Source organism: Sphaerothrix gracilis Ecp01, assembly GCF_030405905.1.
Taxonomy (GTDB): Bacteria; Cyanobacteriota; Cyanobacteriia; order Phormidesmidales; family Phormidesmidaceae; genus Sphaerothrix; species Sphaerothrix gracilis.
On sequence record NZ_JASATW010000006.1, the window covers coordinates 196717 to 253358 of the forward strand.

The following is a 56642-nucleotide window of genomic DNA, read 5'->3' on the forward strand; positions in this document are numbered from 1 at the left end:
TACGGTAGCACCAAAAACCTCCCCAAAAAATAAATCCAGAAATTACAGTGGCGCTGCCCCATTCGCCCCAGTGAGTTATCTCCCCTATCAAAACGATGTCTCGATACATTTCGCCAATTGCTGCCAAAGGATTTAACCAGAAAACCCAAGTTTGAAACGGCTGAGGAATCATGTCTGCTGGATAGATCAGCGGAGTTGCATAAAACCAGATGTTGAGAAGTACCCCTAACGTCTGTGGAATATCTCGGATGAACACCGTAATGCCTGCTGTCAAAAAGCCTAGTCCTGCCGTTAGCAACAGCTGTGGCAACCAGACTAGGGGTAATAGTAGTAAAGTCGGATGCACAGAATGATCTACAAAGGCTACGAAAGCGATTAGTACCATCAGGCCAAAAGTACTTTCTAAAAAACTTGCGCAGATAGGAACAAGAGGCAGCAGCGATAGAGGAAAGACTACTTTTTTAACTAAATTTGACTGAGCAATTACCGAGCCTGAGGCCTGAACTAGGCCACTACTGAATGCAATCCACGGTAGTAATCCCGCAAACAGCCACAGGCCAAAAATGAAAGAATTATCCTCAGGCATTCCTCTGAGACTCAGCTTTACCCGCAGCACGATGGCAAATACGTAAGTATAAATTAATAGCTGAGATAATTGATTAAGCAGCGGCCATAAGTTGCCCAAGATGGAACCTTTGTAGCGAGCTTCCATATCTCGCTGCACCAAGGTTCTAAGTAAGTTCAGCTTTGCCCACTGGGGTTCACTCAGTGGAATTAAAGGTTTAAGGCGGAGGATTGGTCGCTTGATAGCTCTGATGCAGAACTTGAGGGATGCCTTTAAGGGCCGCAATACCGCTGTCACGTGCTTTATCCTCACTCAGGTCAACAGTAGCTAGAATTCTGTTAACTTCTTATTGGCAGACATAATATCGTAGTGTTGCTTTTTGTGAGATTTAGCCCCTCCACGGGACTTTTACTGCAAAACTAGCTGAGCAGTATCTAAGCATTTAGGATCTTGTCAGGTCAAGATCAGAGATGCAATAGATCAACATCCCCATTCATTGAATTAGCCATTTTACGAGTATAGACAAGCTGCTCTAAAGCGATCGCACCCCTGATTCCTTTAGTGCCTGGTATGTAGACTCCATTTTAGGATCTGGGGGGACAAAAATGACAAGTCCGTCTCGACCGCGGGTGAGCAAGACACGGTAGCTGTTGCGGCGCAGGCGCAGCGGGTCTTTGACGTTGCGCTGGCGGGTGCGGGTAATCCAGGCTTGGCCGTTCCAGAGCAAGTCATCGCCCCAACCGATGATGGGAAAGTCTAGCTCCAAGCCTTGGCAGCTAAACTCGGTGACAACGCGCTCTAAGGCGCAGCAGGAAAGGGGCGAGTCGGGTGGGTCGATGTACCAAGGGCCGACCTTGAGCCGCTGGGTCGCAAGATAATCGTTGCGGATGCCGTAGTCAGGTAGGTTGCGGGCACGGGAGGAGGCCATCAGGCCGTAGCGCTTCTGGGGCTGATCCTGATAGCGATCGCGGCAGTATTGTTTAGCCACTTCTAAGTCGCGGGTGAGGTAGGCGTCAAACCCTGCAGCCGCGATCGCGGGCATCAGGGCCGCCGCCGCTGTAAGATTGCCGCTGAGAAGATGGGCAGCCCAAGTTTGGACGTCCTTGGCTAGGTGCGATCGCAGCGAAGTTGATAAGTTGAATAGATCATCGGTGTAGAGCTGGTTAGATGACAGCGCCTCAAAGTATTCAGCCTGCTGCGAGGAACAGTGTACCTGCCAGGGCTGCTGAGCCTGCTCTAAAGCTACATTCCACTGTTCAGTGCCTTCTTCCTCGCCCACGTGAATTTCTTGACCTTCCCCAATCAGCCCCAGGACGACACACCAGTCCGGGATGCGCTCAGCAATAGTCAGAACTGCGCCCGCCGCCGCTGCTTCAATGCCATATTTCTCGCTCATACGCTCGGCATCCCAGGCTCGCTGAGCTTCATCAAACACAATGATGTGCTCTGGCGGCGCGGTTTGGCGGCGGACCTGATGCTGGAGATAAAAATTGCGAATGCCCTGGACAAAGACACGGCTCTTGAGAGCATACTGCAGCACCTGAATTAGCGGCGCATTGCCGGAGAGCAGCACCGCCGTCTTATCCTGCTCGGACTGGAGCGGATTTTGATAGACAAACTGCAGACCCACCAGGGTTTTTCCAGCGCCGGGCACCCCCGTAATCAGCACTAGATGTCGTTCCTGTTGGGCCTGAGCCTGTTGGACTAACTGATTGAGATAATCCAGCAGTTCGGGAATGCGGGCGCTGCGAGCACGGCGAATATTAGGCAAGGGCTCGTGCTGAAAAATCTGCTGGGCGGCCTGCACGACGCTAGGCAAGGGCTGGTACTCAGCAGTAAGCCAGGCTTGGGGATCAACGGCGGGCGATCGCGTCTCTAAACCTACTAAATACTCAGCGATCGCGCTGGGAGAGAGTACCTGAACACTTTCTACCTGCTGACTAAGAGTCTCCGTTCGACGAGTCGGGACTAGGATTGGCGTTAGCGGATGCTGGCGAGAGCCACTGTGATATTCAGCTAGATCCCGAACGTAGGCAGCTACCTGGTCTAGATCGGCAGCGATCGCCGCCGTTTTTTGCTTAAATTCAACCACCAAAATCTGACCCGCCGCCAAAATCACTAAATCAGGGCGGCGACCGCCCTCGCGGGGCAGTTCGTACTCAAATACCAGCGTCCACCCGGCAGCGGCAGGACGCTGAGCCACAACCTGGCTGAGCTGGGCCTGCATAATTTCGCCGCTGTCGGCCCAAGCCTGCTGCTGAGTCTGAGTGGCCTGCTGCTGATAAAGAGTCTGATAGCTGCGCCCCAAAGCCTGGAGCCAAGCGGTAATTTCCAGTTGCAAAAAGTCTGAGACCGTTCCTGACCAGCCCCAGGCCGGAACCGTTTCTGGACTAAATAGGCCGAGCTGCTCCGTCAACGTGTCCTGTGGCACCGCTTAAAATCCCTAATTTCTCTGGGCATGATAAAACGCGGCGACGGGTCTTGCCCTGTCTCTAAAAGCAGACTTTTCCCAGGTTGCGCTCAGTTACCGCCAGAGGCATCTCGCTGCCGCAGCCTGTAAAGGGACTCATTGAGCTGCGATCGCGCTTCTGGATAGTCAGCATCGAGCTGGAGCACCCGGTTGAAGGCTGTCACCGCGTCATTGAAGTTGCGCTGGCGCTTGTAGGCTAGCCCTAGCTGAAAAAAGGCATCCACGTTGTCTGGCTCTAGGCGAACGACTTGGCGAAAGGTATCGGCGGCTTTGGCCGGCTGCTGTGATTTGGCATAAGCCTGGCCCAGCTGCCAGTAAGCCTCAGCATTATCGGGATTGGCTTCAATCTGGGTCTGATAGGCCGCGATCGCCGTTTGCGTATTGTCAAAGTCTGCTAGCGGCTGCACTTCAGAGCTGGCAGTTAGCTCATCCGAGCTGTCTAGGGTGACGTTCTGGCAGCCTGCTGCTGGCAAAACCACAACCAGCAGGCTGAGCCAGAAGGACACCGGACTAATTTGGATCGAAAAAAACATGAAAAAATTGGGCCTAGGAGCTTTGGCGGTCTGACTGCTGCTGGGAAAGTCGTAGCTGGTGATTGTGGCTGTCAAACATGAGGCAGAGACCGAAGTTAAACACCCCTAGGCTAGCGGTGCCCAACCAGAACCAGCCGCCGCCAGCAATTTTCTGGGCCAGGGCTTCGCCAAACAGACTAAGGCCAAAACCCACACAGAGCAGACCGCCAATGCCTTTAATCAGCCAGAGTTTTTTCTCTTTTGACATGGAATTTTCTGGATTTCTAAAATTTCCTTTGAAAGCTTTCTAAGATACCGCCCGGATTTGCGGCAGCTTCAGCTCGCACCCTGCGATCGCCGTCATTGCTGCCTGGTCGTTCTGATTCACGGCTGTCGCTAAACTGTCAACCCCTCCAATTCCAACTTTTTGCAAAGTAGATAGCCAGCTTTGGCTCTGGTCGATTAGATTTTCCACATCAACGCCGCCATGGCTGGGTTCAAACGGGTACAGGCGGTTAGTCCCTTCTCCCAGCAAAATAGCGGCCCCTTGCCAGTTGCTATTGCCCAAATGATAGAAGGCAACGGCTATCTGCAAAATCCCTTGATAAAAGGGTTTGACGTAGGTATCTGCTTCCATCCACAGGGCTTCTAGGGTGTCATGGCAGGCATAAAACTGACCGCTATTAAACTGCTCCACCCCCTGTTGAAAAGCAGGCGGTAGGGCCTCAAACGGGGTGCGATCGGAAAAATGAGTCATTAGACACTAGACTTAACTGGCACAAGATTGTAAACAAATTGTAAAAAGGAGATGCTATTCTCCACTGTGAGTGAGTGTGGTGTAGGAGTGAAAAAGTTTTATGGTAACTTCCCCTCTGCGGGCAGCAGTTCCTGTGTTGGGACGAGACAGTGCTGCCCCTAGGTCGCCTCAGGGACTGGGCTGGCCGCTATTAGAGCTACCCCAAGCCTCTCTTTTTGGGACTGACGGTATTCGAGGACGCGCTGGCGATTTGCTGACGGCTCCGCTGGCACTGCAGATCGGCTTCTGGGCCGGACAGGTGCTGCAGGGGCAGACCCTGCTGTCTGGTCCGATCATTGTGGGCCAGGATTCGCGCAATTCCAGCGATATGCTAGCAATGGCGCTGTCTGCGGGCCTGACTGCAGCCGGACTGGAGGTTTGGAATTTAGGGCTCTGCCCGACGGCAGCGGTGGCCTACTTGACCTGCACCTGTCAGGCCGTTGGCGGCATTATGATTTCAGCCAGCCATAACCCCCCTGCTGACAATGGTATCAAGTTCTTTGCCCCCGATGGTACTAAGCTCTCAGGGATGATTCAGGCTCAAATTGAGCAGGCACTGCGCCAGGGACAGTGCAGCCCCTTCGCTGAGGTGCAGAATAACCAGTGGGGCCAGCATCACTTCCGCCCAGAACTCGTGGAGCAGTACGCGGCCTTTTTACAGTCACCCCTACCAGCAGCCCTCAATCTCAGCGGCATGCGGATTGTTTTAGATATGGCCTGGGGGGCAGCAACCCGCGTAGCTGAGCCGGTTTTTTGTCGCACGGGGGCTGAGATTATTAGCTTACACGGGACGCCCGACGGCGATCGCATCAATGTCGGCTGCGGCTCCACCCATCTAGATCCGCTCAAGGCGGCAGTGCAAAACCATCAGGCCGATCTGGGCTTTGCCTTTGACGGGGATGCCGACCGGGTGATTGCCGTGGATGCCCAGGGCCGGGTCGTCGATGGTGACTACATTCTCTACTTTTGGGGCCAAACCCTGCATCAAACCGAGCAGCTGCCAGAAAATACGATTGTCTCCACCGTGATGGCGAATTTGGGGTTTGAGCGGGCCTGGCAGCAGCTTGGCGGTCAGCTCATTCGCACCAAAGTAGGCGATCAGCACGTCCACGCCGAAATGCTGCAGCGGGGCGCGAAGCTGGGCGGCGAACAGTCGGGCCATATTCTCTGCCATCACTACAGCATGACCGGAGACGGCATCCTGACGGCGCTGCACCTGGCAAATTTGGTCAACCGCTCTGGCGGCACCCTGTCTGAGCTGGTGGATCAGAGCTTCCAGCCCTATCCACAACTGCTCAAGAATGTGCGGGTAGAAGACCGCGATCGCCGGTTGAACTGGCACACCCATGAGCGTCTGCAACAGGCGATCGCTCAGGCAGAAGCCGCAATGGGCGACCAAGGGCGGGTCTTAGTCCGCGCTTCGGGCACAGAACCCGTAATTCGAGTCATGGTAGAAGCGGCTGATGCTGCGATGGCTCAGAGCTGGACAGATCGCTTGGTTACTGCTGTCCAAACCCACTTGGCGGCTTAGGCAACGAGACAAAGGTAGCTAATAATTTGCAGGCACCTTTATGCTTGTCCATAGGGCCTGCTAGTCGGCTAAAGCTGTCTAGCAAGTCTGGGACACAGTTCTGAAACCAAATGAAGCTGAGCTATCGTTGGCGTCGTCGCCTAGTTCGTCTGCGGCGGCAGTTGTGGGGTTTAACTGAGAGCAATCAGGGCGACTGGGTCTGGCTGAAAACGAAGCCGCTGCCCGTAGTGACTCTCAACCGGGAGCTATGGCGCTGGGCCGAGCCTTCAGTCAACTATTACATGCTGATGTTCCTGTCGGGGGTGATTGCCACCCTCGGCCTGCTCGCCAACAGCAGCGCCACGATTATTGGCGCCATGATCGTGGCACCGCTGATGGGGCCGATCATTGGCATGGCCTTTGCCGTGGCGATGGGCAACCGCCGTCTGCTGAAGCGGGCCAGCTTTTCGATGGTGACGGGGGTGTTGCTGAACGTGCTAACGGCCATGCTGATCACCTACCTAGTGGGCCTAGACACGCTCACCACCGAGGTGCAGGTGCGAATGCAGCCCACCCTAATTGACTTGGGGGTAGCTCTAGCGGCTGGCGCTGCTGGCGCCTATGCCAAGGCCCGCAAGCATATTTCAGATGCTTTGCCGGGAGTGGCGATCGCCGTGGCCCTAGTGCCTCCCCTCAGCGTCATTGGCATCGGCATTGCCTCCTGGTCTAGAACCGTCGCCGTTGGCTCAACTCTGCTATTTCTCACCAACCTAGCCAGCGTCATTTTCTGCGGTGCCCTGGTCTTTTTGGCCCAAAACTACGGCTCGCTCAATCGAGCCCAGCGGGGACTCACGGTTTCAGTGTTGGTCTTAGCGCTGCTGGGCTTGCCCCTGGGATTTTCCTTTCGCGATTTAGTGATTAAAGAGCGGACGCGGGCCAGGCTTAACCAACTCGTGCGGCAGCGCACCTCCACGCTCAACAATGTCGATATTGAAAATTTGACGGTGCAGCGGCAGCCCGGTCGCGGACTGGCCGTTGAGCTAGAAATCTCCGCCCCTTCCAACAGCATTTCAGGTCAGGATATCGATGTTTTACACAGCTTTTTAGAAGAAGAACTGAATACCTCGGTTGATCTGGATGTCTCCGTAATCCCGATCGATCGCTTTCGCTCATCGACCCATCAGAGGCAGTAGATTACGAGCAAAAAGCCAAACAGACTTTGCCAAAGCGACGCCTTGTCTGCCCCATCTTCCTTACCTGCCTCATCCCTGCCCCACTCCCCCCTCACCCGTGTCAAGATAGGCTAAGAAGCTCTAGCATTTTGAGAAAGTTTTGCAAATTACGTTTTTAGGGACCAGTTCGGGCGTGCCGACGCGATCGCGCAACGTCTCTAGCATTGCCCTGCGCCTGCCCCAGCGGGCAGAGGTGTGGCTGTTTGACTGCGGCGAGGGTACGCAGCATCAGTTTTTGCGCAGCGAGTTCAAGGCCAGCCAGATTCGCCGCATCTTTGTCACCCACATGCATGGCGATCATATTTTTGGGCTGATGGGGCTGCTAGCCACCTGCGGCCTTGCCGGAAACGCTCAGCAGCAGCGGGTCGATATCTACGGTCCGCCCAAGCTGAACGAGTATTTGCAAGCCTGTCGCCGCTACTCCCAGACTCACTTTTCCTATCCGGTGCGAGTGCATACGGTGGAGCCGGGGAAAGTGTTTGAAGATGAGGAATTTACGGTTCACTGCGATCGCTTAGAGCACCGAGTTCCCGCCTTTGGCTATCGGATTGTAGAAAAAGATCGTCCCGGTCGGTTTGATGTCAAAAGAGCGGCAGCTTTAGGAATTCCACCGGGGCCAATCTACGGTCGGCTAAAGCGGGGCGAACTGGTAGAGCTGCCCAATGGTCGCCGGATTCACGGCTCTGAGCTGTGTGGCCCACCGCTGCCGGGGCGCAAGCTGGCCTACTGCACAGACACCATCTTTTGCGAGCAGGCCGTAGAGCTGGCCGAGCAGGCTGACGTGCTAATTCATGAAGCCACTTTTTCCCACCAGGATGCTGAACTGGCCTACCAGCGGCTCCACTCCACCTCCACAATGGCGGCGCAGGTAGCTTTAGCGGCACAGGCTCAGCGGCTGATCATGACCCACTTTAGCCCCCGCTACGCTCCCGGCAACGCCATTCAGCTAGAGGACTTACTGAGCGAAGCGCGGGCAATTTTTCCCAACACCGTCATGGCTCATGACTTCTTCACGTTTGACGTGCCGCGATTAGAAGAAAGAGCGTCAAGCCCCCAGCCTTCCGTCGTCTCTTCTTGAGCTTGTCGAACCTTGGGGTAGTCAGGGCTGTTAGCGTAGTCAGCTTCTAGATGGGACTGAGCCAGCCGATGGCGAATATTTTTCAGATGAGAAGGGGTATCGACTGCCGAACGCGGCGCTGGAATGTCGCTGTTGGGCCAGGTCGAGAGATCGTTGCAGGGGCAGGGATGATCAGAAATTCCAACAGCTCGCATAGGAATGGGCATACTACAGCGAGCACAGGACGATAGCTCCCAGGCATCGCTGAGCAGTTCGGCAATACTCTGATCGGTGCCCTGAATATAGGCATCCTTGCCATCGCCAGCTAGAATCTGCTGCCAGCAGGACTCAAATGCCTCACTGTAGCGATCGCCATTGTAGATAGGCTGCGGCAGGCAGGCATTGGCACTGGGGCCGACAATGACAGGCTTGCCTAGCTGAAACCAGTAAGCCAGATATTCCCGTACTTCTTGCTGTGAAGCCATAAGCTTAAAATTCCTGTTGCCGTCAATGGCGAAAGAAAATTGACATTAACACCTAGCTCCATCCTAACGCTACTCCTTCGAGCCAACGGGTTGAAAACATCGTCCTTAGCTGTTTCAAGTATCTGCCGCCGCAAACTTAAGATTCGCTATAGAATTTGCCTTCTCTAAGGCTCAATTTTGAGGCCAATTGTCTGTAGCTCCACGGCATAGCCCGCTACCGCTAGATAGGAAGCCGAAGCGATCGCGGCCACCGCGCGGGTAAGATCCCCCAAGCGATCGCGGAAGCTGCGCCCCACCGCATGAGCCGGAATCACGCCCCAGCCGGTTTCTTCCGCCACTAAAATCACCTCTGCTAGCGTACTCTGTAGGCTTTGGATAAACGCCTGCTGCACAATGCTCCATTCTCCGTCCGGCAGTTCGAGGCAGTTGGTGATCCAGGTGCCGAGAGAGTCAATCAGCAGGCACTCATTGGCCTTAGCCTCCTCCAAAACATCCAAAAGGGCGATCGGTACTTCCCGCAGTTCCCAGTCCAGCGGACGCCGCTGACGATGCTGTTCCAGCCGGGTCTGCCAGTCAGCATCATCTGGATAGTTTTGGGCCGTGGCGACATAGATTACCTGCTTTTCCGATCGCTGGGCTAAAGTTTCGGCCCATTCGCTTTTGCCGGAACGGGTTGGCCCGGTGACTAAAATAATCTGGCTCATGCTTGAATTACTGCGCTTACTCTACTGAGACACCATAAAGGGAAATCTTAAGACTTTTCTAAAATCCCATTTGTTGAGAAAGTGAGGTGTGGACTGTTGATTAAAAAGAAATGACCAAGACCGCGTGGGTGTTTCCAGGACAAGGTTCCCAAAAAGTGGGGATGGGGGCTGACCTGGGCGATCGCCCAGAAGCCAAAGCCAAACTCGACCAGGCCCAGGAAATTCTAGGCTGGTCAGTGCTGGCAGTTTGCCAGGACGAGAACGACAAAGTCTCCAATACGCTCTACACCCAGCCCTGTCTCTACGTAATCGAGAGCCTGCTGACAGATTTTCTCAAGGCTCAGGGGCAGCAGCCGGACTGGGTCGCCGGTCATAGCCTAGGCGAGTACGCGGCCCTCTATGCCGCTGGCGTGTTTGATTTTGCGGCAGGGCTACGCTTAGTGAAGCGGCGGAGCGATCTCATGTCTCAGGCGTCAGAGGGGACGATGGCGGCCCTGATAGGCTTCGATCGCGCTGAGCTAGAGGCAAAGGTCGCCGCTACGGAGGGGGTTGTCTTAGCCAATGACAACAATCCCAGTCAGGTAGTGATTTCAGGAACGCCTGCGGCGGTAGAGGCAGTGATGCAGGGAATCAAAACCAAGCGGGCAGTTAAGCTCAACGTTAGCGGCGCTTTTCACTCGCCGCTGATGGCACCTGCTGCCAGGGAGTTTCAAGAGGTGCTAGACGCGATTGAGTTTAGGCAGGCCCAGGTGCCCGTATTGTCAAATGTTGATCCAACACCGAGTATCGAGGCCGCTACGCTGAAGCAGCGCCTTTCCCAGCAGATAACGGGTCCGGTACGCTGGCGCGAAATTTCCTTGGCCATGTCAGAAGGGGGCATTGAGCGCGTGGTGGAGGTGGGTCCCGGCAATGTCTTGACCGGACTGATTAAGCGCACCTGTAAGGGGCTGCAGCTCGAAAATATCAGCAGCGTTGCCCAAATTGGCTGATATGGGCAGATCGCGCGAACCCGTTGCTAGCCTCCTGCTCTACTACCTGTTTAAATGGCTGGTAGTCAGCCCGGTGCTGCACGCTTATTTTCGCGGACGGATCTACGGAGCAGAACAGGTCCCTCGCCAAGGGCCACTGATTGTGGTGGCTAACCACGCCAGCGACTTTGACCCCCCCATTTTGTCGAACTGTGTGCGACGGCCCGTGTCTTACATGGCCAAAGAGGAGCTGTTTAAGGTGCCGGTTTTAAGTCAGGCAATTCAGCTCTATGGGGCCTACCCGGTGAAGCGCGGCTCTGCCGATCGCAGTGCCATTCGCGCCGCCCTAAAACAGCTTGAACAGGGCTGGGCCGTGGGCGTTTTCTTGCAGGGTACCCGCACGGTCGATGGCCGGATTGACTCACCGAAGCTAGGCGCGGCCCTAATTGCCGCCAAGGCACAGGCGCCAATTTTGCCCGTCAGTCTCTGGGGAACCCACCGCATCCTCAAAGGTAGTTCCTGGCCCCGCCCGGTACCGCTGACGATTCGCATCGGCTCAGTCATTGCGCCGCCCACCTCCACCGATCGCCAGCAGCTCCAAAGCGTCACCCAGCAGTGCACCGAAGCCATTCATCAGCTCCACGACTTGGGCCGCTAGCCGCTTTTGCTCACGAACTTAAACCCATGACTCAGGACTTAAAACTAGAACTGGCCGAAATGGTAGAGCCTGCTATTTGGAGCGACTTGATTCCCCATGCTAAGCGGGACGCGGTGATTGTGGTGACGCCGCAGATGGATATGGTGGAAGTTGGGGTCGCGATCGCCACAGATAATGTCGCCGCCGTGCAGCGCTGGATTGGCGAACAGGTAATTGCCAAACCGACACCAGAGCAGCTTACCGAGTGGAACGGCAATGCCAGCAAGCGCTTGAAGGCTTTGATTATTCAGCCCTATGTGCTGGTGCAAGACAGCCTTGCTATTGAGGGGGAAAGCCCCAGATAATTAGGGGCATGGAACAGAATGACTCCTCCCCTAGTTGGTGGCAGCGCTTCGACAATCTGGCGCTGTTTCGTTTTTTGTTGCTGTTTGCCTGTGGCTGGGCGCTCATTGAATTACTCAATTATTTCGAAATCGTGGTGGTGATTTTTGCCTCATCCACGATTTTGGCCTTTTTGCTCAATCACCCCGTACAGTGGCTCAAGCGATTTCTGCCTCATGGCCTCGCCGTGACGGTTGTTTTCCTGATTGCGCTGATTGTCATTCTCGGCATTGTCAGCACGATGGGGCTGGCGGTACTGTCCCAGGGGCAAAAACTGCTGGAAACGACGGCGGATTTTCTCAACTCCCTGACCCCGGCAATGCAGCAGTTAGAAGCGATGCTGCAGGCGCGAAATCTCAGCGTCGATCTGGCCACGTTAGGAGAGCAGTTTAGGGAGCAGGCGATCGCCCTATTTGGCACCGGACTCGCTCTCCTGCAAGGGGCTTTAGCCAATTTTATCAACGCTATTTTGATTGCCGTCGTAACGCTGTTTATGATGCTGGACGGGGCGCGGATTTGGCACTGGGCCTTGAAAATGTTGCCAATGCATCGACGGCAAGAATTTACTCAGGTGGTGCGTCAAAGTCTGCTGGGCTTTTTTTGGGGACGGTTGTTGCTGTCCATTTTCTTTGGCATTTCCACGCTGATTGTCTTTCTGCTGATGGGGGTACCGTTTGCGCTGGTGCTGGCGGTAATTGCCGGACTGTTTGATCTGATTCCCGGTATTGGGGCGACGCTGGGGATTGGCCTGGTAGCACTGCTGATGCTGTCTCAGAGCGTGTGGCTGGCGCTCAAGATAGTTGTGGTGTGCGTGCTGCTACAGCAGGTGGAAGAGAATATTCTGCTGCCCCACGTGATGAGTGATTCCCTGAATATCAACCCGGTAGTGATGTTTTTTGCCCTGATTGTGGGGGCACGGGTAGCGGGATTGCTGGGAGTTTTCTTGTCAATTCCAATCGCAGCAGTTGTGATTAGCCTGCTAGAAATTGATGAAATGAAAAGCCGCTCGCAGTTTGAGGCCGCTAGCGAGGCAGCATCGGAGTCCTGAACACGGTAATCTGAGGGCGTACGTTTTGTCTCTCTAGCTTCTATGCGATCGCAGTCTGATTCTTTACCGCCGGGGACGCAGCTACACTTCTTCAAGTCCCCTAGGGCTTGGCTCTATGCCCTATGGAAATTTTCCCGCCCCCATACCATTATTGGCACCAGCCTCAGCGTTTGGGGCCTGTTTGCGATCGCCTGGGCCACTGCGCCCACGCTGAATTTGGCGACGCTGCTCCCCGTTCCCCTATGGGCCTGGGTGGCCTGTCTGCTCGGCAATGTCTATATTGTGGGGCTGAACCAAATCGAGGATGTGGCCATCGATCGCATCAATAAGCCGCACCTGCCCCTGGCTTCTGGCGAATTTTCCCGGCGGCAGGCGGTGGGGATCGTAGCGTTTTGCGGCGCGCTGGCGATCGCGATCGCCCTGAGTCAGGGGTCATTTCTGCTAGCTACGGTGGGGATCAGCCTGCTGATTGGCACTGCCTATTCGCTACCGCCAATTCGGCTGAAACGCTTTCCCTTTTGGGCCTCGTTTTGTATTCTCTCGGTGCGGGGAGCGGTGGTCAATTTGGGGCTGTATCTGCATTACAGCGATCGCCTGAGCTTGTCTCTGGGCGTCCCGGCGCGGGTGTGGGCGCTGACGCTGTTTATTTTGGTGTTTAGCTTTGCCATTGCCATTTTTAAGGATATTCCCGATATTGAGGGCGATCGCCGCTACAACATCACCACGTTCACGGTGCAGCTTGGGCAAAAGGCGGTGTTTAATCTGGCTCGTTGGGTGCTAACCCTGTGCTACGGCGGGCTGATTGTGGCGGGGCCGTTTCTGGCGGAGGTGAACGGCTGGTTTATCAGCGTCACCCATCTGGCGGCGATCGCCCTGTTTTGGTTATTAAGCTTGCGAGTGGCGTGGCAGGGACGCACTGCAGGTATTTCTTACCCGGCGTTTTATCAGTTTATTTGGAAGCTGTTTTTTATTGAGTACCTGCTGTTTCCCCTAGCCTGCTGGCTGTAAATAAACCAATATTCTGCCGCCAGGGACTTGCTTCAGCTTCGTGGCAAGCTCAAAGATTTCAGAAGATGCGGACTGAATAAATTTTCAGTGAGTAGGATCAAGTTAGACCGATTTTTAGATGTCAAGCGTATCAGGCCATGACATTTCTTTATCCTCAAACCCGGCATCCGCTGATTCCTCAAGCCCACGCGCCGCAAGCGGATCAGCTTTTCGCTAACCAAATCAAGGAGTTTCGGCAAACACTTTTTGGTACCTTACAAAGCAAGATAAAAGCGCTGTCTGAAAAATTTGCTCAGGCGGAAAACCAAGAGATTTCCTATCCGCATCTGCGCCAGGAACTGGATCGATCTGCAGAAATTCAGGCCGTTCATCATCAGCGTGGGGTGCTGCAAGATCGCCTCTGGCAGCAGGTGGCAGATGAGATTGAAAAAGACCGCGATCGCCTAGCGGCAGCCTTTGCCACCTACTCTCAACCTCAGGACACCCTAGAACTGGACCCAAACCTGGAGATTCCAGCCCATCAGTTGAAAGCAAACATTCATCGGATGCCGGGGGGCTACTTGCAGGACGGTGGGGACGCTGATTTCTGGACGGGAGCTTTGTATGACCACGGCGTTTTTCTCTATGGCCAAGGCTGGTTAGGCTCTCTCAACGATGAACTGGGCCACACCGTCATTCACCATGTTTTAGCTGAGCACTACCCGCAGCTCAAGCCCCACAAAATTTTAGATATGGGCTGTTCGGTAGGTCACAGCACCCTGCCCTATGTATCGGCCTATCCTGAGGCTGAGATTTGGGCCATTGACCTCAGCGCTTCCCTATTGCGATATGCTCACGCCCGCGCCCACGCTTTAGGAAAAACGGTGCATTTTTCTCAGCAAAATGCTGAAAATACGAAGTTTGCCACCAATTCTTTTGACCTGGTGGTCAGCCATATTCTGATGCATGAGATTCCCTGCGGTGCCCGGAAAAAGGTGTTTGCGGAGAGCTATCGCCTGCTAGAGGCAGGCGGCGTCATGGTGCATCTCGATAGCAAACTGTTTCTGTCACCGCCGACACCAATGGCCCGTTATTTCCGCGATACGGAGGTTTGGGCAAATTCGGAACCCTATTTAGGCTCCTCTAGGTTTGAAGATTTTGAGCGCTATGCTCTGGAAGCCGGGTTTAAGCCAGAGAATTTCAAAATTCACTCTGTTCCCGGCTATTATGCAGCTCAGCAGGGCAGCGAGAATGCGGGCTGGGCGGCATTTTGCGCGGTGAAGTGATGAAGCTCGATACCCTGTGGATGCATCAGCTGGAGCATCATCAGATAAACCCCACGCAAAGACTAAACGAACGGGATCGAAATCGCCGAGCTTCGCAGAAGCTAATAGTCCTTGCGCTTCTACAGAAGCTACGTTACCAGCCAATGTGACGGAAGTTATCTACTCTTCCCAAACTGTCCTGAGTTGAACTCAAAATGGACACTAGTAGAGCGAACAATCTGCATGTCTTCAGGCAGTTCAATCTTCTGGCTTGATACGATCGGGTAGTCGATCGCTATAACTATGGTTCTCTCAAATTTACAAACAGGTATCAGCTTCGACGAATTCCTTGTCCAGTATGGGGACAACGATCGCTATGAGCTCATTGATGGAGAGCTAATCGAAATGGAACCGACCGGGCCACATGAGCAAGTCGCTGCTCTCGTCAGCCGCAAATTCAACGTTGAGATCGATCGCTTAGATTTGCCCTATTTCATTCCCCATCGATGCCTCATTCAACCGCTTAGCTCAGCCAGTGCCTTTCGGCCTGATGTAGTTGTTCTGACTGAGCAAAACTTATCCCAAGAGCCACTTTGGGCTAGAGAGCCCGTGATTACCTTGGGTACTTCCGTCAAATTAGTCGTTGAAGTCGTCAGCACTAACTGGCAAAACGACTATGCCCGTAAATACGAAGATTATGAAGCGTTGGGCATTCCAGAATTTTGGATTATTGACTATCTCGGCATTGGCGGCAAATACTACATTGGCACTCCCAAGCAGCCCACCATTACGATTTGCCAGCTTGTCGAAAACGAGTATCAAAAAGTGCTGCTACGACGGGGTGAAACGATTCAGTCGAAGCTTTTTCCTGAGCTAAAGCTTACGACCGATAAGCTATTTGCTTTTGGCTCTCATTGATACTTTTTCGAGTCTATTAACCTACGGCAAAATCCGTCAGCCGGTGATGCGCTTCTGACTTGTAGGCTAAAGCAATATGCTCCACGGTTGACGCCGATCGCTCAGACACGTATCCTCAGACATTAAGCCGTTTCGACGGCGAGTTAACCGCAGAACTCGAAGACCTTCGGCGGTGCCTGCTAGTGTCGCAACCACTAACAGACACCTGACCCGCAACCTGAGACGACCAGATTACGGGCTAGTGGTCAGTTTACCCTAGCCACCGAATTTGTATCTCGCGCGGTGTGCTGGGGTTTTCGTGTTCTGTTTTCCTCAACCCAAAAGTAAAAGGAAACAGAACATCATGTTTCAAGAGTCTCATGCGGGCGCGGCGGCGTCCTCAATTCCGTCTACGCCTGCTCCCCAACGCGCTCCCAAGCGTAAGCGAGTACGCCACGTGCTGATTGGTGACGCCGAAGCCGTCCGGCTCGACATCCACCTGATGCACGTCAAAGGCTACGCCGAAGCTACGGCCTGGAGCGATCCCCAGCCCACCACTAGCCCCGGCGAAGTGGTGCGGGTGCTGATCAAAACGCCAATGGCCGAGTAGCATCCGCAGATCCCAGGGGTCTGTCAGCGTGAGCGAAATGCTTCACGTTGAGGCAAGACCCCTGGGAGCTAGAGCTTTGCGTTCGTGCTAATCTGCCAGTTAGGTTCTTTCGCGCGATCGCTCATGGGTAGTCAATCCACCGCCAAAACTATTTTTCTACTCGTCTCAATGGTGGGCTGGCTAATCGTGGGCGCAGCCCTGATGTATCTTTTTCCAGCGGCAGCGGACTGGCTAGTCGGCTCAGAGCAAACCCACCTGTGGATGACCAACCTCAGTCGCGGCGGCTATGATCCCATGCTGGCGATCGCCGGAGGCGGCGTTACCTTAGCCATCACCGTTCTGGGCAACCTCATCTGGTATCAGCAATTTGAAGGGAAGCAGTAAGGATTTAGCCGTGCTAGACTCCCGTGCCCCCACGACCTAACCAAAAATATCCAGTTGCTCGATTGGGGTTTCGCTGACTGCTGATTTACCATTGCCGTTATCGCGGCGCGGCTGGCTGCGGTGACTCTTGCGCAGACCTACCGCAATCTTGCTGTGCTTCTCAATCTGGCCCATCACCTGCTGCGCCCGCCGAATCACCGTAAGCGGCAGTCCCGCCAGCCGTCCCGCCTCAATGCCGTAGGAACGACTCGCCCCCCCCGGCTGTACCCGGTGCAGGAAAATAATCTGATCCGGCATTTCCTTCACCATCACCTGGTAGTTAGCCACGTTGGCCAAAATGCCCGCTAGCTCATTGAGCTCGTGGTAGTGGGTCGCAAAAATTGTGCGGGCCTGAATTTCACTAGCGAGATGTTCCGCTACCGCCCAGGCAATCGATAGGCCATCAAAGGTTGCCGTGCCCCGGCCAATTTCATCCAGCAGCACCAGCGATCGCGGCGTGGCGTGATTCAAAATGTTGGCCGTCTCGTTCATCTCCACCATGAATGTGGACTGCCCCGTCGCCAAATCGTCTACCGCCCCGACGCGGGTAAAAATGCGATCGCAAATTCCCAGCCGCGCTGACTGCGCCGGTACATAGCTTCCCACCTGAGCCATGAGCTGAATTAGTCCCACCTGCCGCAGGTAGCAGCTTTTGCCGCTGGCGTTGGGGCCGGTGAGGATGATGAGGTCGGGTGAGGAAGGTGGAGGGGGTGAGGAAGGTGAGGAAGATGGAGGGGCTGAGGAAGTGCTGCTGACATCATCTCCTCTACCTTCCCTACCTTCCCTACCTTCCCTACCTTCCCTATCTCCCCCACCGCCTCTACCTTCCCCACCTCCCAACCCTGTCGAATTCGGCACGAAGAATCCGGCTGGCAAAATCTGCTCTACGACGGGGTGCCGACCGGAGTTAATCAGAATTTCTCGACCTTCAACCATCTCCGGGCGGCAGTAGTCTTTGGCGATCGCCACTTCTGCCAGTCCGGCTAGGACATCGACGGCGGCGACGGCGCGGGCGACTTTGCGGATCAGGTCTACGTGGTGACTCACCTCTTCCCGGAGCTGCACGAAGATTTCGTACTCTAGCTTTTGCAAGGCTTCACGGGCGGTGAGGATGCGGTTTTCCCGTTCTTTGAGTTCGGGCGTGATGTAGCGTTCTTCGTTGGTGAGGGTTTGCTTGCGGATATAGTCGTCAGGGGCCTGGTCGGCTTTGGCGCGGGAAATGCTGATGTAGTAGCCGAAGGCTTTGTTGAAGCCGACTTTTAGATTGGAGATGCCGCTGCGATCGCGCTCGGTCACTTCCAAATTAGCAATCCACTGCTGGTCAGCCTCCACCTGCTGCCGCAGTTCATCAAGCTGCTCATTGACGCCGGGGCGAATCAGGTTGCCTTCCGTGAGATAAAGGGGCGGCGTTTCTACTAGGTGCGATCGCAGTTTTTGGCCCAGAGTTTCTAGCTCCGGCGGCACGGACTGGACGGCTTTGAGGTAGGCAGAAGCCGCCTTGGCCGCGATCGCGGCTAGATCCGGCAGCTTTTCAAAGGAGTCGGCTAGAGCCACCAGGTCGCGCCCGTTGGCAGTCCCCGATCCGGCCCGTCCGGCCAGACGTTCTAGGTCGTAAATTTGCTTAAGCAACTGCTGCAGAATCTGGCGCAGGTTGCCGTCATCTAGCAGCTCTTGAATCGTAGACTGGCGGGCCTGAATGCCGTCGAGTCCCAACAGCGGCTGCAGCAGCCAGCGGCGCAGCGCCCGTCCTCCCATCGCCGTCACAGTGCGATCTAAGGCCCACAGCAGGGAACCGCTAAAGGTGCCATCGCGGGCAGTTTGGGTAATTTCTAGATTGCGGCGGGTCTGGTGGTCGATCACCAGGTATTCCGAGAGGGTATAGGTACAGAGAGGCTGCAGGGGAGCCTGCGTGGCTTTCTGAGTCTCTTCCAAATACTCCACCAGTCCCCCCGCAGCCCGCACCGCCAGCGGCAGGTGTTCGCAGCCAAAGCCTTCTAGCGATCGCAGCCGAAACCGTTCCAGCAAGCGCTGTTTAGCTTCACTGTGGACAAAGGGAGCCTGCGATCGCAGGGTGTAGCAAAACTGAGCAGGCAGACAGGCCGGTAGCAGATCGGAAGACTGGCCCGGACGCAGCAGCATACCCAGATCGGGGGCATTAGTGGGCAGCAGCACCTCGGCAGGCTGGAGCCGCATCAGCTCCTGGGTAAGCTGTTCTAAATCGCTGGCCTGAGCGGTCAAAAATTCTCCGGTGGAGACATCGGCGTAGGCCAAGCCCCAATGATTGCCTGAAATCACCACCGCCGCCAAGAAATTGTTCTGGCGGGCGCTGAGCATTCCTTCCTCCAGCACCGTACCGGGGGTGATGACGCGGGTGACTTCCCGCTTCACCAGCCCCTGAGCTTCCGCCGGATTTTCCACCTGGTCGCAAATCGCCACGGCAAAGCCCTTTTCGACAAGCTGAATGCAGTAGCGATCGAGGGCGTGGTGGGGAATGCCCGCTAGGGGCACCCGGCCAATCGCTTTACCTGCGTCTTTGCTGGTCAGCACCAGCTCTAGCTCGCGGGCAATGGTGATGGCGTCTTGGAAGAAAGTTTCAAAAAAGTCCCCTACTCGGTACAGCAGCAGGGCATGGGGATTTTCCTCCTTTGCCTGCACGTAGTGACGCATCATCGGCGTTAGGTCATCCGGGTTCACCGAGCGGTGGTCGGCGTAGCGGACTGTATGCTTGGCTAGGCGCTCAGGAATTCCGTGATTTTGCAGCTCGTCGGCGGAAACGGTCATAGGCAGATGAACGGTGGCTCAGTCTTTCATTGTAGGTCTGAGACTCAGGTGACTGTGAGCACTCATTTTTATTGACCCAAAAATTTACGTCGGCTGGTTAGCCTTGAGGTTTTGAGCCGCGAGGCGCACGGTTTCGTCAATCCGCTTTTGGCGAGTCGCGGCTCGCTTGGCACTTTTGAGCCACCAGAGAATGCCTTTTTTAGCCGAGTCGCTGAAGGCTTGAAAGTGGGCTTTTGCCGTTGGGTCGGTCTCCAGGGCAGCAGCCAGATCGGAGGGAATAATCAGATCTTCCACTTCGTCATAGACTGTCCAAGAACCGTCTGCTTTAGCCTGATCAATCTTTGCCTGTCCGGCTGCCGTCATCAGGCCCTGCGCTAGCAGCTTGGCCACTCGCTGCTTATTCAATCGCGACCAAGGACTCCCCTGACGACGCGGCGAAATGTAGAGCATGGTGCGATCGCCATCGAGCTTGCGCGGCAGGCTGTCTACCCAGCCAAAGCAGAGGGCTTCTTCAACAATGGCGTCATAGGAGACATAGCGATCGCCGCAGTGCTTTTTGAACGTGACCAGCCAGATCCCGTCTGCCTGCGTGTAGTTTTCACTCAGCCAAGCTCGCCACTGCGCTCTGGCAGTCACCTGAACTTTTTGCTTAGTGGCAAGCGTCATTGGCTTAGATTTCCTGTTGGATATAGCTGTCTTTTGACAGGCCGTCTTTTGACATCCCACCTGCAGATTTTTAGGCTAGGCGAATTATTAAGTGCGTGTGGGAACATCGTGAATTTTAAGCTGATTAATGGGGTCTACCTTATCACTGGGCTGTTGGCAACATTAGGCGCACTCCCCGGAGAAGCCAGGACTGACGAGCAAGCAAGCAGCTTAGAAACTAATAGTGCTAGCGCAGCCATTAGCGCCGATGCCTTGCTACCAGTCATTCAAACCGGGGAAAGCGCATCACCTGGTATAGCTGCTGCAGTTTCAGCAATTAACAATCAACCCTCAGAAGCTGCTGTAGTCGTAGGGAAAAATGCGATCGCTGAAACCGCAAGCGAGGCTATGGCTGAAACGGTTGAGACACCCGTGATTAGTCCGCCACCTGACTATCAGTTCACCTCTGAAGACAACTTTTTACTGGTGGATAGCGCTAGCCCCGCCTCAGGAGAAACCATTTACTGGTCACCCGCTCGTCCGGATAGCCACGCGCCTATCGGCGTCATGGGCGATCATACACATGGACAGGGAGAAATTATGTTCTCCTACCGCTACATGTTCATGGAGATGGACGGCAATCGCAGCGGAACGGATTCCTTAACAACAGACGAAGTGCTGCAGCGGTTTCCGGTGACTCCCACCCGCATGACTATGGAAATGCACATGCTCGGCGCTATGTACGCCCCCAGCGACGATTTCACCCTGATGTTCATGGCTCCCTACATCTCCAAAGAGATGGATCACTCCACTCGCTCAGGTAGACGCTTCACCACGAACTCAGAAGGCTTCGGAGATATCAGCCTGTCGGGGCTATACACCGTGCTAGATCAAAGTCGGCAGCGGCTTCATCTCAACCTGGGCCTCAGTTTTCCCACAGGTTCCATCGAGGAGCGCGATGCGACCCCAATGGGACTCGATCAAATTTTGCCGTATCCCATGCAAATTGGCTCAGGCACGTTTGATCTGCGCCCTGGTGTTACCTACCTCGGCCAGGCAGGAGACTGGTCATGGGGCAGTCAGGCTATGGGGATCATTCGCCTGGGGACCAATGACAATGGTTATCGTCTAGGCGATCAGCTGATGCTGACTGCTTGGGGCGCTCATCGATGGACAGACTGGTTTAGCACTTCCCTGCGTCTGGGCGGACGTACTTGGGGCAATATTGACGGCCAAGATGACCGGCTCAATCCCAATATGATTCCGACAGCCAATCCGGATTTACGCGCTGGCACTCAGTTAGACCTGGGGCTGGGCCTCAATTTTTATGTCCCCGAAGGTAGCCTGCAAGGGGCGCGGTTGGGCGTGGAGTTTAATTTGCCACTTTACCGCAGTCTTTCAGGGCCGCAGCTAGAGACTGACTTTAGCGTCACCGCTGGCCTGCAGGCCTCTTTCTAACTGAAGCAAATCGACACGGATGCTGGGTTAGTTGGCTATCTTAAGTGAAGGCAAAGAGAGTGCTTTTCTAACCCGTCAGAGAGCCAATGTGAACGCGATCGCCGAGCATTTTACAAAACATCGTCGAGCCTGGGCTTGGGGCATCTGCCTCGGACTGGTTGACCTCACTATCTTGGCCCTGGTCAGCCAGCAGCCGCTGAATCTTTGGTGGCTAGAAGCGCTGGTCAGTCTGCAAACCCAGTATGCCGGACTGGCTGTGTTGGGCGTCATCGCGATCGCTCTCTTGCGCCAGCGCTGGCCTCTTTTAATCGCACTGGTCTGCGTTGGCGTGCTGCTAGCCCAGCTTTTCCCGTTCTACCGTCCGGTGGCGGCTAGCGCCCGCTTAGAACCGCTGAAGGTGCTGGTCGCCAATGTCAATATTCGCAACCTCAGCTATGACCAGGCGATCGCCCTAGTTGAGCAGGAACAACCCGATTTAGCCGTGTTTATTGAGGTAGACGATCGCTGGATTGAGCAGCTTCAGGTACTCACGCAAAGCCTGCCCCACAGCGCTGCCAAGCCCCGCTCCAGCGCTCTGCCCTACAAAATCGCCACTGCGCCAGATAATCCCTTTGGCCTGGCGGTTTATAGCCGCTTTCCGCTGCAGAATCCGGTGATCAAGCCGCTCGGCAGCTCTAGCAAAATCAACATTTTGGCTGACTGGCAGGTGGGCGATCGCCCGATTCACCTCATCGCTACCCATCCGCCGCCGCCCAAAAATCAGCGCCTGTTTGAACAGCGCAACCAGCAGCTAGCAGCGATCGCTCAGTACGCGCAGGAGCAGGCTGATGAATCGATCATCCTCCTGGGCGATCTCAATACCCCCATGTGGTCACCTTACTTTAAGCAGCTAATCGCGGCTACAGATCTGCAGAATGCTCGCTGGGGCCAGGGCGTATTGCTGACCTGGCCGACCTTTCTCCCTCCTTTCCTGCGCATCCCCATCGATCATTGCTTGGTGACGTCAGATATTCAGGTACTAGACGCCCACGTCGGCAGGAATATCCACTCCGACCATTTACCCCTAGTTGTGACTCTAAGCGTTTCTTGAAACTCATCTGCTAGCTACTATTGAAGTGATAGCAGTTTTGGCGATCGCCCCTGACTGGTTTAAGCTATGACCCTTCAGCAGCTCCAAGCTCAACTTCTGGCTCTATCGGTTGAGGAAAAAGCGCAGACTATTCAGCTATTGGTGGCTAGTCTCAGCGGGACTTGGGTAGGTATTGAAAAGACACCTGGCGTTATGGGCGGAGATGCTTGTATCCGCCAAACCCGTATTCCTGTCTGGCTGCTGGTAAGCTTGCGCGGCCAGGGAGCAACTGAAGCTGATTTGCTAGAGGATTATCCAGGGTTGACGGCTCAAGATTTAACGAACGCTTGGCTCTATGCTGAGGTAAATAGCAATGAAATTGAGGCAGCTATTCAACGCCAAGCCGCAGCCTAATAATGACAAGTTTTTATGCTGATGAAGGGTTCTCAAAAAAAGTAAGCCTTCTCTTAAGAAAGCTGGGTCATAACGTTCTGACTGTCCAGGAAGCCGGGCAAGCCAATCAACGAATTCCCGATCAACAGGTTCTCGATTTCGCTAGTCGTCAAGGGCGAGCTGTTCTGACTGTAAACAGAGCTGATTTCATTCGCTTGCATAAGCAAAATTCAAATCATGCAGGCATTGTTGTTTGCACCGAAGATTTAGATCGTCAGCGTCTTGCTAATCGTATTCATGACGCTGTTTCAGAGGTTGCAGACTTGACTGGTAAGCTAATTCGGATCAATCGACCCTCTATTACGGAATAAGCTTTCACAAAGATGAGCTTTTCCCCAGATAGCCCCTCGGTGTCACGATCCAGGGGCCGTAGCGCTGGCTGCTTTGGTTGCCGATGAGGACGGTGGTAAGCATGTCAATCGGGTGATTGAGAAACTCGTCTAGGGTTGTGAGCGTGATCGATTCATCGGTTCGGTAAACCGAACGGACTAGGGCGACAGGGGTATTGGGATCGCGGTGCTGGCGGAAAATTTGCTGGGCGATCGCAATTTGCTCCGTCCGCTTTTGCGACTTGGGATTGTAGAGAGCGACGACGAAGTCTGCTGCCGCAGCTGCCTGCAAGCGTTTTTCAATCACGGGCCAGGGAGTCAGTAAATCGCTGAGGCTAATGGCGCAAAAGTCATGCATCAGCGGCGCGCCCACTCGTGAGGCGGCAGCCTGGAGGGCAGTGATCCCGGGAAATACCTGTACCTGCTGGGCGAGTTCGGCTAAATCCTCAGCCTGTAACATTTCCAGCACCAGCCCCGCCATGCCGTAGATACCGCAGTCCCCGGACGAAATCACCGCCACGGTCAGGCCCCGCTGGGCCAGGGCGATCGCCCGCTCTGCCCGCTGCCGTTCCTGGGTAATAGGCAACGCTTCCACAATTTGCCCCGGATGCAGCAGCGGCTTGATCAGATCTACATATAGCCCATAGCCAATGACCACATCCGCCTGAGCGATCGCCCCTTTCGCCGCTGGGGTGATCTGATCGAGGCTGCCCGGTCCGGTGCCCACTAGCCAAAGCTGACCTGTGCGCCCAGTATATTCCTGCTCCGCCTGGGCGATCGCCACCGTTACCGCTCCCGGTTCTCCGTCCTGGCGCACCACCTGCTTCGAGACTCGCAGCGCGGCAGCCGTCTCATCCGCCGCCAAGAGTGCCGCCGCCTCAGCCACGCTGGGCGTCCCGACCGCAGCAGCCACCACCTCAGAGGGCGTCGGCACATCCACCTGCCGCAGGCTTTCCGCGCTGAAGCAGCGCAGCGGCCAGCCGCGATCGCGACAGAGCTGGACTAATCCCACCTCGTCGGCTTTGAGGTCAAGGGTTCCTACCCCCGCGATCGCCGCCTCGGCCAGGTGATTTTTTTGGCAAACCTGGGCGATCGCCGTCTCTATGAGTCTCTGAGAGGTGCCCCGCTCGCAGCCAATCCCTAGCCACAGCACCCGTGGATGCCACTGAACTTTAGGCAGGCTGCTCTGCTGGGCGAAGCGGCGCTGAGCCGGACTAATCCAAACGCGGGCTGCTGGTTCAGGTCGAATTTCTTGCCGCTCCGCCGTGAACTCAGGCCAGCCCAACTGCAAGGGATGATCGGCAGGCAGCCCTGTCTGCCAGAGCGACGACCCGGCTTCTTGAATCACCTGGACGGGCTTTTCAGCGGCGATCGCGGCGCTCACCCCTGTCCAGTCACCGCTACCCCGCAGCCAGCCAAAGGGAATCCCCCAGGTATCAACTCCCGGCATTTGTAGGCGATTGGCTGCACCCGTAAGAACCGGCGTTGCGCCTAGACAGGCTGCTATAGTCTGCGTCAGGCGATCGCCGCCCGCCTGATGCCCACCGCAGAGACTGATCACAAACTGACTCTGCTCATCCAGAACGACCACAGCCGGATCGGTAGCTTTATCCGCTAGCAAAGGGGCAATCAGCCGCACAACGGCCCCCGCAGCCAAGCAAAATACTAAACCGTCATAGTCAGACCAAGCCGAGCTTAAAGCCTGCCGTAGTGAGGTTTGGTAAACATGGTGTTTAAGGCCCGTCAGCCGAGCAGCAACTGATGGATACAGCGATTCTGACAGCCAGAGTTCGGCTCCGCTAGCCTGACACCAAGGAATAAGCTGATTAATCCCCGCTGGCGTCGTGGCGATCGCAGCTATTGAACTAGAAAGCAGCTCATTCATAAAATTAGGCAAACGTAACTGATTAATTTACAAACACAAAAATTGGTCGCTGGGCATCCTATGATAGGCCCTCAAACACCTGTAAACTTCAGTTGCAGCCCCCCAGCTTTTGTAGCAACATATACAGACATGGGGCGATTTTTGAAACTTAGCGGTTCATTTCCAGTTCAAGTCACAGTCCATTCATTTAGGAGTCTAGAGTTTTGAAAAAGATTGATGCAATTATCCGGCCCGCAAAGCTGCAAGATGTCAAAGCCGCTTTGCTGAAAGCAGGCGTGTCCGGCATGACGCTCTCTGAGGTCAGAGGCTTTGGTCGGCAAAAAGGGCAAACAGAGGTGTACCGAGGAGCCAAGTACACCGTCGATTTCCTGCAAAAGCTTTGCCTAACCGTTGTGGTCGAGGATCATCAGCTCGATAAAGTCTTGGAGACGATTGCCGCTGCCGCCAATACCGGGCAAATTGGCGATGGTAAGATTTTTGTTTCACCCGTTGAAAAGGTTTACCGCATTCGGACAGGTGAAACGGATTCAGACGCAGTGTAAAGCCTTAAGGTAGGACGGCGGTGCTGTTGAGGCTGATTTGCTCTTCCTGAGAGAAAGTAACTTCAGCAACCATGCCGGGTTCGCCCAGCTTTTCCGCCTCCTTACCGTTGTGAGCCACCAGGACGCCGCCAGCATTGCCTGCTCTTACGGTGAGCTGCTCGTCTGCCTGCCACTGCTGGCTTTCACCCTCTTTCATAATGCCTTCAAACTGCGTTTCCCCGTCTACCACAACCCGCATCCAAGACTGGGAAATCAAAACAACCTTGACCTGAATCCCCTCGGCTGGCAAAGCTTCCGTGATGGTTGGTGATTCAGCACTGGCCGCACCCTCTGGCTGAGACGCGTTCCCTGCGGGCGGCTGTTGGGCTTCCTCAAGCTGATTTAAAGGATCTAAGGCTGGCAAGGTAGCAGCTTCTGGTGTGTTGCGCTGAAGTACATAGGAAAGACCGCTTACCGCAGCGATCATAATCAGCACATAGACCGCATAGAGGTGAAACGGACGGAGCTGAGCGGCGGCTGACGTCTGCCAAGATAAGCCCGCCTTGCGCAGATGCGGGTGAAGCACAAACTGGCTGGCGACCATCTCACCGTCAAGACCTAGTTTAGTAGCATACAGCTTGATTAGCCCTCGGATATAGATGGGTTCTGGCAGTTGCTCTAAATCAGCAGACTCAATAGCTGCCAGCAGGCTACGGCGGATTAGCGTCCGGCTGGCCAGTTCCTCTAAAGATAGAGACTGCTGCTCACGCGACTGCTTCAGAAAGCTGCCAATTTCGGCTAGCTGTTCTCGCTGCATCTGTTCTAGGTCTCGGACTTTTTTCTTCATGGGCTAACCATCAGGAGCATAGAAGCCTCGCTGTTCATTGTGAACTAGCTGGCATATGACTTGACGAAATCAGGGATGTATCAGGCATCGTTTGAGTCAGCATAGCCACTTCTGGGGCAGCTAAGATCCGGTAATGACCGCTTGGCAACTTGCCAAGCTCAATTGGGCCAATAGCAGTTCGCTTGAGCGTAACTACTGGATGACCGAGCTGTTTAGCCACGCGACGAATCTGTCGGTTGCGCCCTTCCCGCAAGACTACGCGCAGCAGCGTCCGGTCTGGAGCTGACTGCTTTAGCACTTTTATCTGGGCGGGCAGCGTTTTTCGCCCTAATAGGACTATACCGTGTCGCCACTGCTGCAGACGATGGGCTGAGGGACGGCCCTCAACCTCGACTTCATAGGTTTTAGCGATTTGATGCCGGGGATGGGTGAGCTGATAGGTCAGATGACCATCGTTGGTTAGCAACAGCGCTCCGGTAGAGTCGGCATCTAGTCGGCCTACCGGATGAATGCCCTGCCCTTGCTGCCAGGCTAGAGGCAGCAGACTGAGAACAGTGGGCCGTCCCCAGGGATCTTCGCAGGTAGAAACGACGCCTGCTGGCTTATGCAGCAGCAGGTAGTAGCTATCTGGCTGATTAGCAGGCTTCAGCACTAAACCATCAACGGCAATTTCATCGGTTTGCGGATCGGCTTTTTGGCCTAGCTCCGCGATCGCCCCATTGAGCATGACGCGACCTTCGCGGATAAGCTGCTCGGCCTGTCGGCGAGAAGCCACTCCCCACTGAGATAAAACCTTCTGTAGCCGCTCCTCCATACCAGGGTCTAAATCAAGCTAATATTGCAAACCGCTCAGGCATTATTGAAGCAGGTTATTACAGAAGATTACAAGTGGGGAAGACCGTTATTGTGCGGCTGAAACCGGGGTAATCAGCAATCGATAAGGTAAATAAATCTTCAGCCACCCACCCCCCGTATCCGGATGATTGTTCGCCTCCACCCGCCCCTGATGAGCCTCAATAATTTGTCGCACAATAGCCAATCCCAACCCTGTGCCCCCTTTGATCACTTCCTGCTTGGGCGTACCGAGACTGGTAGAGACCTCTAACCTTTGGGTTCGGCTGCGGGCCGGATCAGCCCGATAAAATCGTTCAAATACGTGGGGCAGGTCTTGCTCAACAAACCCAGGGCCAGCATCAGTAATTTCGAGCAGAACGTAGCCTGCGTTTTCTGAGACATCGCTAGGGTGGATGCTGAGGGCAGCTTGAATATGCTGTCGGGGCGGGCTGTACTTGATAGCGTTATCCAGTAAATTGACCAGCACCCGGTACATTAGGGATTCGTCTAGCTCAATCAGCAGTTTTTCAGGGCCAAAATAGGTAATCTGTAGCTGCTTGATGCGGGCTAAGGGTTCCAAACTCTGCCAGGCGGCAAAGATAAGCTGGGTGAAGTCTAGGGCTTTGGTGTTGAGGCCGCTGAAGTGTGGTCCTTCTAAACGGCTGAGATTTAGCAGGTCTTCAATCAGGTTGCTGAGGCGAATGGTTTCATTCAGCAGGCGATCGAGCCAGCCCTGTAGAGAGGCATCAACGCGAGTCTTTAAGGTTTCTGCCACTAGGCGAATTGAGGTCAGCGGCGTTTTTAGCTCGTGGGCGACATCTGACATCCAGCGATCGCGCTGCTGGATTAGCCGCGTGGCCTCCCGCCGGTTTTCCAAAAAAACGCCTATTTGGCCTCTTTGCAGCGGAAAGGCAGAGCCTCGTAGCGGGTAAGCCGGACGCTCTGATAGATCAAATGGATCGGCTGGAGCTGAATAAAGCGTCCAGTCTTGATGGCCAGGCTGCTGGCTTTGACGAGTGCTCTCAATAAGCTGATCTAACTCATAGGAGCGAACGACTTCTAATAAGAGGCGAGGCAGAGCTTCTGTATCCGTCGAGAGCGGTTTTAGGGCTAGCAGCTTTGCGGCCCGCGAATTGTACCAAAGTAGCTGGTTCTCTTCGTCTACCAGCAAGTAGCCAATCGGGGCTTTTTCTAAAATTTGCTGATAGGCCTGTAGCTGCTGCTCTAGCTGGGCAATATCGCCCCGCTGCTGGGCGATCGCGCTAGAAAGCTGAGACGCATAGGAAATACCGTTCACCCCGGCATCAGATTTGAGCTTTTGCAGCCACACTTTGAGCCGCGAACTGTACCAAGCCCGATACCAAAGCAGCAGGCTTAGCCCTAATCCAAGCCCCAGCAAAAACCACAGTAGCGGCACAGTCTTTCCCTAAGCATCGTTTTAAGCATACTCAATGAAACTGATTAAAGTCTCTTGCGATCGCTCAAAAATTGAGTGCTGATCAGAAGAGGCAAGGCTCGCTAGACCTGGGAAAATTGCTGGCAACAGCCTTAAGGCGCGCCTGTATTGCTGGTGTCGGGCAAAGAAGTGAGTAAATCGCCCGGTTCACCCAACGCCTCTATCCAATTGACGACCTGAGGGTGCTGTTGCTGCCAGACTTCACACTGAGCTTTTACATCGGCCAGATGAGCTTCTACGTTATCAGGCGTTACGTAAACGCCAAAATCTGCTGGCCCTGCGGCAACTTCATGATCAAATAGCCGATTCAGGATAATATTTCCCACTAAAAATGTGTAATGGGACGGATCGTCAAAATGCTGCATGTCCGAAACAATCGGCTCTGTCGTAATGCTGTTGCAGCCTGCAAAATCCCAAACGGGATGAATGGCAACAATTTCTTTTAGCCACTGCTGATAAGCTGGCCACAGATTTTTAACCTTAGCAATATGAAACAAGCTCACATGCAGCGGCGGAACAAAAACCTTTAAATCAATCGATTCTGCTGCGGCCATAGCCGTAATTTCTCGAAACTGCTCTAGCGTTTCTGGCGATCGCTGATAGTTCCAATACATCTCCTCCGCTGCCGAAAAGTCTTCTAAAATTTCAATCTCAAAAATCTGTTGCCGCTGCTGGGGATCAATGTATCTACTGCCAGTGCCATCTTCATTAAAATAAGCGCCTCGTTGCGCTGGATTAAAGGTAAGCTGGAGAGCGCTTAGAGAAAAATATAGTGCTAAAAAGTCTTTTACAGGTATTTTTTCAGCCGCGATACGCGCCTCGGAAAATCCCGGCCTGACCCCTCTCGAAGCATTAAAGGCATAAAAGTCTAGGCCGACGACAGCAGTTTTCAAAGTGCCTTGGGCAGCCGAGTGTTGAAAATACTGCTGCACCTCGTAAATATTTGCCCCCAAAACACCGAGGTTATAAGCTGAAGCATAACGATCAAAGACAGCATGGTTGGGATCAAGTCCTCGAACAACTCCAGAAGATCCCAGCAAAACAGCTTCTGGATTCAGCCGATTGACTTTCAGGGCCTTGACGAGGCGGTCATTGTGAACACGCCCGCCCCGGCCTCTCAAACCGTAGGGATCGCTGATAAAGTTAATAGCAAAAACTACGCTCAGGCCAATCGCGATGCAGCTAGAAAAAGTTTTCAAAAACGAGTTATAAGATGCCATAGCCAGTTTTGAAAATTGATGGATTAAGCATTTTTTGAAATCGAACCCATAGGCTATATGTCCAGGCGGAAATAGCCCTTCAAGCCACCGGATGATTCTGCTGCAATTGAATAGCTAAAGTTGACCGAGACACTGACTCGATCATTCCGTATCGCTTTTACACTATTCGCGCAAGCAGCTCAGCCGAAGATGAGAATTTAGCTGATGTCTTGAGTAATCCTACTGACCTAAAATATAAAGCTGCTGCCCAGAACTATTGTTTTGAGACGGCTGACTTTACTCAATCTTCTTAATTAATTCAAAGATTTTTCTGCGGATTTGTGTCTGAAGTCAAGTAAAAATAAAAATTTTGTAATCGCAGCTAAAACTGTCTTGCTGCGGCAAAGCCCCTGATTTTCTGCAAGATGGCGACCTGAGGATAGCGACTCAAGGACAGCGAGTGCCAGCCACAGATCGGATCAACAGTAATTTTCCAAAATTTCATAATCCTCGGGCTAGCTTTTCAGTCAAACCACCAGTAGCCAGAACAATACGCATTGAACCAAAAAAGCCTCTCTAGCTACTCAGCTAGAGAGGCCAGGATAATGACAATCGCTAACTGTTAGGGTGATTGGGGAGCTTCGCAGTCAAAGAGCCGCACGATGGCCGCAGAAGCGTAGTTCCTCAGAGCTGGCGCACTGGGGGCGAAAGCAGTACCCGTCTCGTTGAGCGGCGAGGCTACGCCGCAGTGAGCCGACATCAGGCTGATTAGATTTTCGCCCCAGTGACCGTTGATATCTGTGAAGCCAAAGGGCTGCTGATTCAAGGGTAGATCAGGGCTAAGACCTAGCTGGCGACGACGGAATTCAGCCGCCCGGCGAATCATAGCCATCAGCTCAACGCGAGAAACCGTTGCAGAGGGCCGGAAAGTACCTACCACGTCACCGCTGACAATGCCATTGTCTTTGGCGAACTTGATTTTAGCCGCACTCCAGCGATTCGCCGCGACGTCGGGGAAAGGAGCCGTGGAAACCTGGTTAGGCACAGCTAGATCGACATTGGGCAGCTGAACCTTTAGCGCTTCAACTAGCATCGAAACGGCCTGCTCACGGGTCACAGGCTGGCGCGGGCCAAAGGTGCCGTCTTGAAAACCGGAGATGAAGCCAATTTCAGTAGCCCGCTCAATCTGATTGGCATAGAGATCGCCGCGAGTATCTGGGAAGGTCGGCGGCGTGGGCGTGGGGGTCGGCGTAGGAGTCGGCGTGGGGGTGGGCGTCGGCGTAGCAACCCCTTCAGCCGCCAATACCTGAGCTAAGGTCAAATCGTTCGTGAAGTAGTAGTGCCCTAGGGTGCGGCCTTCATAAGTACGCTTCGTCAGACGCCAGCCTGGATTGAGCATGAGCTTAGTGAAGCCAGTGTTGCTCACGCCTGCGGCTCGACCAATTGTAAAGCGACCACTGGTGTTAGAAACTCCCTGCAGTACGAGGTTGCCGCCTTGCTCGCGCACTTGCAAGCGGAAGCTAGGGCCAAGGTCAGCATTGGCTAAGCGGATAGAATAGCCGTTGCTGTCCGCAGCGCGGTTACAAATACCCGTGAAGTCAAAGTTTAGGAGCAGGGGCGTCACTGCCACTGGATTAGAGCCAGATTCGCTCCAGCACTGACGCTCATCGGTGACTTGCTCGTAGACATATAGCTCATAGGGAATGAACCGAGAACCCGGTGCTGCAATGACAACGACCTCGTCTTGGTCAATTTCGGTGCTGCCAAAGGTTTGAGCCAGCGCCGTACCCGTGCCGCCCAAAAGCCCTATTGCTGAAACTGCGAGGGCTGCTGCTTTCAGCCGTACAGAAGTTTTCATGTTAATCCTTGCTTACCTGTGAATTTGAACAGTGCTGCCGGACAGCCGGAGATGCACACCCGCTTGCAGAGGGCAGTCATAGGGCATCGAGCTGTTGCAGACTTTTTGAGTGAATTTTTGCTATGTATCTTTGCTGTCGAGGTTGAGTCTACAGCAGAAGGAATTGGAATTGAGTTTAACTTGAGGATAAGACTGTTTCGCTTTGCTCCAATCGGTAAGATCCAATACAGATCTTAAAAATCCAGTCCTCACACTTATCTCCCTTGTAGAAATTCTTCACGACAACAAGGCAAAATAGAGCTGGGTTTGGACAGTTTCTCATGGGGCACACTTGAATGAGCCTCTGCGTCAGTCAGATAGGGCTAGTTGAGGAGTAAGGCTTTGCAGCGCGATCGCCGTCAAATTATTGGTACGTTTCTCGTAGCAGCTTTTACGGGGCTTGGGAGTCTGTCTCTACCGGCAATTGCAGAAGACAGCGAAGTGGAAGCTTTGCGCAAAGTCCGGCAGGTGGTAGAAAACAACGGCTGTCCCGGCTGCGACCTGCGCGATATAGATTTGCGGCGGCTAGACTTAGGCGGGGCTGACCTCAGCGGGGCCAATTTAGCCGGGGCTAACTTCTATCGCAGCCGCCTCGACGGCGCTAATTTGAGCGGGGCCAATCTGGAAAATGCTTACTTCGGCAACGCCAGCCTACAGTATGCCAATCTAGCGACTGCCAACCTCCAGGACGCCGATCTAACGCGGGCTACTGTGACGGATGCTGACCTGTCACGGGCTAATCTGCGCAATGCCCGGATTGAGCAAACCGACTTTCGCGGAGCGCGGTTACCCCAGGCTGACATGACCGGGGCGCTGGTAATTAGCAGCAATTTTGCTGAAGCCTACCTGTGTGAGGCAATTACCCAATATGGCTGGGAATATGTAAGTGACTGCGAATACTTGACGATTGACTAAGGCGGGTGCTGGGTTTCGTACCGCAACCACAACCGACATTGACTCATGTTTGACGGCGCCTCTTTACTTAGCGGCATCGCTCATTCGGCGTTAGCGAAGTAAGGCAGTTTGACTGCAGATGGGGGCCAATGGCGGTAGATAAAGGCAATTAGCCAGGGCAAACCCAGCACTAAATAGAGGTAGCCGAGGGTTGCCTGCGATCGCAGATCGGCTAAGGTATAGTTCACCGGGGTGAGGCTGGAGACGGTGAGGCCATTGTCTATAAAAACAAGGCCATAGCCAATGGCGGCAGCGGCAAGGGCGTGGACGATGGGCGGCGCTAAGCTGCGGGTCTTGAGATAGAGCAGGATTTCTATGAGGCTAAAGGCGATCGCGCTGAGGGCTAATCCCAAAGAAGGCAGGTTGGCTAGGGCCGCGATTCCCAGATTGACGCCCACAGCCCAGGATAAACCCCACTTGTAGCTCCAGCGGTGCAGCACTAAGCCAAAAATCAACAGCTTAGCGATGACGTTTTGATAGAAGCCGAGCAGCCATATCAGGCTGATGAACAAAAGCGGCGATGAGCTGGCAGCTAGTGCCTCGGTAAGTTCGTTGGTGTTCTGGTTGACGGCGGTGAGGACTAGATCAGGTGCCCAGTAGGTGAGCAAGGCGTTGCCGACGCGGTAAAACCCCATGAGGCAAAGCTGAGAGGCGATCGCCAGTCCGAGGGTCAATTTCCAAGGTAAGTCTGGCGTGATGGGTCCGATGAGCTGCTTGAGGCGGATCTGGTGTTTGCGACAGCCTAGCCCAACGACGAGGAGGCCGATCCCAGTGACGCCAACGAAGTAGAGCTGGCTCAGCCAGAATGATCTTTCTTCAAGAGCCTGTAGGTCAAGCGCTTCTAAAAAAGAAATAGGCAGCGCGATCGCCAGTACGGTAGAAAACACTATTAGCGCGATCGCCATGCCGATGACCAGTCGCAGCAGCACATAGCGGACTTTGAAACGGCGGAACGGATTGGCGACGGAAAAGTCAGAATCAGACACCATAACCTGAAAACAATTACCCTGCTCCAGGGTAGTCGATCATTTAGGTAGGAATCTGTGAGAGCGATCGCCCTAGGTATCTGGCTTGGCGCTCTATAGGGGTCGCTATGGCGTCAGCTCCCAGGGATCTTGCCTCAACGTGGATCATTTCGCTCACGCTGACAGACCCCTGGGATCTACAGAGCGCTATTCGACTAGCGGCGTTTTGATCAGTACCCGTACCACTTCGCCGGGGTTGGCGGTGGGCTGGGGGTCGCTCCAGGCAGTGGCTTCGGCATAGCCTTTGACGTGCATTAGGTAAATATCCAGCCGAACGGCTTCGGCGTCACCCAGCAGGATGTGCCGCACCCGCCTACGCCGTGAGGAGCGTTGAGGCACTGGAATACACAGATCTGTGGACGCAGCCGCGCCCGCATCGGAAGATTGAAACATGATGTTCTGTTTCCTTTTACTTTTGGGTTGAGGAAAACAGAACACGAAAACCCCAGCACACCGCGCGAGATACAAATTCGGTGGCTAGGGTAAACTGACCACTAGCCCGTAATCTGCTCGCCTCAGGTTGCGGGTTAGGTGCTTGTTGGAGGGGCTAACTCCTTCAGGCACCGCCGAAGGCCTTCGAGTTCTGCGGTTAACTCGCCGTCGAAACGGCTTAATGTCTGAGGATACGCATATGGGCGATCGGCGTCAACCGTGGAGAGGCGATCGCTTACTCAATCAGCTAGGCTTAAACTAAAGCTGTTCAACTATTCTTTCTGCTTTATGCAAGCTTATGAACTACCCGCCACAGTAACTGCTGATGGTTATCTGGTATTGCCTAACTTTCAGCTCAATCTTCGCCAAAATACTCAGGTTAGAGTCATTGTTTTGGTGGAAGAGGTGGAAACTGACGACATTCAAGAGGCTGATTGGCTGCACTCGGCTGCTCAAAATTCGGCCTTTGATTTTCTGAGTGATCCTGAAGAAGATATTTACAATGTAGGTGATGGCAAACCCTTCCAGTTCCAAGGGTAAGGTTGTTTTAGTTCCGTTCCCTTTTGATAATTTATCGACTACTAAGGTTAGACCTGCTGTTTATCTAACTGATCCAATCGGAACATACAAACATGTCTTGTTGGCCTTTGTTACTAGCCGTATTGCTCAAGAAATTTTGCCAACAGATATTATTCTTGACAAATCGCATCCAGACTTTGCTGTTAGCGGTTTACATAAGCCGTCTACTCTACGTCTGCATTTTTTGATGACGGCTCGCGTTTCTCTGATTTTGCGAGAACTGGGATACTTATCTAATGAAACTCAAGCGGATATTGCTAAGCAATTATGCAATTTTATAAAAGAGTAAAATGAAATGGAGTCAGGTTCTATCTTGTTGTATAGAAGATACAAAAGCTTGCTGAACAGGATGGAATTTGATTGATCAGTTTGTTGCTTTAGCCGTTGCCGAGAAGATTTCAGCACTAACGACCGAAAGGTATCTCCAAGAACAAGAACACGCGAGCCGAGGAGATCGAATAAACTATGAGAGTGTATTAGCTAAAGTTGCTAACGTTGAGCCAGAACCCTACTGGCGCAACACAGCTAAAATGGAGAATGAAGTAGGGTGCTGTTAGCGCAGCGTAACGCACCGAATCCAAGGGTTTTAGCCTATTGATCATTTGCACCATTTGAGGCGTGTCAGCCCACTACGATCAGTTAGCGTCAGCATAACAACCCTGGTGTAGCGAGCTGATTGAAACTGCTGATAGTCTTGTCAAGAAAACTGTAGCCGCTGACCAGGAAATTTAAAACCAGTCAAACTGTCCCCACAAGACATTATTCATGATTGCCGTCCCGCATTACGTCAGTCCCGAAGAATATCTAAACATCGAACGCCAAAGCCCCATTCGTCACGAATATCGGCGTGGCCTAGTCTACGCGATGGCAGGGGGGACAGATAACCATGATCGCATCACGTTTAACCTTCTCAAGCTGATTGACAATCACTTCGGCGACCCCTCCGAATGTCGTTTTTACTCTGGCAACGTAAAAGTTAGCTACCAAGATGAGTTTTATTATTATCCAGATGCTTTCGTCACCTGTGATCCCCGCGATCGCGATGACCGCTATATCAAGCGATATCCTAAATTGATTGCTGAAGTCCTTTCTTCCAGTACACAAGCCTTCGACTTAGGCGAAAAATTTGACGATTACCGACAGCTTGAATCCTTAGAAGACTACGTTTTAATTTCGCAGGAACGTCAATATGTAGAGTGTCGTCGCCATATATCCATAAACAGGTGGGAGACGACAGTTTACGAGACAGGCGATATGGTCATCCTCAAAAGTATTGACCTGACGTTTCCAATTTCTCAGCTATATCGCGGTTTAGACACTTAGAATCAACAACCATGTCCGAAAATGGCGAGACAGTTCTGGTCAGAGTCGCTAGAGTCAAAGGGTCGTAATCCTCTATTGGCATGTCTGCCTTAGATGCCCATTCCTGCTACCAGGCAGTCCTGACCCACGATCCCCGCTTTGACGGCGTTTTCTTTGTCGGCGTTGCCACCACCAAAATTTACTGCCGCACCGTCTGCCGCGCCCGCATCCCCCAGCGGCAAAACTGCAGCTTCTATCCCAGCGCCGCTGCTGCTGAGCAAGCAGGCTATCGCCCCTGTCTGCTGTGTCGGCCTGAGCTAGCCCCCGGTCATGCCCGGATTGACGCCATCGGACGCCTCGCCGCCGCTGTGGTCAAGCGGATTGAGGCAGGGGCTTTGGAAACGCAGCGATTTGAAGACTTGGCGCAGGAGTTGGGAGTCAGCGAACGGCATCTGCGCCGCGCCGTCCGGCAGGAACTCGGGGTTTCCCCAATGGAACTGCGGCAAACCCACCGGCTGCTGCTGGCCAAACAGCTTTTAACCGATACTGCCCTGCCAATCGCAGACATTGCCTTTGCCAGCGGCTTCAGCAGCCTACGCCGCTTCAATGCCCTATTCCAGGAGCGCTATCGCCTCCAGCCCAGTCAGCTCCGACAGACTAAAAATCTGCCCCTGCAAGACAGCATTACCTGCGAGCTAGCTTACCGCCCGCCCTTAGACTGGCAGGCTTTACTAGACTATTTAGCTGGACGGGCGATCGCCGGTGTGGAAACCGTCACGGGCGATCGCTACTGCCGCACCGTCCGACTAGGCCAACATCGCGGCTGGCTGACAGTTGAGCCAGTCATAGACCAGCCAGCTCTACGGGTAAAGCTCTCCCTCTCCCTAGTTCCAGTGTTGCTGCCCGTTTTAGCCAGGGTGAAAGCGCTGTTTGATCTGACGGCGGAACCCCAGCAGATTGCCGCTCATCTGGGAGCACTGGCGCGGAACCATCCAGGGCTGCGGGTACCAGGAGCCTTTGACGGTTTTGAAATTGCGGTGCGCACAGTTTTAGGGCAGCAGGTGAGTATCAAAGCGGCCAACACCCTAATGAATCGGTTTATCCAGCACTTTGGCGAGCCGACAGCGGCCCCGTTTGCCACTCTGACCCATTTGCCTCCAACTGCCGAGACACTGGCGCAGGCTGATCCTGATGCGATCGCCGCCTTGGGCATTGTCAAAACCCGGGCTCAGGCAATTGTGGCCCTAGCTCAGGCGATCGCCAATCGCGCCTTGTCTCTGCAACCGGGCGGCAACACCGAGCAAACTGTAGCGCAACTCCAAACCCTTCCCGGCATTGGCCCTTGGACAGCGCAGTATATCGCTATGCGGGTGCTAGGCGATCCAGACGCCTTTCCCTACAGCGATTTAGGCATTCGACAGGCATTAAATGAGAAGAATTCAAAACGAATTTTGGCGATCGCGGCTCAGTGGCAGCCCTGGCGGGCCTACGCCACCCTGCATTTATGGAAATCTTTAGAACGCCAAAAATCTCAGGTTCAGCCTGCTCCGGTTTCAGCGGTCATTTCTGCGACTTGAGGCACTGCCATGATTTACTTCACTTTTTATGAAAGTCCAATTCAAACTCTGCGGCTGGTTTCCGATGGGCGATCGCTGCTGGGCCTCTACATGCTCTCTGAAAAACACGCCCAAATTTCAGCTCAAGACTGGATAGAAGACGAGACAGCCCAGCCCTTTGCCTTAGCGCGCCAGCAGCTAAGCGACTATTTCGCAGGGGCTTTAACCCAGTTTGACCTGCCTCTCAGTCCCCAAGGTACACCGTTCCAGCAACGGGTATGGGCCACACTGAAAACAATTCCCTATGGCGCTACGCTGTCCTATGGCGAACTGGCTCAGCAAATCGGACAGCCCCAGGCTGCTCGCGCGGTGGGTCTGGCCAATGGTCGCAATCCGGTGTCCATCATCGTGCCCTGTCACCGGGTCGTGGGGGCCAATGGTAAGCTGACGGGCTATGGCGGCGGCGTTGAGCGCAAACAGTGGCTGCTCAACCACGAGCGTCTAAATCGAATGAAACCATAGGACTGCTGATGAAACTTTCAGATATAGCGGAGCTGTTGCTGCTAGCAGCGGTTTGGGGTGGATCGTTCTTATTTATGCGGATAGCGGCTCCGGTATTAGGGCCGATCTGGCTGATTGAATTTCGGGTATTGCTAGCGGGCTTGGTGCTGCTGCCAATCCTAGTCCATCTCAATTTGATCCAGGAAGTCCGCCGTCGCTGGCTGCCGCTGCTGGTGGTGGGCGGCGTCAATTCGGCGGTGCCTTTTTCGCTGTTTGCCTTTGCGTCAATTTCATTGCCCGCTGGCTTTATGGCAATTTTGAATGCGACCGCGCCTCTCTTTGGCACTGTCGTAGCGCTGATTTGGCTGAAGGAACCGCTGACGCCACCGCGCCTGATGGGATTTATTTTAGGATTCGTGGGGGTTGTGATTTTAGTTGGCTGGAACGCGATCGCCGCTACCCCTGCCTTCTTTCTAGCGGTAGCTGCTGGGCTGTTTGCCTCTTTGCTCTACGCGATCGCCGCTCCCTACGCCAAACAAAACCTAGCGGGTGTGCCTTCTTTGGTGGTGGCTACGGGCAGTCAGCTTGGGGCCGCCTGTCTACTCCTGCCTGCCTTACCGTTTACGGCCCCGCAGCAAATACCTTCGGCTATAGTGATTGTTTCAGTGGTTGCTCTCGCCCTGCTTTCTACCTCTTTCGCCTACATTCTTTACTTTCGTCTGATCCAAAATATTGGTTCCACTAGAGCCTTAACCGTTGCCTATTTGATCCCGCTGTTTGCCATGTTCTGGGGCGCAGTGGTGCTGCAAGAGGCAATTACAGCCTCAATGCTGTGGGGCTGTGGCTTAGTTTTGCTGGGAACGGCGATCGCCAATGACCTTTTCGTCAAACTGCTGCGTGGCAAAAAGACTTAGCAGAAATTCGTCTAGAGTGAGAAGCGGGTGGGCGGCAGCGATCACCGTTAGCAACGTGAGTAATCGACATCAAACTCGTGTGTTCCATTTTGGATTAACCTGGCTGAAAAAGCTATTGGAGAACTGGGGAAAGCAGCGATCGCGGCCTGACCCAGCAGCCGAGGCAGAAACAGGCGATCGCGTCTGCTCCTCAATCTCCTCGGCCTCACTCAGCCCCGATCTGCAGCAAGAAATCCGAGCCGAGCGCCCATTCTCTCTGGCCGAAGCCATTGGTCGAGAAGGCGGTGATTTTCTCAAAGGCGAGAATCTAGTACCCAGACCGCTGCGGGCGATCGCTGAAATTAACCTCTTTATCGATCAGTATCTTGTTGATCGGCCCGGTGCGCTGCATCTGGTGCTGCAAACCTGGGTCAAGTCCGATAGCCGCGTCAGCCAGCATTTCGACGCGCCTCTCTTGGCCCTAGAAAAGATCTTGGCCGCTATCCTAGCTGACTCCTATCTTTTCTATGAATTTGCCCGTCAGGTCAATGCTCAGTGGGGCAGTCTCTACGATGAAATTCCTCGCTTTCAGCCACCGGGTCAGCCGCCCCACCCTCAAACCGCATATCCCCACGCCTGCGTTAAAAAACAGCTTACCGAGTTGCAGACTCAGTTGCAGGCGTTATCTAACAACTAGCAATTGGTAGGGTGGGCATGCCCACCCTACACGTGTTCTGTCTCAAATTTGGTAACCAACCTCTACCGTCATCAAACCTTGACTACCTTAGAGAAATCAACCCTACGCTACAGAAAAGGTTTTTATGGTGTCTCCTCGAACTGTCAGCTTTTATGCCAGCTTGGTGCTTCTAGTTGCAGGTGGCTCCGCGATCGCCGCTCAGGCTTCTTCCCTACAGAGCGCCCCAACTTCTACCATTCAGCTAACTCAGACGCCTGCTAACACGTCTCCCGTCCGTCTACTCACTCGCCGCATTCAGCAAGATCTAGCCCAGCGGCTCAACGTGTCTCCCAGCAGCCTGCAAATTATAGAGGCCACCCCGCAGACCTGGCCTGATCAGTGTCTGGGGCTAGCTCGCCCCAATGAACGCTGCCGGGGGGGTGAGGTGCGGGGCTGGCAGGTGCAAGTTGCCAGTGCCCAGCAAATGTGGACCTATCGCAGCGATCGCTTCGGCACACGGCTGAAGCTCGAACCACTAGCCGCTGCCCCTGACTTCGGCACAGGTGACTTCTCCATTGAAACCAGTCAGCGCCTCCTGCAGGCGGTAGCTGAACAAGTCAATCAGCCTATTGATCGCCTGAGCGTTCTGGAGGTGCAGTCTGCCACCTGGGATGGTTGTCTCGGCGTTTATCAGCCGGATCTGGCCTGCACCGCCATTGCCCTAGCGGGCTTTAGAACACTGGTCAGCGATGGGCAAACGGTTTGGGTCTACCATCTCAGCGAGGATGGTGAGCAAATTGCCCAAAATCCGACCGCTAGCGGCGCTCAGTTGCCCTTACTAGTATCATTCATGCCTGTTGAGGAATCGCTGAGTCCAGATGATGATTTGGGAGTAGAAGTGGTGTTTCAAAGTCAGCTCAGCGGCGATTTGGCAGGCTCGGTGCAGCGGACGGTGCTGATGGCTGACGGCCAGCTTTACCGCGAACAGATTCGCCCGCTTGATGGCGGTCAGCCAGTCCGCGAACAGATTGCGACCCTCAGCGCTGAAGAGGTAGACGCCTTTCGCCGCCAGCTAGAGCAGCATCGCTTCTCAAACCTCAACCGGACGCGCTACCTGACGGAGGCCGCCTTTGCCGACTATCCCACAATCCGTCTGCAAACCCCCTACGCCAGCGTTGACTATATCGACCTAGCAATCGAGCAGTTACCGTCTGACCTCAAGGCAGTCATTACCCTCTGGGATGACCTCACTCAGACACAATAGTTCAACGCGCCTACCCTGGGGGCGTAGGTCAACCTTTTCTGCCTATCTTACGGGTTAGCAAAAGCTATTCCACTGGCGATCGCGCAGGGCTAAGCGCGATCGCTTCGCTGCAATTTCAGGCGCGGTAGGTTTCAGAAGTATCAGCACGCTCTACACCAAAGCTGGTTCCTGTAAGGCTCCCTGCATTAAATGCAGCCAGTCGATCAGGTTTTCAAGCTGCTTTTCCGGTTTGAGGACGCCCATGCCGCGAATCGTCACCTTACCGGGCGTGTAGACAAAGCGGCTCTGTAAATGGCTGGGCAGCTTTTCCTGTAGCAGTTTCCAGGCGGGTTCTTCCATTGGAGTTTCCATCATTACGTGCTGCTTGCCTTCGGGGCGGATGCGAGAAAAACCAAGCTGCTTGGCCACTTGCTTCAGCTCTAACATGCGAATGAGCTGCTCGGTAGCATGGGGAATCGGGCCATAGCGATCGCTTAAATCGGCGGCGAGCTGAGTCAGTTCGCGGCGGCTTTCGGCAGCAGCGAGGGTGCGGTAGGTGCTCATCTTTTGGTCCAGGTCAGCGATGTAGCTGGCCGGAATGAAGGCGGTGACGTTGAGATCCACCTGGGTATCTTCCACCTGAGGAATTTCCTGACCGCGAATCTCAGCAATCTCCTCTTCCAGCATGTCCATGTAGAGGTCAAAGCCGATGGCGTCCATCTGGCCGGACTGCTCTGCCCCCAGGAGGTTGCCCACGCCGCGAATTTCCATATCCCGCATGGCGAGCTGGTAGCCAGAGCCAAGCTGAGCAAACTCCTGAATCGCTCGTAGCCGCTGCCTCGCTTTATCCGTCAGCTTGCTTTGCCGGGGGTAGAACAGCCAGGCATGGGCCTGAATCCCCGATCGCCCTACCCGACCCCGGAGCTGATAGAGCTGGGACAGGCCGAAACGGTGTGAATCTTCGATCAAGATGGTGTTAACGCGAGGGATATCCAGTCCTGACTCAATAATGGTGGTGCAGAGCAGAATATCCGCTTCGCCGTTGCTGAAGGTGAGCATGGTGGACTCTAGCTCTCCCTCTGGCATCTGACCGTGAGCGATCGCCAGCCGCACCCCCGGCAGCATCTCCCGCAGCCGCCCTGAGATTTCTTCGATCCCCTCGACGCGGGGCACCACGTAAAAGATCTGGCCGCCGCGATCGAGTTCTTGGCGGATGGCAGAGCGTACCGTTTCCGGATTGTAAGGCGCTAGGTGGGTTTTGATGGGTCGGCGGGAGGGGGGCGGCGTGGTGATCAAGCTCATTTCCCGCACGCCGGAAAGGGCCATGTAAAGAGTGCGGGGAATGGGGGTAGCGCTAAGGGTGAGTACGTCTACCTGGGTCTTTAGTGCCTTGATTTTTTCCTTCTGGTTGACGCCAAAGCGCTGTTCTTCGTCTACGACCAGCAGGCCCAAATCTTTGAACTTCACCGCTTTACCTAAGAGCTGATGAGTTCCCACCACCACGTCTAGTTCACCTGTGGCTAAGCGCTGCTGGATATTTTTGCGCTCCTCGGCAGTGCGGAAGCGATTGAGCAGGCCCACCTGAATTGGGTAGGGGGCGAAGCGCTCTTTAATTGTGTGGTAGTGCTGCTGAGTCAGAATCGTCGTCGGGGCCAGCATTGCCACCTGCTTGCCTGCCGTCACCGCCTTAAAAATGGCCCGAATGGCGACCTCGGTTTTGCCGAAGCCGACATCGCCGCAGACCAGGCGATCCATTGGCCGCAGGCTTTCCATGTCCCGCTTGACGTCCTGAGTCGCTTTGAGCTGGTCGGGAGTGGGCTGATAGGGAAAAGAATCCTCTAGCTCCTGCTGCCAGGGCATATCTAACGGGTAAGAAAAGCCTTCAAGCTGCGATCGCTGGGCGTAGAGCTTCAGCAAATCCACCGCTACTTTTTTGATCGCTTTGCGGACTTTGCCCTTGGTCTTTTCCCAAGCCTTACCCGTCATTTTGTTCAGCTCAGGCGCTTTGCCCGCCGCCACCCGGTAGCGGGACAGCGTGCCTACCTGATCTGCCGCTACCCGCAGCAGGCCATCAGCATACTGAATTACCAGATACTCGCGGGTTTCCTGATTGACCGACAGGCTCTCCAGCTTCAGAAAGCGGCCAATGCCGTGGCTGCGATGCACCACGTAGTCGCCTGGCTGCATCTTGTTAGGATCGACCTGCTTCGAGGTCGCCCGACGGCGCTTGCGCACGTAGCCCGCTGTGGCTAGGGTATGCTGGCCGAAAAATTCCCGGTCAGTGACGACAGCAATGCGAAACGTGGGCAGCACAAAGCCCTCTAGCTCCGCCAAGCCGGAGTATTTCACTGCCACCGGCGTTTTTTGAATCTGTAGCTTGTCAATCGCCGGATAGTCTTTGGGATTGGGCACAAACTGGGCCGGACAGTCATGTTCCTGCAGCAAGGCCACTGATCGCGAGGGCTGGGCCGACACCAGCCAAACAGCAAAGCCGCGATCGCGCTCCTGTCTCAGAGTTTCTGCCAGCTTGCCAAACTGGTGCGGCACCGCCGGAATCGGACGACTTGCTAAGTTTAGTCCGTTTCCTTCCTCCGCAATCTCGGATAGGTAAAGCCGCTGAAAGCATTCAATTTCCGCTGCCGCCTGCTCAAACGACCGATGAATTCGCAGCGATCGCCGCTGTCCTTCAGCTAGCCCATTGACTCCCCCATTTTCCCCACCTTCTTCATCTTCCCCATCTCCTGTCCCTCCGCGTCCCTGCGTCCCCGTGTCTCCCCCTATCTCAACAAATTCCTCAAACTGTTCTTCCACATGCTCAAACCAGCGATCGCTATGGGCCTGACACTGCTCTAGCTCATCAACGGCAATCAGGGTACTTGCTGGCAGGTAGTCTAGCAGCGAGGCGGGATGAGCAAAGGCAAGCCCCAGAAAGCGCCGCATCCCTTCAACGGTCTGCCCGTTTTCTAAGGCTTCTAGGGACTCAGGGGGTAGGAGCTGGGGTAGCAGTTCGGCTTGCCGCAACGCCTCAACCACCATAGGCGTGAAGTGGGTGGCGGTGAGGACAAGCTGCTCAATTTTGTCGAGGGAGCGCTGGGTAGTAGGGTCAAACTCCCGCAAACGCTCCAGCTCGTCGCCAAACAGCTCCACCCGCACGGGCAGCTCAGAGGCCACCGGAAAAATGTCGATGATGTCGCCGCGCTGGCTCCACTGGCCTTCCATTTCGACGGTGGCGACCTTCTCGTAACCCAACCGCGCTAGCTGAGCGGCAAGCTGCTTCAGGTTAATCTCCATGCCAAGCTGGAGGTTGACGCAGTAGTCCTTAAACACTTCTACCGGCGGCAGATAGGGCTGTAAGGCTCGCTCGGTCGTAACGATCGCGGTGGCGGCTAGGCCGTTGCCGACGCTGCCTTTCACCAGATCGGCTAGCACCTGCATCTGGCCCCAGGTCATTTCGGATTCCTGGTCAAACGGCTCGTAAGGAGAGGACTCGGAGGTAGGGTAAAAGTGCAGCGTAGACCAGCCCATCGCTTCTAGCTGGGTGGCCCAGCGTCCGGCTTCTTCTAATGTGGCGGTGATGATCAGCAGGGGCGACTGCTGCTGCTGGGCTAAGGCTGAGGCGACAAGTCCTTTAGGCAGGCGAGCAACGCCGTTGAGGCTGAGAGATTGCTGCTGGTTAAGTTTGGCGAGGAGTTCGGCGGCGAGCTGGGAGCGGCCTAGCGATCGCGTGACAGAAGAGAAAGCCATGTCGGAATCAGACAATCGTGAATGGGATGGGTTGAAATTTCAACATTTTCCCATTGTAGAAGGGCTAATTCAGAGTCGGCGCTGGCTGGCAGCAGATCGCAGAGATTTGAGCAGGTATCTGGGGCGGAAAAGCTGAATGTCTTGGTAGCGATCGCGGTAATGGAGAAAAGTGTAATGCTCGTATTCGTACCAGTGCATTTCACCTTTTTCCTGATTGCAGGTGTGGCAGATGACCCAAAGATTTTGAAAGTTGAGGGCTAGCCAAGGGTACTGGGCACGGGGCAGTTTGTGGTCGATAGTGCGCCCGCCAACATCGGCAAACCTCCGGTTACAGACAGGACAGGCCCAGTCGGAGTTATCTCTGGCCCACTGCTGACTTTCGGGGGTAGTGCCGCAGTTGCGATCGCCATTGATATAGCGCCAGTGGTTAAACTTTTGATACTCCTCAAAATCCTCCTGGGTAAGCCGATGATATCGCTTGCGACCAATCTCATCAGCTCGCTGAAAAAGTTCTTCTAAGCTGTGGTTGTCTAGGTTCATAGTCAATATCAATTAGGCATCAATTAGATAGTTCAGCGACGCTTTTTTAGACCGGAGTTTTTCTTAACAGCAGAACGGGATCTAGGGCGATAGTCAATCATTTCAGTGTCTTCTTCCGGAAACTGTCGATCTACAGTATCGGCAATAGTATTCACTGCTTGCGTAAGCTGCTGGTTGAAAGTCTGAATTTCTTCTGCAGTTTGATACTTGTGCCCAATACGATCGGCTTGCAGAAATAGGTCTTCTAAACTTGGCTCGTCCTCTTTTGCAGCTAGTAAAAGTTCTAGCCTTCGGTAAAGCTTGATTACGTTGTCCCAGCCGACGTTTTTATAGCCTTTTTGCTTGAGTTCGGCCTGCTCGGCTTTGGCAAGCTGATTTTTGCGCTGAGTATTGGTGCGCTGGACTGAGCGATAGTCCATGCCGTTGAAGCTGCGGCTGCGCGACGTAGAGCTGGTCATAGTGCGTTACCCCAATGTCCAGCGAAACAGGCGGATCAAAGCTTTACGAATTTCGCTGTCTTCGTAATCCAGTAGAGATTGAGTGTCGCGAGCAAGTCTGAGACGAATCTGATCGACAATATTTTTCAGGTCCTTATTGTCTTGTTTCAAAACTTCGTTGGCGTCAACCAGTTCGTCATTTTTTGTCGTTAGAGTTTGCACTTGGCTGGACAAAATCTGATTTTTAGAATTTAGCTGTTCGATTTGCGCTTCGAGCTTTTGCTGTTCTACTGATAAGTTTTTCTTGCGATAGCGTGATGATGCATTAGATCGCTCTAATACTGCGATTTGCTGCTGAAGCTGCTTTTGTTCTGAGTGCAGAGATTTCAGCTTTTTCTCTAATTGCTTTCGCTGCAGACCGAAATAGCGATTATTTTTACTTAGCTCTGTGTTCTTGGCGATGAAAGATTCAGCCAGTTTGGCAACGCTGGTCTCAGCTTGTAGCACTTGCCAGAGTTGATTGCATTCCTCTGTGCTCAAGGATTCACTGATATTCTTATTGATGCCAAACTCGACTTTTAGCTTGTTTTGAAGCTCTTGCTTCGTGCTCATTCACCGTCTCCCTCATGGGCTTTTCCTAATTATGCCTACAGGTAGCCGAGGAAGTGACACTTGCACCTAGCAGAAATCATAATCTCTGAGCTTAGTTGGTTCAGTGTATGAAGCTCTTATGAGGGTACGTTGAACGCTTGGAGCGAGGTGGATTAGGCTGTCGGTGGGGGTGAGAAAGTCTGTGCACTCGAAGGGTTCACCGAAGTTGTGCAGATACAGGCTGTGGATGACGGTGTTGAAACCGGGTTTGAAGCCAACAATCAACAGTGCTATGGCTGTAAAAGGTGAGGGCACGACAGGTCATGCCCCCAGCGCCGATAGGCTAAATCTGAATCCAGCCAAACCAGGACAGCACTACCGCAAGCACCAGCAGTCCCACAATCGCCGCGCCACCATAGGCGATCGCCGCGCCGGTCTTGCTGACCCACTGCGGATAGGGCGGGCGCTGCCAGTTCCAGCGATAGCCATCAGCGCCGTCAAAATGGTTGCCGAGCTGCTCTAGCTGGCTGCGGTAGTAGGCATCATAGCGGGGCAGATTCAGGTCAACCGGGCGATCGCCTAGGGTATGACCCAGCAGCACCCGGCGGCGGGGGTAGGGCACCGTATTGTCGCCAAAGTTCTCTAGATATTCCTGGCTGTTGAGCAGGGTTTCCACAAAGCCCTGATAGCCCAGGGTGGCAATCGTTGTAGACCAGGCCAACTTTTCGCGATCGCTGTAGACATCGCGCCCCAACACCCGGCGGATGCACTGCTCCACAAAGCGATAGTTGCTGTTGAGTTCGTAGAAGCTATCGCGGTAGGTGGGAGAGAGCAACAGGCCGCGAATAAAACCGCGCACCGTGATTTGACCGCTGCGGAGCTGAGATTCTAAAACCGGATCGCGATCGCACTCAAAGGCGTGAAAGAAGATCTGGCGGTAAGCCACCTCAATCAGCGTGTCCATTTCGGCAGGGGAGAGGCTATCGTCTACGGAATAGCGACGGGGCTGATCGTCATTGGGTAGTTCATAGCCATTGACGCGCTGATTTTGGCTAGAAGGCGCATATTCTAAAAGCGGAATGGTCACGGTTTTTATCCCTCTTTCTTAAGCAAAAGTACTTAATGGATCAGGATAAAGAGGAGATATGACCGTTGGGGTGACTGCTTAAAGCAAATCAAAGATTGACAATATTTCTAAAAAATTGTCTCAGTTTTTACAGTTTTCCTTCCCAAAAAGAATACTTGTTGGCTTGGCGACGGCAGGGAGGCCAACTGCTGAGTTCTGCATCGGTGAGCGTAGTTGGCGGCGGCGGCAGCGCTAAGCCTAGACAGAGATGCGACAAGACCTGTCGGAATGACGGATCATGTCCCGGTAAACCCACCTGCGCGTGGGCATATTCATGCACAACTGCCGCTTGCCAATCGGCGGGGGCAATTTGCCCCACATCAATCAGCAGGGTTACGGGCTGTACCTGGAGATTGCAGAGGGCATCAATGCCGTAGCGTTCTGCAATAGGCGCGGCTAGCACTTCTGCCAAAAGCTGCTGACCGGGCTGGAAGCAATCCTGACAGGCCGCTAGAAACTGTCGTAGCTGAGCGTTCACCCGCTCAACGTGCAGACCGATCCAGCGGTTAATCTGCAGTCGCCGCGACATCTCCTCCGGTAGCTGGATCATATCCGGCGCGATCGCCAGTTGCCGCAGCCGCTGCAGGTAGTCTGAACCCATCAGAACCGGATCGACCTCACCAGCCCCAGATAGAGTGGAACTGGGCGGCGGGGCTGGCTGGCTGGGATTCAACATGGGCACTCTCGGCAGCATCATCGGTTAGGCGAGTTTCAGCGCAGAAAGAAGCGGTGCTGAAGCCGCCAAAGCGCTGTACGGTGCTGGTGCGAATGCGCAGGTTGGGATTGGGAAACCAGAAGCGCTCAATTGAGCTAGTGGCTTCGTAGTCAGTAATTAAGTTGAGGCCGCCCTGATCGTCCACCTGAAAGTAACCGACTACGGGCATTTTTTCAGCATAGCCCACATCGCGCAAAAGCTTGCCCTGATTGGGATTGCCATCGTCGGGAACGAGGGCAAAAATGGTAGCGCCCTGGTGACCGTCTTTGTCTTGATCCCAGGCCATTGAGCCTTGCCACTGAACCGAACCACCGCCAATAGCCAGGTTGGGATCAATCTGGTGGAGCTGGCAAATCTCCGCCAGCCTGGGATCGCCCGCTTCTATGGCACTGGCTTGAATCTCCAGTTCTCCCAGTTCGGCCCGCCGAAACGGCAGGTGATGGGTGGTTCGCTGCGATCGCCAGCGCCCTTCACTCAGCCGAAAAAAGTCCATTGCCTCCATGCGTTTTCGCTCCTGAGAATCGTGTTACTTCAGGTTAAGCTGAATTGATCATCTTCTATAGTTTGCCGTAAATCTGCCGGGGTGTTGCAGTTAAACAAGAGACGGCGATCCCAGCCTTCGATCGGTTCAACTGTTTGATGGCTGAGCCAGCGCTGAAAAGAGCGTCCGCTCGTCGCCAAAAAACGTTCTAGATCAGGCAGGCTCTGACGGCGATAGAAGCCACACAAAGGTTCCCAGCCCTTCGGCTGATGGGGCAATAGGGCGACCGTACCGGGCGGCACCTGCGGTAAGCGCTCTGCCCACTGCTGCAAGATGTCGGCCTGCAGGTTGGGCAGGTCGCAGGCTAGCAGCAGTACCCAGTCTGCCTCTACCTGCCGCAGCCCTTGAATGAAGCCCACCATTGGCCCGTGGGAGATTTCGGGAAAAGGATCTTCGGCGTTGACTGGGGTTTCTGCCACCCAGCGGCACTCCTGCGGCAGCACAGACCGATAGCGATCGCCCCAGGGCGTGACCACATAGATCGGGTCGGATAGACTGTGGGCCACCTGATAAATGCGCTGCAGCAAGGGCTGACCGTCAAGCTGCAGCAGCGCTTTGTCCGTTCCCATACGGGTACTGTTCCCGCCGGCTAAAATGATGGCGGCCAGTGAGGTCATCGTCTTTGGGGTACTTTTTTAGGGGCAGGCGGCGGCGCGGATTTAGGGGTCTGGGTTTCGGCCCAGTGCGTGCCTTTGAGGAAGTAAATCAGGACGGTCACAGCCGCTAGCAGCATATAAAAGATGCGGATGCCCCAGCCAGCGAGGCGAAAGACGCGGGAGAAAACCCCCGGTTCTACGCCGCTGAAGCGCGTCAGCTCCGATCGCACCCATTTCTCTTCAGCTGCGAGGTTTTTGAGATCGTCGGCGTCGGTGGGCAGGACGGGGACCTGGGTAGTATAGCGATAAAAGCCCCAAAACCCGCGATCGCCAACCTGCGTCATTAGCAGGTCGTTAGTTAGGTTCTCAGCCGCTGCCAAAGAGATGTCTGAGCGATCGGCAATTCTTTGAATCCAGAGATGCTGGCGGGTGACATAGCTAGCACTGAAAACGCCTGCCGCTAGGATAAAGACAAGCAGCATAATGCCCACTTTGGGCGCAACGCCTCTGAGCTTAGGCAGAAAGATCGTAGCCGCGCCCAGCCCTAGCCCCAGCAGGGCAAAGACGACAATATTGGAGAGTTCAACAATCTCTAAACTTTTGAGCAGTCCCCCAATCCAGGGCACCGAATAGACATAGCGTTCAGCCGCCCAGGCGATCGCCACCTTCACCCCGGCTAGCAAGAGCGGTAGCGCTAGCAGACACAGCAGGAAAAGGGCGATATTTTTAATCTGAGAAGACCGCATGGTTTATGAGGAGTCTTGTCCTCAGCAAAGGGTTAGCTGCTAGAAACTAGCTGACGAGTCTGATAGTAGCCCTAGCCGCAGTCGGCTGCTCTAAAATATAGCGCACTGTTACATTTGCCTGAGGATTTCGGCGCTGAGTCCTGGGCTGTAGCCGCCCTTGCAAAAAGCTAGGCTGCAGGCCACACGACTCTGGCTCAATAGAGCCGTAGACGCTGTGTGATACGCCACAAATCTCCCTCAATGTATAGTCCTACGGCGTATCCAGCAGGCTGATTTTTTCTGAGATTCTCCCACACGACTGAAGCATCTCCACAGCGCGATCGCCATTATGAAAGCGTACTGCCAGGGCTGAACTGGCTAACAAGAAGTAGGGAGAGACTTTATTATGTACGTTGGTGAAACTCAAAGAGCAATTGGGCTGTTTAGCGATCGCGCTGTGGCCGAAGCCGCCTTAACCAAGCTACGGGATGCGGGCTTCAACATGGACAAAATTTCGGTTGTGACCAACCGAGACTGCGCCACCTCTATGGCTGGAACCGAGGTCAAAGGCAAAGACGAGCAGGCCAAGGGCGGCGCTAAAGCGGGGGCTGTCGCCGGTACCGCTACGGGCGGCATTATGGGTCTAGTAGGCAGCCTGGGCGTCTTAGCGATTCCAGGAGTTGGCCCGGCTCTAGAACTAGGCGTGGTCTTAGCCAATACGCTGCTGGGCGCAGGCATCGGTGCGGCTGGCGGCGGTCTGCTGGGCGCCCTGATCGGCTGGGGCGTTCCCGAAGAAAAAGCCAAATACTACAATGAACGGGTGGAAGCGGGTGAGTACCTCGTCATGGCGGAAGGTACGCCAGAAGAGATTCAAATGGCCGAGGCAATTTTAGAAGAAAACCGGGTGCAAAGCTGGTATCGCTACACGCCCCAAAGAAGTAGTCTGTAGTTTTTTTAGTGACTTAGTGAATTAAAGTTGGGCGTACGGCAACGTGCGCCTTTTTAATAGGTGAGCGTCCTTTTAAGTCCCCAGCAACAATTCGTGTGCTCTCAAATTTCGTATGTCTTTATACAAAGAAGCCGCAATAGTCGGGAAAACTATGTCTAAATCCATATGTAGCGACTGCTATAGCAGCTGGTAAGGCTGGAAGTCATAGCCCCGCTCAACGGGCATTTGCTGCAGGCCAAGCGTTTTACCTTTGGATGGATGTTCCCTGGATCGTGATTTGGTTTGGAGTGCAGAAATGAGACGTCGTAAAACCTGGGCTTTGATGCTGAGCGGCCTAATGATATTTCCCTTAGGATGCGGAATCATACCCGTGGCCTCTTTACCAGAGAGCCGTGACCCGGCTCAAGATGCGGCCTTAAAAAAACCGCAAGCCAGCCAGAAGATTGACATTATTGGGGCCAGTACGCCCTATCCTGCTATCAAATTACTGGCCTCAGCCTACCAGTCAAAGGTCGGCGATATCCAAATAACGTTTCTGGATTCTAGTCAGTCAAGCGGCGGCATTGCTGGGGTTAAAGCAGGCTTGGCGGAAATTGGTACCGTTACCCGCCCGCCCAAATCGACAGAAGCCGACGACAACTTAGTGCATCTTGAAATTGCTAGAGACGCCTTGCTTATTGCCACTCATCCCAGTGTTGAAGGCGTTGATGATTTAACTACCGCTACCCTACAGGCTATTTACAGCGGTGAGGTGACAAACTGGAAAATGCTAGGTGGCCCCGATGCTGAGATTGTTGTTTTAGATAGGGCAGAAGATACCTCAGCCAAACGCCTGCTACGTAAGCACTACTTAGGCTCAGATCTCAAAAATGCTCCTGGGGCCATTAGGCTGCGCCGCGAATCAGATCTAATTGAAGCCCTACAAAATACGCCCTACAGCATTGGAACCGTCTCTTGGTCCAGGATTGCTTCTGGCCAACCGCCTGTGAAATCCATGAGTCTTGACGGCATTGCTCCCACAGCCGCGAACTTAGATTCGGGTAGATATGCTATGTATCGCACCTTGGGAATTGTTTGGTATGGAACACCGTCCGAAACGACCCAAGGTTTCATTAATTTTATTTCTAGCGAGACGGGGACAAACATCTTGCAGCAAGCTGGCTTTGCTCCTGCCCTAACAAATTAGGTCCATAAATTGGCAAATGGAAATTATCTATTACAACCATTGTGATCAATCTTCGCTACTCGAAACTCCCCTTAGCGGGTAAAATCCTACTTCCGATACTGTCTGTTTTTCTCGGCATGTGGACGGTGGGAACGGTTGCGGTAGGCTACCTTGAGACTAGCAAGCAGTCGAATGATTTAGAAAGAGAAACCCGGAATGCTGCAGTTCAAATAGCCAAAGAGATTGACGCAGCCCAAGAACTTCTGAGCTTTAAAGCAAAATCAATTACTGACATTGCTCCCCTATCAGAAGCCGTGGCGGCTCAGGATGAACAAGCCCTATTAAAAATTCTGCTACCGCTCAGATCAGATCTCAAATTAGATCTGGTCAAAATTTTTGATCGCGAGGGTATCGTTCTATCTGATTTAAGAAGCACTGTTTTGGGTTCAGCCCAGCTTCAGGACTCAGAAGTGATGGAATTTGCTCGCCAAGAGCTACTGGTGAACAGTCTGGTGGTCACGGCAGATGGAGCAATGCCCTTGCTGATCAAGACCCTATCAGTGACGTCCCGCCAGGGGGACGTTGGTAGCATCATGGTGGGTTATGCCTTGACGCCAAAAGTTTTGAGCATGATTTTGGGGCCTAGACGGCAGCAAATTCTGATTCTACAAGACTCAGAGGTGATCGCCGCTACGTTGCCCATCCAGACCCCGGTAAACTGGTCGCCGCAGCCTTCACCGTCGCAGCTAGTGCAAATTGATGGAGCTGCTTACCTCGGCCAATCTATTGAACTACCCCAGATTATTGATGACCGATTTCAAGCTGTTGTATTGACGCCGCTAGCCGCATTTCGAGCCTCTCAGCGACAACTTTGGCTTTTGGTCGGCAGTGTGGGCTTGGTTGGGGGGCTGATGGTTTCTGCTATCAGCCTGTGGATTACCCGCTTGATCACCCATCGAATTACTAAGCTGACAGAAGTCACCCAAAAACTAGCAAGCGGCGATCTTGGCGTTCATATACCCGCTGATGGCAGTGATGAAGTGGCCCGGCTGGCGATGAGCTTTAACTACATGACGGAGCAGCTCAAACACCGCGATCGCAAAATTAAGGCGCAGCTAGAAGAATCAGCGCAGTTGGTGAAAGAACTCCAGCAAATGCCAGAACGAGTACACATGGAAAAGATGGCAGGGTTGGGACAGATGGTCGCTGGAGTTGCCCACGAAATTAACAATCCAGTCAGTTTTATTTACGGCAATTTATTTCCGGCTAAAGAGTATTTTCAGGATTTACTTACCCTGGTTCACCTATATCAGCAGTATTCTCCCAATCCTCCCCGCGAAGTTCGAGAAGCAGAGAACCGTATCGACCTCGACTTTGTGACTAAAGACTTGTCTAATCTGTTGGAATCAATTCAGTCAGGGGCAGAACGGATTCGACAAATTGTTGTCAGTTTGAGAAATTTTTCTCGCCGCGATGAAGCTGTTATGAAAGCGGTCAACATCCATGACGGCCTCGACAGCACGCTCACAATTTTAGGCCATCGTCTGAAGGCTCAGTCCCGCCGACCAGCCATTGAAGTCATCAAAGACTATGGTGTTTTACCCCCTGTTTACTGCTTTGCCGGGGAAATCAACCAGGTATTTATGAATATATTGAGCAATGCTATTGATGCGCTTGAAGAGAGTATGGTCAAGTCAGATGCACAAGCTTCTGAGCACGAAGTCAATCTCTATCCGCAAATTCGATTACACACAGAGGTGAATGACCCCAATTGGATCACCATTGGGATTGCCAACAACGGTTCAGAAATTTCTGAAGCAGCTCGCAGTAAGTTATTTGACCCTTTCTTTACCACCAAGGAAGTGGGGAAGGGAACGGGGTTGGGCCTCTCTATCAGTTATCAAATCATCGTTGAAAAACACAAAGGCAAGATATGGTGCAATTCCCGCTCCAATCAAGGCTCTGAATTTATTATTCAAATTCCAGTAGGTATCCGTCCTGCTCCACCCGAAACGAATCTATTGGTAGCTGAGACCGCCACGGAGACTTGACACAGGACGGGATTTTGACTGAACTTCGCTAGAAGCCGCTCTTATGCTTTGTTCTCTAGCGGATTGACGGCAGGGGCGTGCAGAATTTCCCCTTCGTAGCCGAAGCGGGAGCCGTGACAGGGGCAATCCCAGCTTTTCTCAGCGTCATTCCAGGCGACGATGCAGCCCAAGTGGGGACAAACTGCTGAGACTGTGTGCAGCTGGCCGCTGGTATCTCGGTAGGCAGCAATTTTCTCGCCGTTATGGGTCACTAGCTTGCCTTCACCCACCTTGACCTTTTCAGCAGAGTCAAAAAGACCTTTGAGGCGATCGCCCACCCAGCGAGTACCCACATCCAGATTTTGCTTGACGGACTCCTGGCTGACAAACGGCGTCGGTCGGGTGGCGTCATAGAGCTTAGCCCAGGGATTGCCAACCCCTAGAATCGTGTCTGACAGAATCATCGCCGACAAGACCGACTTGCTCATACCCCAAAGGCTAAAGCCAGTGGCGACATAGGTGTGGTTGCTGGCAGGGGTGAGCTTGCCGATATAGGGCAGCTTGTCAAAGGAGACAAAGTCCTGGGTAGACCAGCGGTACTCTGGCATCACGCCAAACTGAGTCTGCATGTATTCCTCTAAGGCTTCATAGCGCTCTTCAGTAGCCGCGTCATCGCCAACTTTGTGACCTTCGCCGCCTACCAGCAGCAGAGTGCCGCCATCATCGGTGGGCGTAGTGCGCAGCGAGCGATATTTTTCGCCAACGCCAATGTAGGTATCCTGAGGCGCTTTATCAGCGTCAATCCGACCGCCAACGATATAAGAGCGCTGGGGATAGCTCTTCGCAAAGAACAGCCCCGGATCAAGGATAGGCAGGTTAGTGGTCACGACCACGTCCTGAGCCGTGATCGTCGGGCCATTGCGGGTCATGACGCGGCAGGGTTCTTCACCTTTAACGGTCATGACGCGGGTCTGCTCAAACACATAGCTGCCGTCACCGGGAAGGGTGGCCGCGATCGCTAGCGTAAACTTGCGGGGATGAAACTGCGCCTGATTGGCAAGCTGGAGTGCTCCCGTGACAGCAAAGGGCAGATCCAGCGTTTCTACCAGCGTCACGGGAAGTTCTAGGCTGATGGTGGCCTTGAGTTCCGCCTGCAGCTTTTCTAAGCCAGCGGCATCGGTCGCAAAGGTGTACGTATTTTTGCGCTCAAAGTCGCAGTCGATATTCTCAGCCGCCACAATTTGGGCCAGCTTCTCAACAGCGGCCAGATTAGATTCCCCATATAGGCGAGCATTCTCCTGGCCGTGCTGCTTGATCAGCTCAGCATAGATTAGCTGGTGCAGCGCCGTCACCTTAGCCGTCGTGTGGCCCGAAACGCCCTTACCAATATGCTCAGCTTCAATAAGGGCTACGGTTTTACCCGCCCGCTTTAGCAGAAAGGCTGTGGTTACGCCCGCTAGTCCTGCGCCCACAATGGCAACATCGACAGCGACATCTTGAGTAACAGCCGGATAGTTGGACGGCAGCGTAGAGTCAATCCAGTAAGAAAGGTGGTGTTCAGCAAGCGGCGTCATAGGGTCAGCTCCTCAAAAGGATAAGACCTATTTTGGTGAGAACCGAGCGGCAATCTCATCTGCCCTAAGACGTGATATTCCTGAGATAAACAGGACTAGACACCTGAGGCTCGCATCTTGTAGGGAATTTCTTCGATGGGCAAATTCTCGGTATCCAGGTTGTCGTAAATTAGCTGCAACCGCTGCTCGCCAGCATACTTAATCAGCTTGCCGCTGTACTTGGCGGCCCTAGTCCCTAAGCTTTGAATCCGCACCTTGCCGTTAAAGACGGTGGCCCTCGCCAGGTAAAGCACCAGATCGTCCCGTGACGGGCGGTTGACCGTGGTGCTGGCCGTCAGGTGGGCAAGGCCCCGTTCGTCGAGTTCCTGAGTTAGCGCCATGGCCGTATTGCGGATGCCGCGAATGGCGACGATCGCGGCGGCGACGGCCAAAGTGATGTCAATGCCGGTGTCTGTCAGAATCTGATGGGTGGAGAGATACTGAAAATTCTGCTCCCCCAAATCATCACGGATGCGCCGATGAATTAGGTTGTGGGGATGGTAGTTAGCCAGTGCGCCCGCGATCGCTCCGCAGGCCGCTCGCGGTTCGCGCCAGGGAGACTCACGGGTTTTGCCATAGATCCGCTGGCCATTTTCTTCTAGCCGCCCGACGTGGGTTTTCAGATCGACCGCCACTAAAACCATCGACTGAGGATTGCCCGCATAGAGCCGCTGACGCAGGGGCTGATCGAGCTGATGGGCCACCGTAACGTGGGCCAGGGTAGCCCCATTGTCCGTACCGCCCCCGGCGGGGAAGAAAGCTTCTAG

The 56642-nt window shown here is 54.0% G+C and carries 57 protein-coding genes and 1 pseudogene (2 of these 58 only partly in view); 30 read left to right on the forward strand and 28 right to left on the reverse strand.

Annotated elements, in window-relative coordinates:
- The 5 genes from QJQ48_RS08735 to QJQ48_RS08755 all read right to left on the reverse strand — a co-directional run.
- On the reverse strand, positions 1–808 hold the 5' portion of the coding sequence (locus QJQ48_RS08735) for an ABC transporter permease (RefSeq protein ID WP_346290911.1). Its footprint begins 32 nt before the window's first position; the window shows 808 of its 840 coding nt (coding positions 1–808); it begins with the start codon at positions 806–808; the stop codon falls past the left edge of the window.
- A 289-nt stretch (positions 809–1097) separates the two neighbouring features.
- The gene (locus QJQ48_RS08740) at positions 1098–2996 is read right to left on the reverse strand and encodes a DNA/RNA helicase domain-containing protein (RefSeq protein WP_346290833.1); all 1899 of its coding nucleotides are present in this window, start codon (positions 2994–2996) and stop codon (positions 1098–1100) included.
- 89 nt (positions 2997–3085) lie between these two features.
- Positions 3086–3568 carry a tetratricopeptide repeat protein gene (locus QJQ48_RS08745; RefSeq protein WP_346290834.1) on the reverse strand — a complete coding sequence of 161 codons (483 nt, stop codon included), beginning with the start codon at positions 3566–3568 and terminating at the stop codon, positions 3086–3088.
- 13 nt (positions 3569–3581) lie between these two features.
- Positions 3582–3815, reverse strand: a complete 234-nt coding sequence (locus QJQ48_RS08750) for a hypothetical protein (RefSeq protein WP_346290835.1) — start codon at positions 3813–3815, stop codon at positions 3582–3584.
- Positions 3816–3854: 39 nt separating this feature from the next.
- Positions 3855–4304 carry a DUF309 domain-containing protein gene (locus tag QJQ48_RS08755; RefSeq protein ID WP_346290836.1) on the reverse strand — a complete coding sequence of 150 codons (450 nt, stop codon included), beginning with the start codon at positions 4302–4304 and terminating at the stop codon, positions 3855–3857.
- A 100-nt stretch (positions 4305–4404) separates the two neighbouring features.
- On the opposite strand from QJQ48_RS08755, the gene glmM reads away from it, so the two are divergent.
- The 3 genes from glmM (at position 4405) to QJQ48_RS08770 (ending at position 8163) form a co-directional block, all read left to right on the forward strand.
- Positions 4405–5874, forward strand: a complete 1470-nt coding sequence (gene glmM / locus QJQ48_RS08760) for a phosphoglucosamine mutase (protein ID WP_346290837.1) — start codon at positions 4405–4407, stop codon at positions 5872–5874.
- Between the two features lie 110 nt (positions 5875–5984).
- Positions 5985–7046 carry a DUF389 domain-containing protein gene (locus tag QJQ48_RS08765; RefSeq protein WP_346290838.1) on the forward strand — a complete coding sequence of 354 codons (1062 nt, stop codon included), beginning with the start codon at positions 5985–5987 and terminating at the stop codon, positions 7044–7046.
- 139 nt (positions 7047–7185) lie between these two features.
- On the forward strand, positions 7186–8163 hold the full coding sequence (locus QJQ48_RS08770) for a ribonuclease Z (protein ID WP_346290839.1): 978 nt from the start codon (positions 7186–7188) through the stop codon (positions 8161–8163).
- Here the strand turns inward: QJQ48_RS08770 and QJQ48_RS08775 are convergent.
- Both QJQ48_RS08775 and cobU read right to left on the reverse strand, forming a co-directional pair.
- Positions 8085–8627: a hypothetical protein gene (locus QJQ48_RS08775; RefSeq protein WP_346290840.1), complete on the reverse strand. Its 543-nt coding sequence runs from the start codon at positions 8625–8627 to the stop codon at positions 8085–8087. The genes QJQ48_RS08770 and QJQ48_RS08775 overlap by 79 nt on opposite strands.
- A 164-nt stretch (positions 8628–8791) precedes the next feature.
- Positions 8792–9331, reverse strand: coding sequence for a bifunctional adenosylcobinamide kinase/adenosylcobinamide-phosphate guanylyltransferase (gene cobU, locus QJQ48_RS08780; protein WP_346290841.1), 540 nt, complete (start codon positions 9329–9331; stop codon positions 8792–8794).
- 110 nt (positions 9332–9441) lie between these two features.
- Here cobU and fabD point away from each other — a divergent pair, with 110 nt between their 5' ends.
- The 9 genes from fabD (at position 9442) to QJQ48_RS08825 (ending at position 16529) form a co-directional block, all read left to right on the forward strand.
- Positions 9442–10320: an ACP S-malonyltransferase gene (gene fabD / locus QJQ48_RS08785; protein ID WP_346290842.1), complete on the forward strand. Its 879-nt coding sequence runs from the start codon at positions 9442–9444 to the stop codon at positions 10318–10320.
- Between the two features lies 1 nt (position 10321).
- Positions 10322–10957 (forward strand): lysophospholipid acyltransferase family protein, encoded by a 636-nt coding sequence (locus QJQ48_RS08790; protein WP_346290912.1) that lies wholly within the window; start codon positions 10322–10324, stop codon positions 10955–10957.
- A 26-nt stretch (positions 10958–10983) separates the two neighbouring features.
- A complete protein-coding gene (locus tag QJQ48_RS08795; RefSeq protein WP_346290843.1) occupies positions 10984–11301 on the forward strand; it encodes a DUF2288 domain-containing protein in 318 nt (105 codons plus the stop codon).
- 8 nt (positions 11302–11309) lie between these two features.
- Positions 11310–12386: an AI-2E family transporter gene (locus tag QJQ48_RS08800; protein ID WP_346290844.1), complete on the forward strand. Its 1077-nt coding sequence runs from the start codon at positions 11310–11312 to the stop codon at positions 12384–12386.
- A gap of 42 nt (positions 12387–12428) precedes the next feature.
- The gene (locus tag QJQ48_RS08805; RefSeq protein WP_346290845.1) at positions 12429–13394 is read left to right on the forward strand and encodes a homogentisate phytyltransferase; all 966 of its coding nucleotides are present in this window, start codon (positions 12429–12431) and stop codon (positions 13392–13394) included.
- A 137-nt stretch (positions 13395–13531) separates the two neighbouring features.
- Positions 13532–14659: a class I SAM-dependent methyltransferase gene (locus QJQ48_RS08810; RefSeq protein ID WP_346290846.1), complete on the forward strand. Its 1128-nt coding sequence runs from the start codon at positions 13532–13534 to the stop codon at positions 14657–14659.
- Positions 14660–14941: 282 nt separating this feature from the next.
- Entirely contained in the window at positions 14942–15556 is a 615-nt protein-coding gene (locus tag QJQ48_RS08815; RefSeq protein WP_346290847.1) for a Uma2 family endonuclease, read from the forward strand.
- A 343-nt stretch (positions 15557–15899) separates the two neighbouring features.
- Positions 15900–16145, forward strand: coding sequence for a hypothetical protein (locus tag QJQ48_RS08820; protein WP_346290848.1), 246 nt, complete (start codon positions 15900–15902; stop codon positions 16143–16145).
- Between the two features lie 123 nt (positions 16146–16268).
- The gene (locus QJQ48_RS08825) at positions 16269–16529 is read left to right on the forward strand and encodes a hypothetical protein (protein ID WP_346290849.1); all 261 of its coding nucleotides are present in this window, start codon (positions 16269–16271) and stop codon (positions 16527–16529) included.
- Positions 16530–16565: 36 nt separating this feature from the next.
- On the opposite strand, the gene mutS is transcribed toward QJQ48_RS08825, so the two are convergent.
- Together mutS and QJQ48_RS08835 are read right to left on the reverse strand one after the other, a co-directional pair.
- The gene (gene mutS / locus QJQ48_RS08830) at positions 16566–19349 is read right to left on the reverse strand and encodes a DNA mismatch repair protein MutS (protein WP_346290850.1); all 2784 of its coding nucleotides are present in this window, start codon (positions 19347–19349) and stop codon (positions 16566–16568) included.
- An 84-nt stretch (positions 19350–19433) separates the two neighbouring features.
- Entirely contained in the window at positions 19434–20015 is a 582-nt protein-coding gene (locus tag QJQ48_RS08835; protein ID WP_346290851.1) for a YdeI/OmpD-associated family protein, read from the reverse strand.
- Positions 20016–20123: 108 nt separating this feature from the next.
- Here QJQ48_RS08835 and QJQ48_RS08840 point away from each other — a divergent pair, with 108 nt between their 5' ends.
- The 4 genes from QJQ48_RS08840 (at position 20124) to QJQ48_RS08855 (ending at position 23285) form a co-directional block, all read left to right on the forward strand.
- Positions 20124–21452: a transporter gene (locus QJQ48_RS08840; RefSeq protein WP_346290852.1), complete on the forward strand. Its 1329-nt coding sequence runs from the start codon at positions 20124–20126 to the stop codon at positions 21450–21452.
- A 31-nt stretch (positions 21453–21483) separates the two neighbouring features.
- The gene (locus QJQ48_RS08845; protein ID WP_346290853.1) at positions 21484–22542 is read left to right on the forward strand and encodes an endonuclease/exonuclease/phosphatase family protein; all 1059 of its coding nucleotides are present in this window, start codon (positions 21484–21486) and stop codon (positions 22540–22542) included.
- A gap of 66 nt (positions 22543–22608) precedes the next feature.
- Positions 22609–22935 carry a DUF433 domain-containing protein gene (locus tag QJQ48_RS08850; protein WP_346290854.1) on the forward strand — a complete coding sequence of 109 codons (327 nt, stop codon included), beginning with the start codon at positions 22609–22611 and terminating at the stop codon, positions 22933–22935.
- Positions 22936–22937: 2 nt separating this feature from the next.
- On the forward strand, positions 22938–23285 hold the full coding sequence (locus tag QJQ48_RS08855; protein WP_346290855.1) for a DUF5615 family PIN-like protein: 348 nt from the start codon (positions 22938–22940) through the stop codon (positions 23283–23285).
- A gap of 4 nt (positions 23286–23289) precedes the next feature.
- Here QJQ48_RS08855 and cobJ read toward each other — a convergent pair whose 3' ends face one another.
- Positions 23290–25188, reverse strand: a complete 1899-nt coding sequence (gene cobJ / locus QJQ48_RS08860; RefSeq protein WP_346290856.1) for a precorrin-3B C(17)-methyltransferase — start codon at positions 25186–25188, stop codon at positions 23290–23292.
- Positions 25189–25391: 203 nt separating this feature from the next.
- Here cobJ and QJQ48_RS08865 point away from each other — a divergent pair, with 203 nt between their 5' ends.
- Positions 25392–25730, forward strand: coding sequence for a P-II family nitrogen regulator (locus tag QJQ48_RS08865; protein WP_346290857.1), 339 nt, complete (start codon positions 25392–25394; stop codon positions 25728–25730).
- A gap of 4 nt (positions 25731–25734) precedes the next feature.
- Here QJQ48_RS08865 and QJQ48_RS08870 read toward each other — a convergent pair whose 3' ends face one another.
- From QJQ48_RS08870 to QJQ48_RS08890, 5 genes are all read right to left on the reverse strand, one after another.
- Positions 25735–26556 carry a helix-turn-helix domain-containing protein gene (locus tag QJQ48_RS08870; protein WP_346290858.1) on the reverse strand — a complete coding sequence of 274 codons (822 nt, stop codon included), beginning with the start codon at positions 26554–26556 and terminating at the stop codon, positions 25735–25737.
- Between the two features lie 34 nt (positions 26557–26590).
- Positions 26591–27370 carry a pseudouridine synthase gene (locus QJQ48_RS08875; protein ID WP_346290859.1) on the reverse strand — a complete coding sequence of 260 codons (780 nt, stop codon included), beginning with the start codon at positions 27368–27370 and terminating at the stop codon, positions 26591–26593.
- An 87-nt stretch (positions 27371–27457) separates the two neighbouring features.
- Positions 27458–28807 (reverse strand): sensor histidine kinase, encoded by a 1350-nt coding sequence (locus QJQ48_RS08880; RefSeq protein ID WP_346290860.1) that lies wholly within the window; start codon positions 28805–28807, stop codon positions 27458–27460.
- Between the two features lie 131 nt (positions 28808–28938).
- Complete coding sequence (locus tag QJQ48_RS08885; RefSeq protein ID WP_346290861.1) at positions 28939–30066, reverse strand: hypothetical protein; 1128 nt, start codon at positions 30064–30066, stop codon at positions 28939–28941.
- A 601-nt stretch (positions 30067–30667) separates the two neighbouring features.
- The gene (locus QJQ48_RS08890) at positions 30668–31903 is read right to left on the reverse strand and encodes a DUF3747 domain-containing protein (protein WP_346290862.1); all 1236 of its coding nucleotides are present in this window, start codon (positions 31901–31903) and stop codon (positions 30668–30670) included.
- Positions 31904–32284: 381 nt separating this feature from the next.
- On the opposite strand from QJQ48_RS08890, the gene QJQ48_RS08895 reads away from it, so the two are divergent.
- A complete protein-coding gene (locus QJQ48_RS08895) occupies positions 32285–32857 on the forward strand; it encodes a pentapeptide repeat-containing protein (protein ID WP_346290863.1) in 573 nt (190 codons plus the stop codon).
- 80 nt (positions 32858–32937) lie between these two features.
- On the opposite strand, the gene QJQ48_RS08900 is transcribed toward QJQ48_RS08895, so the two are convergent.
- Together QJQ48_RS08900 and QJQ48_RS08905 are read right to left on the reverse strand one after the other, a co-directional pair.
- Positions 32938–33885: a hypothetical protein gene (locus QJQ48_RS08900; protein ID WP_346290864.1), complete on the reverse strand. Its 948-nt coding sequence runs from the start codon at positions 33883–33885 to the stop codon at positions 32938–32940.
- Between the two features lie 183 nt (positions 33886–34068).
- Entirely contained in the window at positions 34069–34314 is a 246-nt protein-coding gene (locus tag QJQ48_RS08905) for a hypothetical protein (RefSeq protein WP_346290865.1), read from the reverse strand.
- A gap of 327 nt (positions 34315–34641) precedes the next feature.
- On the opposite strand from QJQ48_RS08905, the gene QJQ48_RS08910 reads away from it, so the two are divergent.
- From QJQ48_RS08910 to QJQ48_RS08945, 9 genes and pseudogenes are all read left to right on the forward strand, one after another.
- Positions 34642–34893, forward strand: a complete 252-nt coding sequence (locus QJQ48_RS08910) for a hypothetical protein (protein WP_346290866.1) — start codon at positions 34642–34644, stop codon at positions 34891–34893.
- On the forward strand, positions 34865–35221 hold the full coding sequence (locus QJQ48_RS08915; RefSeq protein WP_346290867.1) for a type II toxin-antitoxin system PemK/MazF family toxin: 357 nt from the start codon (positions 34865–34867) through the stop codon (positions 35219–35221). The genes QJQ48_RS08910 and QJQ48_RS08915 overlap by 29 nt, the downstream gene beginning before the upstream one ends.
- 38 nt (positions 35222–35259) lie before the next feature.
- Positions 35260–35489: pseudogene (locus tag QJQ48_RS28370) on the forward strand (toxin-antitoxin system HicB family antitoxin).
- 208 nt (positions 35490–35697) lie between these two features.
- Positions 35698–36255 carry a Uma2 family endonuclease gene (locus tag QJQ48_RS08920; protein ID WP_346290868.1) on the forward strand — a complete coding sequence of 186 codons (558 nt, stop codon included), beginning with the start codon at positions 35698–35700 and terminating at the stop codon, positions 36253–36255.
- A gap of 80 nt (positions 36256–36335) precedes the next feature.
- Positions 36336–37811: a DNA-3-methyladenine glycosylase 2 gene (gene alkA, locus QJQ48_RS08925; protein ID WP_346290869.1), complete on the forward strand. Its 1476-nt coding sequence runs from the start codon at positions 36336–36338 to the stop codon at positions 37809–37811.
- Positions 37812–37820: 9 nt separating this feature from the next.
- Positions 37821–38312, forward strand: a complete 492-nt coding sequence (locus tag QJQ48_RS08930) for a methylated-DNA--[protein]-cysteine S-methyltransferase (protein ID WP_346290870.1) — start codon at positions 37821–37823, stop codon at positions 38310–38312.
- A gap of 8 nt (positions 38313–38320) precedes the next feature.
- Positions 38321–39205: a DMT family transporter gene (locus QJQ48_RS08935; protein WP_346290871.1), complete on the forward strand. Its 885-nt coding sequence runs from the start codon at positions 38321–38323 to the stop codon at positions 39203–39205.
- A gap of 55 nt (positions 39206–39260) precedes the next feature.
- The gene (locus QJQ48_RS08940) at positions 39261–39881 is read left to right on the forward strand and encodes a hypothetical protein (RefSeq protein ID WP_346290872.1); all 621 of its coding nucleotides are present in this window, start codon (positions 39261–39263) and stop codon (positions 39879–39881) included.
- Positions 39882–40005: 124 nt separating this feature from the next.
- Positions 40006–41124 (forward strand): hypothetical protein, encoded by a 1119-nt coding sequence (locus QJQ48_RS08945; RefSeq protein WP_346290873.1) that lies wholly within the window; start codon positions 40006–40008, stop codon positions 41122–41124.
- Between the two features lie 150 nt (positions 41125–41274).
- Here QJQ48_RS08945 and mfd read toward each other — a convergent pair whose 3' ends face one another.
- From mfd to QJQ48_RS08990, 9 genes are all read right to left on the reverse strand, one after another.
- On the reverse strand, positions 41275–44847 hold the full coding sequence (gene mfd / locus QJQ48_RS08950) for a transcription-repair coupling factor (RefSeq protein ID WP_346290874.1): 3573 nt from the start codon (positions 44845–44847) through the stop codon (positions 41275–41277).
- Positions 44848–44916: 69 nt separating this feature from the next.
- Positions 44917–45387: an HNH endonuclease gene (locus QJQ48_RS08955; RefSeq protein ID WP_346290875.1), complete on the reverse strand. Its 471-nt coding sequence runs from the start codon at positions 45385–45387 to the stop codon at positions 44917–44919.
- A 32-nt stretch (positions 45388–45419) separates the two neighbouring features.
- The gene (locus QJQ48_RS08960) at positions 45420–45845 is read right to left on the reverse strand and encodes a hypothetical protein (protein WP_346290876.1); all 426 of its coding nucleotides are present in this window, start codon (positions 45843–45845) and stop codon (positions 45420–45422) included.
- A 6-nt stretch (positions 45846–45851) separates the two neighbouring features.
- Positions 45852–46436, reverse strand: a complete 585-nt coding sequence (locus tag QJQ48_RS08965; protein WP_346290877.1) for a hypothetical protein — start codon at positions 46434–46436, stop codon at positions 45852–45854.
- Positions 46437–46758: 322 nt separating this feature from the next.
- Positions 46759–47502: a phycobilisome rod-core linker polypeptide gene (locus QJQ48_RS08970; protein ID WP_346290878.1), complete on the reverse strand. Its 744-nt coding sequence runs from the start codon at positions 47500–47502 to the stop codon at positions 46759–46761.
- 127 nt (positions 47503–47629) lie between these two features.
- Positions 47630–48238 carry a hypothetical protein gene (locus QJQ48_RS08975; RefSeq protein WP_346290879.1) on the reverse strand — a complete coding sequence of 203 codons (609 nt, stop codon included), beginning with the start codon at positions 48236–48238 and terminating at the stop codon, positions 47630–47632.
- Positions 48159–48758, reverse strand: coding sequence for a phycobiliprotein lyase (locus tag QJQ48_RS08980; protein ID WP_346290880.1), 600 nt, complete (start codon positions 48756–48758; stop codon positions 48159–48161). The genes QJQ48_RS08975 and QJQ48_RS08980 overlap by 80 nt, the downstream gene beginning before the upstream one ends.
- Before the next feature lie 29 nt (positions 48759–48787).
- Positions 48788–49414, reverse strand: coding sequence for a molybdenum cofactor guanylyltransferase (locus QJQ48_RS08985; protein WP_346290881.1), 627 nt, complete (start codon positions 49412–49414; stop codon positions 48788–48790).
- Entirely contained in the window at positions 49411–50139 is a 729-nt protein-coding gene (locus QJQ48_RS08990) for a hypothetical protein (RefSeq protein WP_346290882.1), read from the reverse strand. Before QJQ48_RS08990 ends, QJQ48_RS08985 begins: the two co-directional genes overlap by 4 nt.
- Positions 50140–50524: 385 nt before the next feature.
- On the opposite strand from QJQ48_RS08990, the gene QJQ48_RS08995 reads away from it, so the two are divergent.
- The 3 genes from QJQ48_RS08995 (at position 50525) to QJQ48_RS09005 (ending at position 54283) form a co-directional block, all read left to right on the forward strand.
- Positions 50525–51067: a hypothetical protein gene (locus tag QJQ48_RS08995; protein ID WP_346290883.1), complete on the forward strand. Its 543-nt coding sequence runs from the start codon at positions 50525–50527 to the stop codon at positions 51065–51067.
- A gap of 370 nt (positions 51068–51437) precedes the next feature.
- Complete coding sequence (locus tag QJQ48_RS09000) at positions 51438–52253, forward strand: substrate-binding domain-containing protein (protein WP_346290884.1); 816 nt, start codon at positions 51438–51440, stop codon at positions 52251–52253.
- A gap of 41 nt (positions 52254–52294) precedes the next feature.
- The gene (locus tag QJQ48_RS09005; protein WP_346290885.1) at positions 52295–54283 is read left to right on the forward strand and encodes a sensor histidine kinase; all 1989 of its coding nucleotides are present in this window, start codon (positions 52295–52297) and stop codon (positions 54281–54283) included.
- 41 nt (positions 54284–54324) lie between these two features.
- Here the strand turns inward: QJQ48_RS09005 and QJQ48_RS09010 are convergent, their stop codons facing one another.
- Positions 54325–55836 (reverse strand): FAD-dependent oxidoreductase, encoded by a 1512-nt coding sequence (locus tag QJQ48_RS09010; RefSeq protein WP_346290886.1) that lies wholly within the window; start codon positions 55834–55836, stop codon positions 54325–54327.
- A 95-nt stretch (positions 55837–55931) separates the two neighbouring features.
- Positions 55932–56642: the 3' portion of a hypothetical protein gene (locus QJQ48_RS09015; protein WP_346290887.1), read on the reverse strand. 354 nt of this gene lie beyond the right edge of the window; only the last 711 of its 1065 coding nucleotides appear in the window; its start codon lies off the right edge, out of view; it ends in the stop codon at positions 55932–55934.

Coding starts and splice junctions, on each gene's coding strand:
- QJQ48_RS08890 (WP_346290862.1), bottom strand. CDS start 31,903: ATGAAAACTTCTGTACGGCTGAAAGCAGCAGCCCTCGCAGTTTCAGCA.
- QJQ48_RS08775 (WP_346290840.1), bottom strand. CDS start 8,627: ATGGCTTCACAGCAAGAAGTACGGGAATATCTGGCTTACTGGTTTCAG.
- QJQ48_RS08800 (WP_346290844.1), top strand. CDS start 11,310: ATGGAACAGAATGACTCCTCCCCTAGTTGGTGGCAGCGCTTCGACAAT.
- QJQ48_RS08915 (WP_346290867.1), top strand. CDS start 34,865: ATGGCAAACCCTTCCAGTTCCAAGGGTAAGGTTGTTTTAGTTCCGTTC.
- QJQ48_RS08910 (WP_346290866.1), top strand. CDS start 34,642: ATGCAAGCTTATGAACTACCCGCCACAGTAACTGCTGATGGTTATCTG.
- QJQ48_RS08790 (WP_346290912.1), top strand. CDS start 10,322: ATGGGCAGATCGCGCGAACCCGTTGCTAGCCTCCTGCTCTACTACCTG.
- QJQ48_RS08905 (WP_346290865.1), bottom strand. CDS start 34,314: ATGTTTCAATCTTCCGATGCGGGCGCGGCTGCGTCCACAGATCTGTGT.
- QJQ48_RS08900 (WP_346290864.1), bottom strand. CDS start 33,885: ATGGTGTCTGATTCTGACTTTTCCGTCGCCAATCCGTTCCGCCGTTTC.
- QJQ48_RS08835 (WP_346290851.1), bottom strand. CDS start 20,015: ATGACGCTTGCCACTAAGCAAAAAGTTCAGGTGACTGCCAGAGCGCAG.
- mutS (WP_346290850.1), bottom strand. CDS start 19,349: ATGACCGTTTCCGCCGACGAGCTGCAAAATCACGGAATTCCTGAGCGC.
- glmM (WP_346290837.1), top strand. CDS start 4,405: ATGGTAACTTCCCCTCTGCGGGCAGCAGTTCCTGTGTTGGGACGAGAC.
- QJQ48_RS08955 (WP_346290875.1), bottom strand. CDS start 45,387: ATGAACCTAGACAACCACAGCTTAGAAGAACTTTTTCAGCGAGCTGAT.
- QJQ48_RS08855 (WP_346290855.1), top strand. CDS start 22,938: ATGACAAGTTTTTATGCTGATGAAGGGTTCTCAAAAAAAGTAAGCCTT.
- QJQ48_RS08870 (WP_346290858.1), bottom strand. CDS start 26,556: ATGAAGAAAAAAGTCCGAGACCTAGAACAGATGCAGCGAGAACAGCTA.
- QJQ48_RS09010 (WP_346290886.1), bottom strand. CDS start 55,836: ATGACGCCGCTTGCTGAACACCACCTTTCTTACTGGATTGACTCTACG.
- QJQ48_RS08745 (WP_346290834.1), bottom strand. CDS start 3,568: ATGTTTTTTTCGATCCAAATTAGTCCGGTGTCCTTCTGGCTCAGCCTG.
- QJQ48_RS08885 (WP_346290861.1), bottom strand. CDS start 30,066: ATGGCATCTTATAACTCGTTTTTGAAAACTTTTTCTAGCTGCATCGCG.
- QJQ48_RS08960 (WP_346290876.1), bottom strand. CDS start 45,845: ATGACCAGCTCTACGTCGCGCAGCCGCAGCTTCAACGGCATGGACTAT.
- QJQ48_RS08825 (WP_346290849.1), top strand. CDS start 16,269: ATGGGTAGTCAATCCACCGCCAAAACTATTTTTCTACTCGTCTCAATG.
- mfd (WP_346290874.1), bottom strand. CDS start 44,847: ATGGCTTTCTCTTCTGTCACGCGATCGCTAGGCCGCTCCCAGCTCGCC.
- QJQ48_RS08975 (WP_346290879.1), bottom strand. CDS start 48,238: ATGATGCTGCCGAGAGTGCCCATGTTGAATCCCAGCCAGCCAGCCCCG.
- alkA (WP_346290869.1), top strand. CDS start 36,336: ATGTCTGCCTTAGATGCCCATTCCTGCTACCAGGCAGTCCTGACCCAC.
- QJQ48_RS08805 (WP_346290845.1), top strand. CDS start 12,429: ATGCGATCGCAGTCTGATTCTTTACCGCCGGGGACGCAGCTACACTTC.
- cobJ (WP_346290856.1), bottom strand. CDS start 25,188: ATGAATGAGCTGCTTTCTAGTTCAATAGCTGCGATCGCCACGACGCCA.
- QJQ48_RS08810 (WP_346290846.1), top strand. CDS start 13,532: ATGACATTTCTTTATCCTCAAACCCGGCATCCGCTGATTCCTCAAGCC.
- QJQ48_RS08850 (WP_346290854.1), top strand. CDS start 22,609: ATGACCCTTCAGCAGCTCCAAGCTCAACTTCTGGCTCTATCGGTTGAG.
- QJQ48_RS08750 (WP_346290835.1), bottom strand. CDS start 3,815: ATGTCAAAAGAGAAAAAACTCTGGCTGATTAAAGGCATTGGCGGTCTG.
- fabD (WP_346290842.1), top strand. CDS start 9,442: ATGACCAAGACCGCGTGGGTGTTTCCAGGACAAGGTTCCCAAAAAGTG.
- QJQ48_RS08755 (WP_346290836.1), bottom strand. CDS start 4,304: ATGACTCATTTTTCCGATCGCACCCCGTTTGAGGCCCTACCGCCTGCT.
- QJQ48_RS08995 (WP_346290883.1), top strand. CDS start 50,525: ATGTACGTTGGTGAAACTCAAAGAGCAATTGGGCTGTTTAGCGATCGC.
- QJQ48_RS08930 (WP_346290870.1), top strand. CDS start 37,821: ATGATTTACTTCACTTTTTATGAAAGTCCAATTCAAACTCTGCGGCTG.
- QJQ48_RS08875 (WP_346290859.1), bottom strand. CDS start 27,370: ATGGAGGAGCGGCTACAGAAGGTTTTATCTCAGTGGGGAGTGGCTTCT.
- QJQ48_RS08985 (WP_346290881.1), bottom strand. CDS start 49,414: ATGACCTCACTGGCCGCCATCATTTTAGCCGGCGGGAACAGTACCCGT.
- QJQ48_RS08795 (WP_346290843.1), top strand. CDS start 10,984: ATGACTCAGGACTTAAAACTAGAACTGGCCGAAATGGTAGAGCCTGCT.
- QJQ48_RS08920 (WP_346290868.1), top strand. CDS start 35,698: ATGATTGCCGTCCCGCATTACGTCAGTCCCGAAGAATATCTAAACATC.
- QJQ48_RS08820 (WP_346290848.1), top strand. CDS start 15,900: ATGTTTCAAGAGTCTCATGCGGGCGCGGCGGCGTCCTCAATTCCGTCT.
- QJQ48_RS08980 (WP_346290880.1), bottom strand. CDS start 48,758: ATGGAGGCAATGGACTTTTTTCGGCTGAGTGAAGGGCGCTGGCGATCG.
- QJQ48_RS08935 (WP_346290871.1), top strand. CDS start 38,321: ATGAAACTTTCAGATATAGCGGAGCTGTTGCTGCTAGCAGCGGTTTGG.
- QJQ48_RS08765 (WP_346290838.1), top strand. CDS start 5,985: ATGAAGCTGAGCTATCGTTGGCGTCGTCGCCTAGTTCGTCTGCGGCGG.
- QJQ48_RS08990 (WP_346290882.1), bottom strand. CDS start 50,139: ATGCGGTCTTCTCAGATTAAAAATATCGCCCTTTTCCTGCTGTGTCTG.
- QJQ48_RS08815 (WP_346290847.1), top strand. CDS start 14,942: ATGGTTCTCTCAAATTTACAAACAGGTATCAGCTTCGACGAATTCCTT.
- QJQ48_RS08965 (WP_346290877.1), bottom strand. CDS start 46,436: ATGAGCACGAAGCAAGAGCTTCAAAACAAGCTAAAAGTCGAGTTTGGC.
- QJQ48_RS08945 (WP_346290873.1), top strand. CDS start 40,006: ATGGTGTCTCCTCGAACTGTCAGCTTTTATGCCAGCTTGGTGCTTCTA.
- cobU (WP_346290841.1), bottom strand. CDS start 9,331: ATGAGCCAGATTATTTTAGTCACCGGGCCAACCCGTTCCGGCAAAAGC.